Raw genomic sequence first — 57,671 nt, forward strand, 5'->3', positions numbered from 1 at the left:
GCCTTCCTGATTGCCGGTTGGGAGCCTTATGACACAGCCTGACCCTCTTTCCCCGGCGCAACTCGCGCACTCTCTGCAACTGCTGCGGCAGCAGGCACCGCTGGTGCACTGTATGACCAACGACGTGGTGCAAACTTTTACCGCCAACGTGCTGCTGGCGCTGCAGGCTTCACCCGCGATGGTGATTGATGGCGATGAAGCGGCGCAGTTTGCCGGTTTCGCCGATGCGCTGCTGATCAACGTCGGTACCTTAACCCGTGAGCGTCGCGATGCAATGCTGGCGGCGGTACAGGCCGCTAACCAAGCCGGTACGCCGTGGACGCTCGATCCGGTGGCGGTAGGCGCGCTAACCCTGCGTACGGAATTCTGTCAGCAGTTGCTGAGCCTGCGACCGGCGGCCATTCGCGGCAACGCTTCAGAGATTCTCGCCTTAGCCCACCAGGCCACGGGCGGACGCGGTGTGGATAGCGTGCATCAGGCCGATGCTGCACTGAACGCCGCGCAGCAGCTGGCGCAACGCTGCACGACTATCGTTGCGGTAACCGGCGAAGTCGATTACGTTACCGATGGCCGCCAGACGCTGGCGATTCCCGGCGGCAGCCCGCTGATGACGCGCGTGGTCGGCACCGGTTGTGCGCTATCCGCCGTAGTCGCGGCGTGCAGCAGCCTGCCGGGCGAGCGCATCCAGCACGTGGCAGCGGCCTGCCGCGTAATGTCACTGGCGGGAGAGCAGGCCGCGCGCAGCGTGGCAGGGCCCGGCAGCTTCGTCGCCGCTTTTCTCGATGCGCTGTGGACGCTGGAGGTGGCGGCATGAAACGCATCAATGCATTGACCATTGCCGGCACTGACCCCAGCGGCGGCGCGGGTATCCAGGCCGATCTGAAAGCGTTTTCCGCGCTCGGCGCGTACGGCACCAGCGTGATTACCGCGCTGGTGGCACAGAACACCCGCGGCGTGCAGTCGGTGTATCGCATCGAACCGGCATTTGTTGCGGCGCAGCTCGACTCGGTGCTGGACGACGTGCGCATTGACGCTGCGAAAATCGGTATGCTGGCGGAGACGGCGATCGTTGAGGTGGTGGCAGAGAAGCTGAAACGCGCCAGCCTGCCGTTTGTGGTGCTGGATACGGTGATGATTGCCAAAAGCGGCGATGCGCTGCTGTCGCCCGATGCGGTAGCCAGCATTCGTGAACGGCTGCTGCCGCAGGTATCGCTGATCACGCCCAACCTTCCGGAAGCCGCGGCGCTACTGGGTTGCCGCATGGCGCAGGACGAAACGACTATGCTGCAGCAGGGCGATGCGCTGCTGGAACTGGGCTGTGAAGCGGTGCTGATGAAGGGCGGTCATCTCAGCGATGCGGAAAGCCCGGACTGGCTGATCACCCGCGCCGGCCGCCAGCGCTTTACCGCGCCGCGCGTTAACACCCGTCATACGCACGGCACCGGCTGCACGTTGTCGGCGGCGCTGGCGGCATTGCGACCGCGCCATGCGGACTGGGCGGGCACCGTAGCGGAGGCCAAGGCCTGGCTGCAGCAGGCGCTGCTGCACGCCGATTCGCTTGAGGTCGGCCACGGCATTGGGCCGGTGCATCATTTCCATCAGTGGTGGTAGGGCGTAACGCCAGATTGCCGTTTTTTCACTGCGTATCCGTCTGAAAAATGGAGTCAGCAATTTGCCAGCCTGGCGCGTTTCGGTCCAGGCTGTGGGGGCGAATCGGCAGGTGCCGGTTCTTTTCCAGCCATTTATCAGGAGCGAACATGACGGACATCGTACAGTTATTGGGTAAAGAGGCGGATACGCTTCTTCAACATCGCTGCATGACCATTCCAGCGGACAGCCTTTATTTGCCGGGCGCGGATTATGTCGATCGCGTGATGATTGATAACAATCGTTCTCCTGCGGTTCTGCGCAATATGCAGACGCTCTACAACACCGGCCGTCTGGCGGGTACCGGCTATCTGTCGATTCTGCCGGTGGATCAGGGCGTGGAACACTCTGCTGGCGCCTCGTTCGCTGCCAATCCGGCCTATTTCGACCCGAAGAATATCGTCGAGCTGGCGATTGAAGCCGGCTGTAACTGTGTGGCGTCAACCTATGGCGTGCTGGCCTCCGTGTCACGTCGCTACGCGCACCGTATCCCGTTTATGGTCAAGCTGAACCATAACGAAACCCTGAGCTATCCCACGCAGTATGACCAGACGCTCTACGCCAGCGTCGAGCAGGCATTCAACATGGGCGCGGTTGCGGTTGGCGCCACCATCTATTTTGGCTCTGAGCAGTCACGCCGGCAGATCGAGGAAATTGCAGCGGCCTTCGAGCGCGCGCACGAGCTGGGCATGGTGACGGTGTTGTGGGCTTATCTGCGCAACAACGATTTTAAGAAGGATGGGGTGGATTATCACGCCAGCGCCGATTTAACCGGTCAGGCTAACCATCTGGCGGCCACCATTGGTGCCGACATTGTGAAGCAGAAAATGGCGGAGAATAACGGCGGTTATAACGCGGTGAAGTTTGGCCACACCGATGAGCGCGTGTACAGCAAGCTGACCAGTGAGAATCCGATCGATCTGGTGCGCTACCAGCTGGCCAACTGCTATATGGGCCGCGCCGGGCTGATTAACTCCGGCGGTGCTTCAGCCGGTGCGACCGATGTGGCGGAGTCGGTGCGTACGGCGGTGATCAATAAACGCGCCGGCGGCATGGGGCTGATTCTCGGGCGCAAGGCGTTTAAGAAGTCGCTGAAAGAGGGCGTGGCGCTGATTAATGCGGTGCAGGATGTGTATCTGGCAAAGGATGTGACGATTGCCTGATGGTGTGAGGGGCGTTTTTTCACCTTCACCCTTACCCTCACCCTCACCCTAACCCTCTCCCGCGAGCGGGAGAGGGGACTGTTTTGTGCGGGTTTTCAGAGTTAATTATTGAAGACTAGCTGGAACAGCGCCCTCTCCCGGTGGAAGAGGGTCGGGGTGAGGGCATCAAACCGCACCGCATCACACCCCACCGCAAGCTCACCGAACAACACTACGGCCCTTCAAACCATTCGCTGTTGCGCTCGGCAATCGGCGTGATGGTCAGAATCATCTCCTGCAGATGTCGCCGCATCGCCTTCTCAGCCGCATCGGCATTCTTCGCTTTCAGCGCGGCAAAAATCTCTTCGTGCTGCTGAATCAGGCTCTCCGGCGGCGACACTTCGCTCAGCGTCAGAAAGCGCACGCGGTCCATCGTCGCTTTAATGTTCTCCACCGTCTCCCACGCCAGCAGGCAGTCAATGCCTTCGGCAATCAACCGGTGAAACTCATCGTCGAGCGCCAGAAACGCCTGGCTGTCGTGGCGTTCCGCTGCCAGACGCTGCAGCTGCAGATTGTGTTCCAGCGCCATCAGTCCGGTGGCAGCGATCTCCAGCGCGGCGCGGCGAACCACGGCGATCTCCACCGCTTCACGGATGAAACGGCCGTCGGCGACGCGCTGGGCGGAGATTTTGCGCACGAAGGTGCCGCGCTGCGGCAGGACCTGCACCAGGCCGGCTTCCGCCAGTTTGATAAAGGCTTCCCGCACCGGCTGCCGCGACACGTTGAAGCGCGCCGACACTTCTTTCTCCGACAGCAGCGAGCCCGGATGGATCACGCAGGTTACGATATCCTTCCGCAGATAGCGATAAATCTGCTGATTTACCGGTTCGCTGGTGGTTATGGTATAGGCAATCGACATGCAGCAATATCCGTATTACGGCTGGCCGCCGCCAGCCCGATGAGAAAGCGTCAGTCTAATCAGCACGCTGCGTCTGCGCTACACATTTGTGCAGGCGGCTTAGCCTTCTGTGACCAGCGCCTGCACCGTGGCGCGTGCACCGGTAAGCCGCAGCTGCTGATACAGCTCGGTAAGCCGCGTAACAAACACTGAGTGATAACGTAAGTCGTCGCCGAACACCGCCTGCAGGCGCAGTAAGGCCTCAACGCGCTGCGGGCCATCCTCGCTATTGGCAACAATGCTGGCCAGCTGCGCGCTGAGCGGATCGCGAATCTCAATCGCCGCGCCCTGCTCATCGACGCCGCTGATATAGCGCATCCAGCCTGCTACGCCCAGCAGCAGATAATCACAGGCCGTCCCGTTACGCAGATGCCAGCGCACGCTATCCAGCAGGCGCTGTGGCAGCTTCTGCGTGCCGTCGGTGGCGATTTGATAAGTGCGATGTTTAATCGCCCGGTTTTCGTAACGGGCGATCAGCGAGTCGGCATAGGCGACCAAATCAACATCCTGCGTGCGCAGCGTGGGGGCCTGATCCTGCAGCATCAGCGCGCGCGCCGCCTGATGAAAATTCGCATCGGCCATGCAATCGCTGATGTGCTGATACCCGGCCAGATAGCCGAGATAAGCCAGGAACGAGTGGCTGCCGTTGAGCATGCGCAGCTTCATCTCTTCGTACGGCAGCACATCACGCACCAGCTCCGCACCGGCCTGTTCCCACGCCGGGCGGCCGCTGACGAAGTTATCTTCAATCACCCACTGGAAAAAAGGTTCGGCTTCTACCGCCACCGGATCGCGACTGCCCAGCCGCGCTTCCAGCGTTGCGAAAGCCTCATCGGTCATCGCCGGTACGATGCGATCCACCATGGTTGAGGGAAAGGTGAGGTGGGTCTGAATGTAATCCGCCAGCGCCGGGCTGCGACGCTGCGCCAGCTGGGTTATCACATTGCGCGTAACGTGGCCGTTCTCCGGCATGTTGTCACACGACATCACGCTAAACGGCGGCAGATCGCGCTGGCGACGGCGTTCAATCGCCGCCAGGATCACGCCGGGCAGCGAGCGCGGCGCGTCAGGATGCGCCACATCGTGCACGATGTCCGGATGCGTCAGGTCGAGCTGGCCGCTCGACGGCAGCGAACAGTAGCCTTTTTCCGTGACCGTCATCGACACGATGGCGATTTCCGGCTGGCTCATCGCTTCAATCACCGCCTCAATACCGTCACTTTTCGCGTGGAGCGCCTGGGTAATTACGCCAACAATGCGCGTGTGCAGGCTGTCGTCGGCCATTTCGGTCACGCTGTACAGCAAATCCTGCTGGCGCAGAGCGGCGATCAGCGCGCCGCTGTTGAGATTCACTTCGCAGTAGCCCCAGTCGCTGCCGTGCTGCGCCAGTTGGTCAGTGGCCAGCGCCTGATGCGCGCGGTGAAAGGCACCAAAACCGATGTGCACCATGCGGGTTTTCAGCTGGCTGCGGTCGTAAGTGGGGCGCTGTACGTCAGCGGGAAGGCGATCGGGTTGTAACATGCATAATCCTTGTGGCAAACGGGGCGCGCGGCGCCCCGGCAGAGTCATTCGATTAAACGGAAACCGGTTTGTCGCTGGCTTTCGGGCTGCGAATCACAAACAGCACCAGCAGCGCGCCAAGGGCCGCCACCACGCCCGCCAGCACAAAGGCGCTGTCAAATTTGCCGGTGTGCTGCACGATGAAGCCGGTAACGATCGGGCCGATAATGCCGGACAGGCTGCCAATCAGGTGAATAAAGCCGCTGATGCTGCCGACGCGGCTCTTGTGCACCACATCCTGAATAATCGCCCAGTAAATGGCACCGGTGATGTAGAGGAAGAAGATGGAGATCGACATCATGATCACCGCCGAATTCACCTCTTTGATGGTGCCCGCCAGCGCCACACATATCGCTGCCGCCAGCAGCGACACTACCAGCACAATCTTGCGTGATAGCAGCAGCTTACCTGTAATATTAAAGATTTTATCGGAAATCCAGCCGCCCAGCGCCAGGCCAACGAAGCCGACAATCCACGGGATCATGGTAGTGATGCTCATGGCTTTGATATCCAGCCCGTGCGCCTGCACCAGATAGGCCGGGAACCAGCTCAGGAAGAAGAACAGAATGTAGTTGTAGCAGAAGAAGGCGAATGCGGTAACGAGGATAATCGGCTGACGCAGATAGTAGCCCATGCCGTGCGCTTTGCCGTCCGCGTCGATGATATCTGCCGGCTCTTCCGCTTTCAGTTTCTCTACCAGCGCGCGCTCCTGCGCTGAGACGCGCTTACTGCGCGCCGGATTATCGGCGGCGAAGAAGAACCACAGCGCCATCCACACCAGGCCAATCAGGCAGATCACCACAAACGCCGGACGCCAGCCGAAGGAGAGCGCCAGGTAGCCGACAATCGGCCCGGCGACCGCGCCGCCGAGCGGGGAACCGGCACTCAGCAGGCCCATGGCGGTGGCGGCCTGCTTTTTCGGGAACCAGCCGTTGATGGCTTTGTTGGCCGAGGCGCAAATCGGGCCCTCCGCCATGCCGAACAGCACGCGCAGAATCATCATCGACCAGAAACCGGTCGCCAGCGCGGTCATGCCGCAGAACAGTGACCACATGCCGACGGCGGTGCCGAGCACAATCGTCGGGCCGAATTTATCGGTGGCTAAACCGCCAATAAAGTTGAACAGCGCGTAGCCGAAGAAGAAGCTGCCGAAGATCAGGCCGAACTGCTCGGCATTGATCATCAGATCTTTTTCCACCAGCGGCACGGTGAGCGACAGGGCAATACGATCGAGGTAGTTGATCATATAAACCAGGAACAGCAGCAGTACGAGGGTCCAGCGTAGATTCTTCAGCATAGAAACTCCGTTTCCCTGTTCTTCTTCAGACTGCAGCGTCACGGGGAGATGACCTTGATGACCGCGGCGCTGCGCCTGATTTATGCAGGGGATTATTGTTGTGGCCGGCGGGTACGCACCGGCATCAGGGACATCTGGTGTGGCGCATCACTCAATCCATTTGCAGGATCACTTTGCAGCAGGTGCGCGGGTCTTGTTCAAACAGTGTCATGGCGCGCTCGATCTGCGCCAGCGGGAAATAGTGGGTAACCAGTTTTTCCGGCTGGATCAGTCCCTGTTCCAGCCACGCAATCACCTGCGGGAAGCGGTTGCTGTTCAGGCGCGAGGTAAACAGCGACAGCTCTTTGCTGGTCAACGCCTGCTGCGTCAGGCTGCACGGCTCAGCAGAAAACCCGAGCAGGCCAATGCGCGCTGCCGGCGAGGCCAGCGCCGCCGCTTCGGCGAGGATCGCCGGATGGCAGGCGGCGTCAATAATCAGCGTCGGCTGAACGCCTTCCAGCTGCGCCGCCAGCGGGATCTCGCTGTTGTTATACAGGCGATCGGCACCGTTTTGCTGCGCCAGCGCCAGCCGCTCTGGCAGGCGGTCCACCACCAGCACCTGCTGTACGCCGTACACGCCTTTCAGCACCTGAATGGCGGTCAGCCCCATCGGACCGGCACCGTAAATCAGCGCCACATCCTGTGGCTGCGGTTTGAGGAACGCCGTGATATTCGCGGCAATGGTGAAGGGCTCAACCAGGCTGGCGAGTTGGTCGGGAATGCTCGCCGGCAGGCGATGGGCATTTTTGGCTGGTGCCACGGCATACTCACTGAAGCCGCCGTCGCGGTGGACGCCAATCACCTGCAGTGACTGACAGACATTAGGACGGCCAACGGAGCAGGGATAGCAGTGGCCGCAGCTCACCACCGGATCGACCGCCACGCGCTCGCCCAGCCGGCTGGCATCAACGTCCTGTCCGACCGCGTCAATCACGCCGAAAAACTCATGGCCGATCACGCGCGGATAGCGGGCAAACGGATTGTGACCGTGCCAGATGTGCACGTCAGAGCCACAGATGCTGGCAAATTTCACTTTTACCCGTACTTCATCAGCGGCGGGCTGCGGCAGCGCGCGCTCGGCCAGCAGCAGTTTACCCGGTTGTTCAATCACCACACTTTTCATCATTCACTCCTGGCGGGTGGCCTGAAGGCGCGGCACACCAGCAATAACGCGACAGTAATGACGAAAAAATACGCGCAATAATACTACCATACAAGTTACTGTTGCAGAGTTGTGAACGCAATCACAGAGCGGATGGGGTAGTTGCAAAGAGAAGTTTAAGAATGGCGTTGCGGTGCGCCTCACTGCACACCCTGTAAAGTCGTTATCTGGTTTACAGGGTCGCCATTCAGGGCGACCGGAATAAACGCTGCAAAATGACAGGCCTGCTGCGATCGACGGCTCGCTCGCCGCGCAACATTACGGCCGCCGTAACGTCACCGCGCTGAGCGTGCGCCACAATAACTCTTTATCCTGCGATGACACGTTGCGCTGCTGAATGTCGCGCATAAATTCGGCCTTTTGCGGTGCCTGCAGCGTCGCGCCCTGTTTCAATTGCGCGGCAAGCTGCGTCAGAATCGCGTCGCTGTAATGACCAATGCTTTTGCGCACCTCATCCAGCGGACGCGGCTGCCAGTGCGGCTCCGGCGTCGCCAGCCAGTCGGCGCGATAGCGATACTGCACCGCTTTCGCCACATCCATCTGTGCCTGAATAAACGGCTGTACCGTGGCATCGTCCAGGCCCAGCTGACGCGCTTCCGCCAGGGCTTTGTCCAGCACCTTGCGCTCCTGACCCAAATCTTCAATCGGCTGATGATGCTGCGCTTTATAACCCGCCACATCCTTCATGTAAGACAAACGCGTGTTAATAAGCTGGCCCGGCGAAGGACTGCTGAGTTCTGCCGCGGCGGCGGAACAGCTGCAAATCAGCAGCGCTAACGTGGCCGATCGTAACTGCATTTCCATACTGATGCTCCCAATGTTCAACCCAGGCGCTGGATCTGCGCGAGGCTCAGGCTAAGACAAAATAATGACATGACAAAGTACAGGGTGAAAAATTATCTTGTTTTTTAATCTACCAACTAGTAGGTTTGTTTTCCAGCGCCTTTTGCCGCAATGTTATTGCGCTTCAGGTTGAATGATTTCTGGCACAGGGCTGCCGCTGAGGCAGCGCTTATCATCAAAAGGAACACTCCATGACGGTCTTATCACATTACAAACGCCTTTCACTGCTGATTGCCGGTTCACTGCTGGCCGGCGCCACGCTGTCGCCGGCGATGGCGGCAGAGATGGCAGGGCAAAAAGTGCAGGTACGTGGCGTTGTTGAATCGGTAAACGGGCAGCAGCTCACTATCAAGTCACGCGAAGGATCGGAGGTCAGCGTGGCCATGAAGCCAGGCGCGATGGTGTCTGCGGTGGCGAAGGCCAGTATCAGCGACATTAAAAAGGGCGATTACTTGGGCATTGCCTCGCTGCCAAAAGCGGGCGGCGGTGATGGCGCGCTCGAAGTGCTGATTTTCCCGGCGCAGCTGAAAGGTGCAGGCGAAGGCAACTTCAGCTGGGATCTGAAGCCGGGAAGCTCAATGACCAATGCCACGGTCGCCAATAGCGTCACCTCGGTGGACAACAGCGAAGTGACGGTGAGCTATCACGGCCATCAGAAAAAAATTGCTATTCCGGCCGGTACGCCGGTGGTGACGTTGGCGGCGGCCACCCCGGATGACCTGAAACCCGGCACCACGGTGTTTGTTCCTGCCGAGAAGGGCGCCGACGGTAAGCTCACCGCAGGCAATATCATTGTCGGCAAAAACGGCGTAGTGCCGCCGATGTAATCCGGCTCCAGCCAGGCCTCGCCTGGCTGGTAAGGGGCTTGATGATGCAACAGCCTTCACCTTCCCGCAGTAAAACGCTAATCCGTCGTCATTCGCTGCTGGTGCGCGTGACGCACTGGGTCAACGCCCTGTGTTTTGCTGTACTGCTGATGAGCGGACTGCAAATCTTTAATGCGCATCCGCGTCTGTATGTCGGCCTGTATGGCGCGGACCATGAGCAGCCGGTGTTTGAAATCGGCAATCGTCAGCAGCAGGGATTTGTCCGGCTCGGCTCGCTGCAACTGAATACCACCGGCGTGCTCGGTATCTCGAAGCTGGAGGGCACGCTGACGGCGCGCGCCTTCCCCGGCTGGCTGACGCTGCCGTCGTGGCAGGATTTGGGAGCCGGTCGCCACTGGCACTTCTTTTTTGCCTGGCTGCTGCTGTTCAACGGCGTGATTTATCTGCTGCACGGTTTCTGGCACCGGCACTTTCGCCGCGATCTGTTGCCCGACCGTCAGCAACTGGGCGCCCGTCATTTGTGGCAGGAGATTTGCGACCACGCCCGGCTGCGCTTCGCCCGCGGTGAAGCGGCGCGGCGCTATAACGCGCTGCAGAAACTCAGCTATCTGCTGGTGATCTTCATACTGCTGCCGCTGATGCTGCTCAGTGGATTAACCCTGTCGCCAGCGCTGGATGCGGCACTGCCGTTTTTACCCGATCTGTTTGGCGGCCGTCCGACGGCGCGCACGGTGCACTTTGTCACCGCCACGCTGCTGGTGCTGTTTGTGCTGGTGCATGTGGTGATGGTGCTGGTGTCAGGCGTGTTCAATAACCTGCGTTCGATGATCACCGGCCGTTACGCGATCGACAAAGAGGATACCCCATCATGAAAATCGAGCTGTCGCGTCGCCGCCTGCTGCTGGGCGCGCTGTCCGGCGCCGGCGCGGCGCTGCTGAGCGGTTGCGATCAACTGACGCAAAATGACACGGTCAGCGGCTGGCTCAATCAGACCGAGCGGCTGACGCGTGCCAGCCAGCGCCTGCTGGGCGGCCAGCGGCTGGCACCGGAGTTCAGCGAGGCCGATATTTCGCCGCTGTTCCGCGCCAACGGCACGCAAATGCCCGACTCCGACGAGTATGCGCGTTTGCTGGCGAACGGGTTTGCCGACTGGCGGCTGCGCGTCACCGGGCTGGTGCAACAGCCGCTGAGTTTATCGCTCAGCGATCTGCAGCGGTTTCCCAGTCGCACGCAGATTACCCGGCACGACTGCGTGGAGGGCTGGAGCGCGATTGGCAAATGGCAGGGCGTACCGCTCGGACTGGTGCTGGATGCGGCGCGCCTGCGGCCAGGTGCCCGCTATGTGGTATTCCTGTGTGCCGACGAGCTGGAGCAGACGCTGGACGGCAGCGGGCGCTACTACGAAAGTATCGATCTGCAGGATGCGTGGCATCCGCAAACGCTGCTGGCCTACCGTATGAACGATCAGCCGCTGCCGGTCGCGCACGGTGCGCCGCTACGTCTCAGGGTCGAGCGCCAGCTCGGTTACAAGCACGCCAAGTATCTGATGGAAATTAAAGTGGTGGATTCGTTTGCCCAGCTGTGGGGCGGACGCGGCGGCTACTGGGAAGATCGCGGTTACGAGTGGTATGGCGGTATCTAACCGGCAGAACGCAGAAAAGCAAAAAGCCTGCTGTAAAAGCAGGCTTTTCTAAATCTGGCTCCTCTGACTGGACTCGAACCAGTGACATACGGATTAACAGTCCGCCGTTCTACCGACTGAACTACAGAGGAATCGTTTGGAACGGGGCGCATATTATCGGGCAGGCTGTGGCTTGTCAAAGCTCTTTTTCACAATTTTTTCTGACTGCTGAATAAAGCGTCAATTGCCCGACGCGGGCCCGCGCGATGGCGCGAATTAGCGCCAGCACTGCGCCTGATTGTGAGAGATGTCACCAATGCTATGCAAAATTACATTCTGATTTGTCGCTTCTGTCAGATACCTCGCATGTATGATCACAGATATTTCATTTCGCCGTTGTCGCCGCCCAAAACGAAACATATATTCCGTGAAACTCATCCCCGTGAACCGCAGGTGCAGCATGAACAAAGTCAGAATCGGTATGATTGGCAGTGGATATATTGGGCGTTGTCACGCGATTGCCTATGCGCAGGCACCCACGGTGTTCGCCCTGAAGGGCGAGATTGTGCGCGAGATGCTGGCAGAGGTGAATCCGGCGCTGGCGGCGCAGCAGGCGGCGACGTTTGGCTTTACCCGTTCGACGGGCGACTGGCGCGAGCTGGTGCGCGATCCGCACATCGACGTAGTCGATATCTGCGCGCCCAATTTCCTGCACAAAGAGATGGCGCTGGAGGCGATTCGCCACGGCAAGCACGTCTACTCCGAAAAGCCGCTGTCGCTCTCGGTAGCCGATGCGGAAGAGATGGTGCAGGCGGCAGAGCAGGCGGGAGTGAAAACCCTGGTGGGCTTCAACTACATGAAAAACCCTACCAGCCAGCTGGCACGGGAGATTATCGCGCGCGGTGAGATCGGCGAAGTGGTGCACTTTTACGGCACCCATAACGAAGATTATCTGGCGCGCGCGGAGACGCCGCTCGACTGGCACTGCCAGAAAGCGCTGGCCGGTCTCGGCGCGCTTGGCGATCTGGCGGCGCATATCGTCAACATGGCGCACTATCTGGTCGGTGATATTGATGAGGTGAGCGGTGACATGATGACGGTGATCAAACAGCGACCGGATCCCAAGGCGCCGTCACGCCTGCTGTCGGTGGAAAATGAAGATCAGGCCAGCGCGCTGCTGCGCTTTAAAAATGGCGCGCACGGCGTGATTGAAACCTCGCGCATCGCCTGCGGCAGCAAGATGGGGCTGACTTATGTGGTGACCGGCACCAAAGGCACGCTGCGCTACACGCAGGAGCGCATGGCTGAGCTGGAACTGTATCTGCACGATGATCCGGCCGGTCGCCAGGGCTTTAAAACCATTCTCACCGGTCCGGCGCACCCCGATTACGCCAGCTTCTGCGTCTCGGCCGGCCACGGCATCGGTTTTAACGATCAGAAAACGGTCGAGATTCGCGATCTGATCAACGGCATTGCCGCCGGCGATCGCATGTGGCCGGATTTTGCCGAAGGGCTGCAGGTGCAGAAGGTGCTGGAAGCGGTGGCGATTTCCGCCGTGGAGCGCCGCTGGATGAAGGTGTGATGCAGAGCGTCAGCCGCAGACGCACGTAACCGGTCGCCATGAATGGCGACCCTACACGGTGCGTGCAGGGATGGCGAGCCTCACAGGGTGCGCATTTATGCGCACCGGGATAATGCAGGAATTTTCCAATGATTACGCCAGCAACGCACACTGCGGCGGCAGGCGGCAGCTCAGCGCGCCGGGCTGCACCTCAATCACAAACTCGCTGCCGGACAGCGGCTCGCCGTCGAGGTTAAAGGTCATCTCATGCGGTGAACGGATGGTCAGTGACGTCAGCTGTGCCGCGACAATGTTCGGGTTTTCATCGTCGCGCGTCAGCGAGTGCAGCAGCGTTGGCAGCAGCTCCTGAGCGGTTACGATACTGAGATTGAGCTGTCCGTCGTTGATCAGCGCTTCCGGACACAACCGCTGTCCGCCACCGGCCTGACGGCCATTGCCAATGCCAATCACCAGCGCGTCACCCTGCCAGTGAAAGCCCGGTCCGCTGATTTCGCAGCTGTCCGGCTTCAGCGCATCAACGCGCATCAGGCCATGAATAAAATAGGAGACGCCGCCCAGCGCCGATTTCAGTTTCTCCGGCGTTTCCGTAGTGATGCGTGTGCCAAAACCGCCGGTCGCCATGTTGATAAAGTAACGGTCGCCGTTCACCCGCGCCAGATCGATGGCCGTGGCTTTGCCCAGTACCGCCAGCCGCAGTGCCGCTTCCATTTCTGCCGGGATACCGGCGCTGGTAGCAAAATCGTTGGCAGTGCCAAGCGGTAAAATCCCCAGCACCGGCCGCTGCGCTGGCGGCAGGGCGGCCAGCGCGGTGGCAATCTCATTGATGGTGCCATCGCCGCCGCCAGCCACCACGGTTTCCGCCTGCAGCTGCAGCGCTTCCTGCACGTAGCGGTCACCGTCGCCTTTTTCCCAGGTCACGCGCACCGCCAGGTTAAAGCCTTCGTCGCGCAGGGTATTCACGGCGGCACGCAACTCTTCATTGCCTGCGCCTTTTCCATTCAGAATCAGCAAAGTGAGGGGTTTATTTTGCATTATCGCTTCCCTGATGAGTAAGACAGAGCTGTGGTTATAGCATAGCTGCGGCGGGAACTTTATCGGCGAACGATGAAAAAAAGAAAACCCGCACGGGGGAGCCGGGCGGGTGAATGAGGTGGTTCCTGGTACTACCTGCTGTTTGTTGTTACTCGTTAGCAGCAGGCGCGATTCTAAAGCGCGGCGAAGCGGCGGTCTGTGATCCTGTTCTAACTTTGCCGTTTTCTTTTCATTTAGTGCGATTTTTACCGTGCGGATCGTAAGTGCTGTTACCGTCGGTAAAATTGCGCAGCAGCAGCGCATAGGCCAGATCGACCCCCTCCGGCACGCTGATCCAGACGCGATGACCATCTCCCGGAGCGACTTCAACCGCGGCACCCTTGTCATTCTGCATCGCCTGCAGCGTGCAGTTGAGATTGCCGTCCGGCGTCATGATCTCTACGCTATCGCCCAGCATGAACTTGTTCTTCACCGCCACCTGCGCCCACGTACCGCGCCGCTCACCAGTGAATTCACCTACAAACTGCTGACGCTCCGAAATGGAAAAACCCTGCTCGTAGTTTTGATAGCTGTCATGGGTGTGGCGACGCAAAAAACCTTCGGTATAGCCGCGGTGCGCCAGCCCTTCCAGCGTCTCCAGCAGTGCCGGATCGAAAGGTTTGCCGTCGGCCGCATCGTCGATTGCGCGGCGGTACACCTGCGCGGTGCGCGCACAGTAGTAGAACGATTTGGTGCGGCCCTCAATTTTCAGCGAATGCACGCCCATCTGGCTCAGGCGTTCGACGTGCGCCACCGCGCGCAGATCTTTCGAGTTCATGATGTAGGTGCCGTGCTCATCTTCGAACGCGCTCATCACCTCGCCTGGCTTCATCTTCTCTTCCAGCAGGAATACCCGGTCGGTAGGCTGACCGACGCCGAGCGTCGCGGACTGCACCGCAACCGGCTGATGAAAGCCAACAATGTTGCCGACTTCATCCTGCTGGCCTTCGGCCACGTTATATTCCCAGCGGCAGGCGTTGGTACAGGTGCCCTGATTGGGATCGCGCTTATTCAGATAGCCAGAGAGCAGGCAGCGGCCGGAGTAGGCCATGCACAGCGCGCCGTGAACAAAGATTTCAATCTCCATCTCCGGTACCTGCTGGCGAATTTCGGCGATCTCCTCCAGCGACAGCTCGCGTGACAGAATCACGCGCGTCAGCCCCATCTGCTGCCAGAACTTCACCGTGGCCCAGTTCACCGCGTTAGCCTGCACCGACAGGTGAATCGGCATCTGCGGGAAGGCGTCGCGCACCAGCATGATCAGGCCAGGATCGGACATGATCAGCGCATCCGGCTGCATTTCGATGACCGGCGTCAGATCGCGGATAAAGGTTTTCAGCTTGGCGTTGTGCGGGGCAATGTTTACTACCACGTAAAACTTCTTGCCGAGCGCGTGCGCTTCGCTGATGCCTTTAGCGAGGTTTTCATGGGTGAATTCGTTATTGCGCACGCGCAGGCTGTAGCGCGGCTGGCCGGCATACACCGCGTCGGCGCCGTAGGCAAAGGCGTAACGCATATTTTTCAGCGTGCCTGCCGGCGAAAGCAGTTCGGGTTTAAGCATGGGAAGTTCTCACTGATGTCAGGTCAGCATGTCATCACGGATGGCACGTGCAGCGGCCGCGTCAGGCGGCCCTGCAAAAGGTGGGGAATTGTAGGCAGGGCGACTCCCGATGTAAATTGACCTGGATCAATCTAAGCGGTTACAGCAGGCGGCCAACATCCGCTTCCCAGCGATATCCCATGCCGTACACGGCGCGAATAAACGGCTGTTCGGCATCAAGGTTCTCCAGCTTGCGCCGCAGGTTCTTGATGTGGCTGTCAATGGTGCGATCGGTGACCACGCGATAGTCGTCATACAGATGGTTCAATAGTTGCTCGCGCGAGAACACTTTGCCCGGCTCCAGCGCCAGCGTTTTCAGCAGGCGGAACTCGGCGGGCGTCAGCTCCAGCGGCTGTTCGCGCCAGCTGGCCTGGAAACGCCCTTCGTCGATCAGCAGATGCGAGGCCAGCTGCGCCTCTTCTGGCGAACGTTTCACCCGGCGCAGAATGGTTTTCACCCGCGCCACCACTTCACGCGGGCTGAAGGGTTTGCAGATATAGTCGTCAGCGCCAATCTCCAGCCCGAGCAGGCGATCGATCTCTTCCGTGCGTGCGGTCACCATGATAATCGGCAGCTCGGAGAAGCGGCGGATTTCCCGACACAGCGTCAGGCCGTCACGGCCCGGCAGCATCAAATCCAGCAGCATCAGGTCTGGTGGCGTTTGCTGCACGTAACTCAGTACCGCGTTGCCATCGGCGAGATGGTGCGTGCGGTAGTTTGACGCCTGCAGATAATCAATCATCAGCTGCGCCAGTTTGGGTTCGTCTTCCACAACAAGAATCAGGGGATCGCTATTTTCCGTGCTCATAAAGGGTGTCTAGTGAGGAACATACGGCAAGTTTAGCGTGATTTTCAGCCCACCTAAATCAGAGTCGGCCGCATTAATGCTGCCGTCATGCGCCTCAACAATATTCTTGCAGATCGCCAGACCGAGCCCGGAGCCGCCGCTGGCGCGATTGCGCGAGCTTTCGGCGCGGAAGAAGCGCTCAAACAGCTGCGCCTGCTGCTGGCGCTCGACGCCCGGTGCGCTGTCGGCAAACTGCAGCTGCCACTGCTCGCCGCTGAGCTGCATACTGAGCTGCACCGTGCCGCCGGCATCGGTGTAGCGCAGGCTGTTTTCCAGCAGGTTAGTAAACAGCTGCATCAGCCGGTCCGGATCGCCAAAGCTGCTGGCCTGCGCCGGCAGCATCAGGCTGAGCGTCAACCCCCGGCTGCGATAGCGTTCGCCAAAACTGCCCGCCACCACCTCCAGCAGACTGACCAGATCCACCGGCTGTTTGCGGTAGGCGAGGGCGCCCGCGTCGGAGAGCGACAGCTGGTGCAGGTCTTCCACCAGCTGGGTCAGCAGCGCGACTTCGCTCTGCAGCGAACTGATGGCGTCGGGCGTCAGCTTGCGCACGCCATCCTGCATCGCCTCCAGCTCACCGCGCAAAATCGCCAGCGGCGTACGCAGCTCATGGGAAATATCGGCCATAAAGGCGCGCCGGTTGCTCTCGTTTTTCTCCAGCGAGCGCGCCAGCTGGTTGAAGTCGCGCGCCAGCTGACCAATTTCGTCGCTGCTGCCGACCTCCACCCGGGTGGTAAATTTGCCCGCCGCCAGCTGATGGGTGCCGTCCACCAGCCGTTTCACCGGCGCCAGCAGGCCGCGCGCCAGCAGCCAGGTGACCAGCGCGGCCAGCAGCGTGGTGAGGCCGACGATCAGCCAGCTGGTCTGGCGCTGCTGATGGTCAAAGTTGATGTCGGTGCTGCGCGTCAGTCGCTCGGCGGGCGAGGCAATCACCCAGCCAACAATCTTGCCGTTGCTGGTGGTGATATTGCGGCGCGAGCCTTCCGGCGGCACCGGCGAGCGCGGGCCGGACAATATTTTGTACTGCTGATCGATAATCCAGAACTGGGTGCGCCAGCCGTGCGGCGGCAGCTGAGTGCCGCTGCCGGGATTCTGTTCCAGCGAGCGCAGAATGGTGAAAATCAGCCGGTCGTTGTTACGCAGAAAATCCCAGCTACCGTGCTGTTCGTATTGATCGGCCAGCGCATCGCTCAGCAGCGTCAGGCGCTGCTCGTTGCCCTTTTTGATGTAATCGACAAAGCCATGCTCAAAGCTGAGGCGCACGCCCCAGTGCATGGTGATGATCACCAGCATGCAGGTGGAAAAAATCGCCATAAACAGTTTGGCGCTGATGCCGAGTTTTACCGGCTGCTTCATCCTTTACTCCTGCCTCTCAGGTCCACATTTTTACTCACATCGGCGGGTACGCGCCAGAACACCAGCGCCGGCAGCGCAATCACCAGCGCCATGCACAAATAGGTGTACATAAAGGTTTGATGGGTCGCGGCGCTGTCGCTCACCGCGCCATGGCCGAAAGCGCCGAGCAGCAAACCAGCCACGGTGACGCCGATACTCATCGACAGCTGCATGATCATCGACAGCAGGCTGTTGCCGCTCGAGGCCAGCTCGTCCAGCAGCTCTTTCAGCGTCAGGGTATTCATGGACGAAAAGCGGATGGCATTGACCATGCCCTGCAACAGCAGCACCACGGGCAGCAGCCAGATCCAGCCAAGCAGCGCCACCACGGGAAACAGCAGCACCACCAGCGCCAGCGCCAGGGTGCCGCCCACCAGCGCGTTACGATAGCCAAACAGGTTCACAATGCGCACCACCACGCGTTTGATGCCCATGTTGCCCAGCACCATCGGGATCATCATCAGACCCGCGTGGAACGGGCTAAAGCCGAGACCCACCTGCAGAAAAATCGGCGTCATAAACGGCAGCATGCCGCTGCCGATGCGGCCGGTGAAGCTGCCGAGCAGGCCGATGGCGTAAATGCGGTTGTCAAATAGCTTCAGGCTAAACAGCGCGTTATCGTTGTTGCGGCCGTGCATCAGGTAGAACAGCAGGGAAAACACCCCCAGCAGAATCAGCAGGCACAGCAGCAGCGGTGAGCCGTCGGCGCTGCGCTGGCCGTCGAGCGCCAGCGTCAGCGTAGCCATGCCGACCGCCAGCAGCACAAAACCGAGGAAATCAAAGCGTCGCGTCTGCATGGTGTAGTTCGGCATCAGCAGCAGCGTGGCGATGGCACCGATGATGCCGACCGGAATGTTGATCAGGAAGATCCAGTGCCAGCTGGCATACTCCACCAGAATGCCGCCCAGCGCCGGGCCGAGCAGCGGGCCAATCTGGCCGGGCAGGGTGACAAAGGTCATGGCCGACATGTACTGCTCACGCGGCACGATCTTCATCACCGTCAGCCGGCCGACCGGCACCATCATCGCGCCGCCAATGCCCTGGACCACGCGCGCCATCACCAGCTGGTCGAGTGAGGTGGCGAAGGCACACAGCAGCGAACCGAGGCTGAACAGGACGATGGCGCAGAAGAAGATGTTGCGCACGCCAAAGCGGTCCGCCAGCCAGCCGCTGAGCGGTAGCGTAACCGCCACGGTGAGCACGTAGGAGACAATCACCGAGTGCATATGCAGCGGGCTGACGTTGAGATCGTGGGCCATCGCCGGAATCGCGGTGTTCACAATGGTGGTATCCAGCGTCTGCATAAAAAAGCCGAAGGCCACAATCCACAGTTGCCAGCGGACAGTGGCGGTTTGTGCGTTCATGGTCATCCCGTGTTAACAGTTTCATCAACCGCAGGCCGTGTAGCGGCACGATTCATCGCGCGTTGAATTGCGCCGCTACGCTTAGTGCAGGTATGACGTTATGGCTCCGTTATCAACCGCGGCTGCTTTTTCCGACGGCGCAGTTTATCCATCATCAGGTACACCACCGGTGTGGTGTACAGCGTCAGCAGCTGGCTCATCACCAGCCCACCGGCAATGGTGATGCCCAGCGGCTGGCGCAGCTCCGCTCCGTCCCCGCTGGTCAGCACCAGCGGCAGCGCACCAAACAGCGCCGCCAGCGTGGTCATCAGAATCGGGCGGAAACGCAGCTGGCACGCCTGGAAAATGGCGTCGCGCGCCGACAGGTTGCCGTTGCGCTCCGCCTCCAGCGCAAAATCCACCATCATGATGGCGTTCTTTTTCACGATACCGATCAGCAGCAGGATGCCGATCAGCGCAATCAGGCTGAACGGCGTATTAAACAGCTGCAGCGCCAGCAGCGCGCCGACGCCCGCCGAGGGCAGGGTAGAGAGAATCGTCAGAGGATGCACGTAGCTCTCATACAGAATGCCGAGCACGATATACACCGCAGCAATCGCCGCCAGCATCAGCCACAGCTGGTTCGACTGCGAATCCTGAAATACCTGCGCGGTGCCGGCGAAGCTGCCGCGCACGCTGGACGGCACGCCAATCGCCGTGATGGTGCGGTCAATGGCCTCTGACGCCTGCGACAGCGATACCCCTTCCGGCAGGTTAAACGAGATGGTCGAGGCCGCCGACAGCCCCTGATGGTTGACCGACAGCGGCGCGTTGGCCGGCTGCCATTTGGCAAACCAGCTCAGCGGAATCGCTTTGCCGTCACTGTTGATCACGAACATCTGATCCAGCGCGCTGACATCCTGGGTATAGCGCGGATCCACCTCCATCACCACTTTGTACTGATTCAGCGGCTGGTAGATGGTGGAGATTTGCCGCTGGCCGAAGGCGTTATTCAGCAGCGCATTGGCCGCCGACACGTCGATGCCGAGGCGCGCCATGCTTTCGCGATCGTAAGTCAGCGCCATTTCGCTGCCGTTGTCCTGCTGATCCGAATTGACATCGGCCAGCTCTGGCAGCGCGGCAAACGCCTGGCGGATTTTCGGCTCCCACTCACGTAAATCGGCGAGGTTATCCGACAGCAGGCTGTACTGGTAGCTGGCGTTCGACTCGCGTCCGCCGACGCGAATATCCTGCACCGCATTAAGGTAGAGGTTGGCACCCGGTTCTTTCGCCAGCTTCACGCGCAGGCGGGCGATCACTTCCTGCGCGCTTTCGCTGCGTTCTGACAGCGGCTTGAGTGACACAAACATCGAGCCGCTGTTGGTGCGCGAGCCGCCGGTGAAGCCGGTGACGTTATCGACCGCCGGGTCAGCCTTGATGATGTTCATGAAATCCTGCAGCTTGCCGCGCATCGCCTGAAACGAAATGCTCTGATCGGCGGAGATAAAGCCGTTGAGACGGCCGGTGTCCTGTTCGGGCATAAAGGTTTTCGGGATGGCGATAAACAGCCAGATGGTCAGCCCGACGGTGCCGAGCAGCAGCAACAGCACCCAGATCGCGTGGTTCAGCACCCAGCCCAGCGAGCGCGCATAGCCCTGCTGCACCGCCAGCAGCACGCGGCCAAATCCGCGCGTACGCGGCTGGCTGCGCTTCGCCTGCGGTTTCAGCAGATACGCGCACATTATCGGCGTCAGGGTAATGGAGATAAACAGCGAGATGAGAATCGCCACCGACAGCGTGATGGCAAACTCCGAGAAGAAGCGGCCAATAATACCGCCAATCATCAACAGCGGCAGGAACACCGCAATCAGCGACAGGCTCATCGACAGCACGGTAAAGCCCACCTCGCGCACCCCGGTCAGTGCCGCCTGCAGCGGCTTCATCCCAGCTTCGACGTGACGCGCGATGTTCTCCAGCACCACAATGGCGTCATCCACCACAAAGCCGGTGGCGATGGTCAGCGCCATCAGCGACAGGTTATTCAGGCTGAAACCGCACAGGTACATGGCGGCGAAGGTACCAATCAGCGACACCGGTACCGCCGCCGCCGGAATCAGCGTGGCGCGGCCGTCGCGCAGGAAGAAAAACACCACCAGAATCACCAGCGCCACGGCGATCACCAGCGACTGCTCCACTTCATGCAGCGAGGCGCGGATGGTGGGCGAGCGGTCCTGAGCGATTTGCAGGTCGATGGCCGCCGGGATCACCTCATGCAGCTCCGGCATTTCCGCCCGGATGCGGTCGACGGTATCGATAATGTTGGCGTCCGGCGACTTGCGCACCACCAGCAGCACCGCTGGTTTACCGTTGGTCATCCCGGCGTTGCGCACGTCCTGTACCGAATCCTGCACGTTCGCCACATCGCTCAGCCGTACCGCCGCGCCGTTGTTGTAATGCACCACCAGCGGCTGGTAGACGCTGGCGGTTTGCAGCTCATCGTTGGTCCGTACCTGCCAGCGCTGCTGGGTATCGTCGATGGCACCCTGCGGACGGCGCTGGTTGGCGTTGCTGATGGCGGTGCGCACCGCATCCAGCGACACGCCCTGATTAAACAGCGCCTGCGGATTGAGGTCGACGCGCACCGCCGGCAGCGAACTGCCGCCTACCGTGACATCACCGACGCCATCAATCTGCGACAGCTTCTGCGCCAGTTGCGTCGACGCGTAATCATACAGCTGACCGGGATTATAAATATCCGAGGTCATGGTGAGGATCATGATCGGCGCATCGGACGGGTTGGCTTTGCGGTAGGTTGGACGATTGGGCATGCCGGTCGGCAGCAGGCTCTGGGCGGCATTGATCGCCGCCTGCACATCGCGCGCCGCGCCGTTGATGTCGCGGTCGAAATCAAACACCAGGATGATGCGCGTGCTGCCCAGCGAGCTGGTGGAGGTCATTTCACTGACGCCGGCAATGCGGCCCAGCGAGCGCTCCAGCGGCGTGGCGACCGAGGCCGCCATGGTTTCCGGCGACGCGCCGGGCAGCGAGGCCGAGATCAGAATCACCGGGAAATCCAGCTGCGGCAGCGGCGCCACCGGCAGCAGACGGAAGCCAAGAATGCCAGCCAGCGCAATCGCCAGCGTCAGCAGCGTAGTGGCAACCGGCCGATGGATAAACAGGGCGAAAAACTTCACGACTGCGCCTCCGTGCCTTTCAGACGCCGGCGCGTGGCGTGGGCAAGGCGATCAAACAGCAGATAGATCACCGGGGTGGTAAACAGCGTCAGCACCTGGCTCAGCACCAGGCCACCGACCATGGCGATGCCGAGCGGACGACGCAGCTCCGCGCCGACGCCGGTGCTGAGCATCAGCGGCAGCGCGCCAAGCAGCGCCGCCAGCGTGGTCATCAGAATCGGCCGGAAGCGCAGCAGACAGGCCTGATAGATCGCCTCACGCGGCGCCATGCCCTGTTCACGCTCGGCGGCCAGCGCGAAGTCGATCATCATGATGGCGTTCTTCTTCACGATACCGATCAGCAAAATGATGCCGATGATGGCGATGATATCCAGCTCGTTGCCGCTCAGCATCAGCGCCAGCAGCGCGCCAACGCCGGCGGTGGGCAGCGTCGACAGAATGGTAATCGGGTGGATGAAGCTCTCATACAGCACGCCGAGCACGATATACATCGCCACTACCGCCGCGACGATCAGCCAGATGGTGCTGGTCAGCGCCGCTTCAAACGCCAGCGTGCTGCCCTGGAACTGCGTCATCATCTCTGCCGGCATGCCGACCTGATCTTCTGCCGTGGTGATCGCCTGCAGCGCATCGCCGAGCGAGTAGCCGTGCGCCACGTCAAACGAGAAGGTGGCCGACGGGAACTGGTCGAGATGATTAATGCTCAGCGCAGCGTGGCGCTCTTCGATTTGCGCGATGGCGCTGAGCGGCACGCTGCCGCCGTCGCTACTGTTCAGGCGAATCGCATCGAGACTAGCGAGACCGGGGGTTTGCGTGTTGTCCTGCTCCAGCACCACGCGATACTGATTGGCCTGGGTGTAAATCGTTGAGATCAGGCGCTGGCCAAAGGCGTTGTACAGCGCGTTATCAATGTCGGCCATGCTGATGCCGAGCCGGCTGGCGCTGTCGCGATCGACGCGCACAAAGGCTTCCAGCCCCTGATCCTGCCAGTCGCTGCTGACGTTGCGCAGTTGTGGCAGCGTATTGAGCTGTGCCAGCAGTTTCGGCACCCAGCTGCCCAGCGACTCCAGCGAACCTGACTGCAGGGTAAACTGGTACGGCGTGCGGCTCGCCTGGGTATCAATGGTCAGGTCCTGTACCGGCTGCAGCCACAGCGACACGCCGGGCAGGCGATCGATCGCCTGCTGCAGCCGCTGCTGCACTGCCGGAATACGATCGTCACGCTGGTCCAGCGGTTTCAGGTTAATTTGCAGCCGCGCGCTGTTAAGCGCCGCGTTGGTGCCATCCACGCCGACGAACGAGGTCAGGCTCTGCACCGCCGGATCTTTCATAATGATCGACGCCACGTCGCGGGTGCGCTGCGCCATACTGGCGTAAGAGACCGACTGTGGCGCCTGCAGCGTGCCCTGAATGATGCCGTTGTCCTGCTGCGGGAAGAAGCCCTTCGGAATCACCACCCACAGCAGCACCGTCAGCAGCAGTGTGCCAAGCGCCACCGACAGCGTCAGCCACGGGTGGCGCAGCACGCGCGTCAGCCAGCGGCCATAGCCGGCAATCACCTTATCGAACATCGCCTCGCTGGCGCGGGAGAAGCGGTTCTGCCTGCGCAGCGATTCGGCGCTCAGCATGCGCGCGCACATCATCGGCGTCAGCGTCAGCGAGACCACCGCCGAGATCAGAATCGCCACCGCCAGCGTCACGGCGAACTCGCGGAACAAACGGCCAATCACGTCGCCCATAAACAGCAGCGGAATCAGCACCGCGATCAGCGAGAAGGTGAGGGAGATGATGGTGAAACCAATCTCACCGGCACCTTTCAGCGCGGCGGTCATCGGCTTTTCGCCTTTTTCGATGTAGCGCGAGATGTTCTCGATTACCACGATGGCGTCATCGACCACAAAGCCGGTGGCGATGGTCAGCGCCATCAGCGTCAGGTTATTGATCGAAAAGCCAAGGAAATACATGGCGGCGAAGGTGCCGACCAGCGACAGCGGCACCGCGACCGCCGGAATAATGGTGGCCGGGACGTTGCGCAGAAACAGATAGATGATCATCACCACCAGCCCGATGGCCAGCATCAGCTCATGCTGGGTATCCGCTACCGAGGCGCGAATGTTGGTGGTGCGATCGGTGAGCAGTTTGACGTCAACCGACTTCGGCAGCGTGGCGGTCAGCGACGGCAGCAGCGCGCGGATGCTGTCAGCGGTGGCGATAATATTGGCACCCGGCTGGCGCTGCACGTTCAGCACAATCGCCGGCTCACGGTTGGCCCAGGCACCCAGCCAGCTGTTTTCTGCGCCCTGTTCAACCGTGGCGACGTCGCCCAGCCGCACCGGCGCGCCGTTGCTGTAGCTGACGATCAGCTTGCGGTAATCCTCCGCGGAGGTCATCTGATCATTGGCCGACAGCGTGATAGAGCGCGTTGGACCATCAAGACTGCCTTTCGCCGAATTGACGTTGGCGTTGCTGATGGCGGTGCGCACCGTCTCGCTGGTGAGGCCGAGGGCCGCCAGCGCCTGTGCGTTCATCTTCACCCGCACTGCCGGACGCTGGCCGCCGGAGAGCGTGACCAGACCGACGCCGGAGACCTGGGAAATCTTCTGCGCCACCCGCGTTTCCACCATGTCCTGCACCTGCGTCAGCGGCATGCTGGTGGTGGTAACGGCCAGCGTCATGATTGGCGGATCGGCCGGATTCACTTTGCTGTACACCGGCGGATTCGGCAGATCGCCAGGCAGCAGGTTAGTGGCAGAGTTGATCGCCGCCTGCACTTCCTGTTCGGCAACGTCGAGCGCCAGCGTCAGCTGGAACTGCAGCGTAATCACCGAGGCACCGCCGGAGCTTTGCGACGCCATTTGCTTCAGGCCGGACATCTGCCCGAACTGGCGCTCGAGCGGCGCGGTAATCGACGAGGTCACCACATCCGGGCTGGCGCCGGGATAGAGCGTGACGACCTGAATGGTCGGGTAATCGACTTCCGGCAGCGCGGAAACTGGCAGGAAGCGATAGCCCAGCACGCCGGCCAGCAAAATCGCGATCATCAGCAGCGTGGTGGCCACCGGGCGCAGAATAAACTGGCGTGACGGGCCGCCGCTGGCGTCGGGAGACATCACCTGCATTATTGACGTTCTCCGCGAGCCGGTTGCGCCGCGCGCGTGCTGTGCGTGGCGGTACTCTGTGCGGCGACAATTTCCACCGTGGCGCCTTCGGTCAGGCGGTCTAGACCGTCAGTGACCACGCGCTGACCGGCCTGCAGCCCGGCATCAATCACCACTTTCTGGCTATCCTGCAGCCCGGCGGTGACGCGTTTTTTGCTCACTTTGTTATCGCTGTTCACCACCCAGACAAAGTGGCCGTCGTTGCTCATCTGCAGCGCGGCAGTTGGGATCACCACCGCGTTTTGCAGCGTATCCACCTTCAGCCGGGCATTAACAAACTGATTGGGAAACAGGGCGTCGTCCTGATTGCTGAAGCGCGCCTTGAGTTTAATGGTGCCGGTGGTGACATCGATCTGGTTATCAATGCTCAGCAGCGCACCCGTGGTCAGCAGGGTTTTATTGCTGCGATCCCAGGCTTCAACCGGCAGCGGCTGACCGCTTTTCTGGGCTTTCAGGATCTGGCTGATATTGTTCTCGGCAACGCTGAACACCACGTCAATCGGGTGCGTCTGGGTGATCACCACCAGACCACTGGTATCGCCGGCGGTAATGTAGTTGCCGACATCCACCTGCTTCAGCCCGACGCGTCCGGCAATCGGCGCGGTGATGCGGCTGTAGGTCAGATTGAGCTGCGCGCTGGCAACATTGCCTTCGTCGGCTTTGATGGTACCAAGGGTTTCACTGACCAGCGAGCGCTGGGTATCCAGCTCCTGCTGCGACACCAGCGAGGTTTTCGCCAGTTTTTCGTAACGGCTGAGGTCGCGGCGCGCGTTAGCCAGCGTCGCCTGATCTTTGGCCAGCTGGCCCTGCGCCTGGGTGAGCGCTACCTGCCATGGGCGGGGATCGATTTCTGCCAGCAGCGCGCCGGCCTCCACCTGCTGACCTTCTGTGAAGTGCAGCGCCATCAGCTGGCCATCGACCCGGCTGCGCACCGTAACGGTGTTGGCCGCGGTGACGGTGCCGAGTCCGCTGAGGTAATAGGGCACGCTTTCGGTGGTCGCGGTTGCGGCCTGCACCGGTGCCAGCGGACGGCGTCCGCCGCTGTTGTTGCCACCGCGTCCGTGATGCGGCTGGCCATCAGCCTGGGTAGCCTGCGCAGGCTCGGCCGGATGCTGCCACCAGTAGTAAGCGCCCGCCAGCGCAGCCAGTACCACCACGCTAATCAGGCCTGTTTTTAATCGTTTATTCATTGCTCTGTGTGCTCTCCGGCGGTTTCGTTTTCCCCACATGCGCGCGCAAACGAACCGCGGCGCAAACGAAATGATTGTAGTCGCCCGGGCCGGGCAAAAATTGAAGGAATTAAGAATATCGCCCCGGGCACGCTAAGTATTCATATTCAGTAAATATTTTGGCAGCAATACGCATAAGCGTGACTTTTTCCTTTGCTAAGCTGAATGACAGACCAGTCTCGTTTCACTAAGGAGGATCACATGCGTCAACACAAAACCCGCCAGCTGGGCGATAGCGGTATCAGCGTGCCGCTGCTGACGTTTGGCGGCAACGTTTTTGGCTGGACCGTCGATGAAAAAACCTCGTTTTCACTGCTCGACGCGCTGGTGGAAAAGGGGCTGTTCTTCATTGATACCGCAGACGTTTACTCACGCTGGGCGCCGGGCAACGCCGGCGGTGAATCGGAAACCATCATCGGTAAGTGGCTGAAAAAAAGCGGTAAGCGCGACAGTATCGTGCTCGCCACCAAGGTAGGCATGGAGCTGACGCCGGAGAAAACCGGGCTGAAACCGGCCTATATCCGCCAGGCCGTGGAAGATTCGCTGCGCCGCCTGCAGACGGATGTCATCGATCTGTACCAGGCGCACCGTGATGACGACAGCACGCCGCTGGTGGAAACGCTGAAAGCCTTCGACTCGCTGATCAAAGAGGGCAAAGTGCGGGCTATTGGTGCGTCCAACTACAGCGCGCAGCGCCTGCAGGAAGCGCTCGACATCAGTAAGCAGGAGGGACTGGCGCGCTATGAAACCCTGCAGCCGGAGTACAACCTGTACGATCGCCAGGAGTATGAAAGCGGACTGGAGCAGGTGGCGGTGAAAAACGGTCTGGGCGTGATTAACTACTACTCGCTGGCCAGCGGTTTCCTGAGCGGGAAATACAAAAAGCCGGAAGACGCCAGCAAAAGCGCGCGCGGCCAGGGCATTGTAGAAAAATACCTCAACGATCGCGGTAAGCGCATCATTGAAGCGCTGGAAGATGTCGCGGCCTCGCACGACGCCTCTGCTACCCAGGTGGCGCTGGCGTGGCAGATTGCGCGACCGAGCATCACCGCACCGATTGTCAGTGCCACCTCGCTGCAGCAGCTGGATGAGCTGGTGAAAGCCACTGAGCTGGAGCTCAGCAAGCAGGAGATTGAAGAGCTGGCCAGCGCCAGCAAGCCGTAACGCGAAGCGGGACGCCGCGGCGTCCCGTCACGTAATAATTTTTTCGCCACGCAAAAAATGCCTTTTTCCTCCAGAACATATCCATTCATCGATCACTGTCACAATTGCGTTAAGTCACTGTCACCTTTGCACTCACTGCGCACAGATTTGCAAAAATTGACATAACCTCAGCATTATTCTCTGCCCGTTCCTCTCCGGAAACTCACAGAAGAATAATCATCATGAACAGAAAAAAAGCAGTGCAGCATATGCCTCGCCTGGCAGCGGGCACCCTAATGTTTGCCATGTTGAGTGCGTCGGCGGTGGCAGCCGATGCGTTCAGCTACGATTCTCCCTATATGTTTGGCGACTGGGGCGGTAACCGAACGCAGCTGGAAAACGACGGCGTGAAGTTCGACGTTAACTACACCATGGAGAGTGCCTCGAACCTGGGCGGCGGTGCCGATACCAACACCTCGATGCGCTACAGCGATCAGTGGGCGTTTGGCCTGAATCTTGACCTGCAAAAACTGCTCGACTGGCAGGATGCGCAGTTCCAGATGACCATTACCGACCGTAACGGTCGCAATATCTCCGATCAGGTGGCAGACCGCCGTACCGGCATGCTGTCATCGGTGCAGGAAGTGTACGGACGTGGCCAGACCTGGCGTCTGACGCAGTTCTGGCTCAGCAAAGGGCTGTTTGATAACACCGTCAACCTGAAAGCCGGTCGCGTCACCGTCGGGGAAGATTTCGACAACTTCGACAGCAAGTTCCAGAACCTCGCATTCGGCAGCGGCCAGGCGGGTAACTGGCGCGGCGACCGCTGGTTTAACTGGCCGGTTTCCCAGTGGGGCGGCCGCGTGAAGGTTAACTTTACGCCGGAAGTGTTCTTCCAGGTGGGCTTCTACAACCAGAACAGTGCCAACTACGATCGCGGTGACGGTTTCCGTCTGGATACCAGCAACTCCGAAGGCAACCTGGTACCGGTGGAACTGGGCTGGAAACCGACCTTCGGCCCGGCCAACCTGCCGGGTAACTACCGCATTGGTTACTACTACTCGTCGGCCAACGGCGATAACTACGGCAGCTGGCGCGATGGCGCTTATCAGAGCAAGGATCACGCCTACGGCGGCTACGTGCTGTTACAGCAGCAGCTGACCGCACAGGGCGGCGATGCTAGCCGTGGCCTCGGCGTGACGGTGCAGGCAGTGATGAACGATCACAAAACCTCGAAAACCGACAACTATCAGTCGATCAGCTTTACCTGGAAAGGGCCGTTTGATGCGCGTCCGCAGGATGAGATTGGCGTCGGCGCGGCGCGTATTCACGTCAACAGCGCGTATACCCGTTCGCTGCGTCAGCAGAATGATGCCAACGGCGAAACTGATTTCGACAGCCCAACCTATCTGCCGATTCAGGATGGTTCCGAGTACAACTACGAGGTTTATTACAATGCGCAGCTGACCAAATGGCTGCAGCTGCGTCCAAACCTGCAATACGTGGTGGCACCGGGTGCGGTAAGCGAAGTGAAAGATGCGTTTGTGGGTGGGATCAGTGCGAACGTGAATTTCTAATCTGGCAGAATGTGTGACTTTTCCCTCTCCCTTTGGGATGTACAGTCCGGGGACATCGTGAACACTTGTTCGGGGACATGGTAGACACTTACAACTAAGGCATAAGAACCCGTTTATGGAGTCGCTTATGCCCTGGGATGCGAGAGATACCATGTCATTACGTACTGAGTTTGTTCTGTTCGCCTCGCAAGACGGGGCGAACATCCGCGAGCTGTGCCGCCGCTACGGCATATCTCCCGCCACCGGCTACAAGTGGCTTCGCCGCTGGGAGGAGGAAGGACCGTCCGGCCTTCAGGACCGCTCCCGCGCGCCCCGTCACTCACCCAGCCGCTCATCTGACGACATCACTGACCTTCTGCGTATGGCGCACGAGCTTCATCAGCACTGGGGGCCCGCAAGATTAAGCGCTGGCTCGAAGACCGCGGGCACGGCATGCCGGCCTTCAGCACCGTCCACAACCTGATGGCCCGCCACGGCCTGCTGCCGGGCGCAGCGCCGGGCGTCCCGGCCACCGGCCGGTTTGAGCATGCGGCCCCGAACCGGCTCTGGCAGATGGATTTTAAGGGCCACTTTCCCTTTGGCGGCGGCCGCTGCCACCCGCTTACCCTGCTGGACGACCACTCCCGGTTCTCGCTGTGCCTGGTGCACTGCGCTGACGAACGGCGTGAGACGGTACAGGAGCAGCTGGTCAGCGTCTTTGAGCGCTACGGCCTGCCGGACCGGATGACGATGGACAACGGCTCGCCGTGGGGCGACACCACCGGCACCTGGACGGCAGTGGAGCTGTGGCTGATGCGCCACGGCATCCGGGTGGGGCACTCGCGGCCGTATCATCCGCAGACGCAGGGGAAGCTGGAGCGCTTTCACCGCAGCCTGAAGGCGGAAGTGCTGCAGGGGAAGTGGTTCGCGGACAGCGGTGAGCTGCAGCGCGCCTTCGACCACTGGCGGACGGTCTACAATCTCGAGCGCCCGCATGAGGCGCTGGAGATGGCGGTGCCGGCGTCGCGCTATCAGCCCTCATCGCGGCAGTACAGCGTCCGCGTAGCGCCACCGGAATACGACGAGGGCGTGATGGTCAGGAAGGTGGATATCAGCGGGAAGCTGAGCGTAAAAGGACTCAGCCTGAAGGCGGGAAAGGCGTTCAGGGGAGAGCGTGTCGGGCTGAAGGAGACGGGGGAAGACGGTTATTACGAGGTGTGGTGGTACAGCACAAAAGTGGGGGTGATCGACCTGAAGAAAAAGTCGATCACCATGGGTAAAGGATGTTAAAAAGTGTTCACTATGTCCCCGAACACCTGTCTGCCATGTCCCCGGACTGTACAGGGAGAGGGCAGGGTGAGGGGAAAATCGCACAGAGCTGTCTGGCCCTCACCCTAACCCTCTTCTGCAAGCGGGAGAGGGAATTATCTAAACATCACTTCGGCCCAGCGCGCCAGGCCGGCGGTGACCGAGCCGAAATCATCGCCGCTGGCGATGGGCGTGTCGGGCAGTGCCTGCTGCAGCGCGGCGCGCAGGATCGGCGAACGGGCGCTGCCGCCGGTGAGGTAAATCACCTCCGGACGGGTGTCACAACTGGCCAGCGCCAGCTGCACCTGCTCAAGAATGCGCGCCAGCGGCTGATTGATCGCCTCTTCCAGCTGCGCGGCGTTGATCTCCGCCTGCAGCGTTTGCGCAATAAACGCCAGCGAGGCTGCGGTCTCGCGCTGATCGGAGAGCGCAATCTTGCTCTCTTCCGCCGCGCGCACCAGCCGGTAGCTCAGCTTCTGCTGCCAAACTTTCAGCAGATGTGCGACTTTATCGCCCTGTTCGGCATCACGCACCAGATCGCGCAGCAGCTTACCGCTGGCGGCCGAGTAGAAGTCGCTTTGTGCCGGCACATCGTTAATCGCCACCGCGTTCCACCACGGCAGGGCGGGCAGGGCAGTGCCCTTCAGCGTGTTACCGCCCAGACCCAGCAGCGGCATCAGCGTTTTGAACGCCAGCATGATATCGAGGTCGTTACCGCCGACGCGGCAGCCGCTGTGGCCAAGCAGGCTGGCACGGCGATCGGACTGATTACGCCACTGCGGACCCATCAGCAGCATGGAGCAGTCGGTGGTTCCGCCACCGATATCCACCACCAGCACGCGTGTCTCCTGCTGCAGCGTGGCTTCAAACTCCAGACCGGCGGCAACCGGCTCGAACTGAAACTCGACGTCGCGGAACCCGGCACGCTGTGCGGCACGCAGCAGAATGCCCTGCGCCTGCTGGTTGGCATCTTCACCGCCCAGCCCCTGGAAGTTGATTGGCCGGCCAATCACGGCCTGATCAATCGGTTGGTCGAGCTGGGTTTCACCCTGCTGGCGAATGTGCAGCATCATGGCGCACACCAAATCTTCAAAGAAGGCGATCTGCTGGGGTTTCAGGCCGCTGGCGCCGAGGAACGACTTCGGCGATTTGACGAACCACACCTCTTCCGGATCAACCATATAGTGCTGCAGCGCGGTCAGACCAAACTGTACGCTGGCAGGCGTTACCTCGATATCCTCTTCGCGGTTATAACGCAGCGCGCGCTGCAGCAGCGCGGTGCTTTCGCTGTCTGGCGTGGGGACCTGATGATGGCGATGCAGCCATTCACTGATGGCTTCGCGCGTGGGCGCGCAAATCATGGAGGGAAGCAGGCGCTGACCGTTTTCCAGTGTCAGTAACCGCGGTGTGCCGCTATCCGTTACTGCGATGGAACAGTTAGCCGTGCCGTAGTCGAATCCGATAAACATTATATCCCCCATGCCAGAAAAAAGGGGGCGACTTTAGCGCAGCCAACGCGGGCTGGCAATGGGCAGCGCCGCAGTTTATCCCTGAACTTCCTGGTAAACCTGATACTGGCCGCGCCCGGCGTGTTTGGCGCTATAACAGGCGACATCGGCCTGCGACATCACCACATTGCTGATGCAGTTATGCTGATCGATTTGCGTGATACCGGCGCTGGCACCGACATGATACGGCCGGTCCTGCCACATAAAGGTAAAGTCATGCACCGCGCTGACGATGCTCTGTACCACCTCGCGCACCTGGTCAACATTGCTGTAGGGCAGCAGCAGGCCAAATTCGTCACCGCCGAGGCGCGCCAGCACATCGCTATTGCGCAGGTGCTGTTGCATGAGATCGGCCAGTGCGCGCAGCAACGCATCGCCAGCGGCATGGCCGGCGGTATCGTTGACCGCTTTAAACTTATCCAGATCGATAAACACCAGCACGTGCTCGCTGTGATGCGCGGCGGCGTCATTCACCAGTCGCTTCAGCTGCTGTTCAAAGCTGTGACGGTTCGGCAAACGCGTCAGCATATCGTGGGAGGCGCTGTAGCTCAGGCGTTTCATCATGCGGCGCGACTCGCTGACGTCATGAATGACCATTACGGCACCAATGTCGCTGCCGGTCAGGGTTTTCAGCGGCGTGATGCTGTAGTGAATCTCGACCTGGGCACCAGCCGGGGTATGCAACACCAGCTCTTCTTCCAGGTCCGGTGTGGTTTTGCTGGCGGGCAGGCTGCACAGCAACAGATTCTCCACGCGCGGCCCCTGCGCGCCACGCGTAATCGTCAGCAGTTCGCTCAGCGCCACGCCAGCCGCTTTCGCCTGCGGCCAGCCGCTCAGCGTCTCGGCCACCGGATTCATGAAGGTCACCCGCATCTCATCGTCAGTACAAATCACCGCTTCACCGATCGAGTCGAGGGTGATGGCCATGCGTTCCTTCTCCTGGAACAGCGCTTCATTCAGCGTGCGCAGCGAGGTGATGTCCTGACAAATGCCCAGCATGCGTTCGATCTGCCCATCCTTGCTGATGATGCTATTGGCCTCGGAGCGCACGTAGCGCACGCCCTGCGGCAGATTGATGCGGTACTCCAGCTGGAAGGCGCTGCGGCGCTCAATCGCCTGCTGAATGGTGAGTGCGGCCGCTTCGCGTTCCTGAACATCGACCAGATGCAGCCACAGGTCGTAGCTCGGCACCCGGTGTGGCTCCAGCGCAAATAACTCGTACATGCGCTTGTCCCATAACATCTCGCCGTTTAGCAGGTTCCACTCCCACACGCCGATGCCGCCCGCTTCGTTGGCCAGCGTGATGCGCTCCATCAGTCGCTGGTTGACCTGCTCGCTCTGCTTCAGCTCGGAGATATCCACAATCTGCGCGATAAAGTAGAGCGGGTGCAGCTGCGCATCACGCACCATCGAGACCGTGAGGCGCGCCCAGACGATCTCGCCATCTTTACGAAAATAGCGCTTTTCCAGGGTATAGGTCAGGATCTCACCGGCGATCAGCCGCTCCAGCTGCTGCAGGTCGCTGTTGAGATCGTCCGGATGGGTGATCTGCTGGAAGGTGAGTTTTTTCAGCTCTTCCGCCGCGAAGCCCAGCGTGCGGCACAGCGACTGGTTGACCTGCTGCCAGCCGCCTTCCGGTGATACCAGCGCCATGCCGATGGCGGAATACTCCATGGCGTTGCGGAAGCGGGTTTCGCTTTCGCTGATGTGGTGCTTTTCACGCTGAAAGGCATCCATCACCAGCGACATCACGTGGCTCGGCAGCAGCACCAGCAGAAACGGCAGCCAGGTGCTGACCTGGCCGAGCAGCAGATCGTTGCGCGCCAGGTTGACCCAGTCGAGCGCCAGCAGCAGCGAGATAAAGCTGGCGTTAAGGAAAAACAGCAGAAAGGCTTCGAATTTGGGCAGGCGCACCGCGCACCAGAACAGAATCACCACGATAAAGGTAAACGGCCACGGCAGGAAGCGCAGCGCCAGATAGCTGGCCAGCAGCGTGACCATCAGCGTGAGCAGCGTCTCCAGCTGACGTTCCGGCGTGATCAGCTGGCGCAGCGGTTTATCAGGCCACAGCAGCAGCACCGGACCGAAGGCCAGCACGCCAATCACTTCGGAGATCACCCATGTGGAGAAAAACGGCAACGAGGCGTGGCCGTCAACGTGCAGCATCCATAGCGCCACGACGCCGCCCAGCAGCGGCGCGATCAGGCCCGCAGCCAGCGCAAAGCGTATCCAGTCGGCCAGTGAGTTGAGCGGGGCTTTGCGGTCGAGCAGCGCGCGCAGCATCAGCCCGCCGAGGATGGCCTGCACCATATTAAGGATGGCGAATTTGACATTGCTCAGGGCCGGGCCGATCACCAGCAGATTGGCCAGCGCCGTGCCGAGCACGCAGCTGGCCAGCAGCAGCGGTACCTGTCGCGAGGGCGCGCGGAACACCACGACAGTCATTAACGCGGTGGAGTACCAGAGCGGGGAAATGCGGCCGCTGACGACAATCAGTTCCAGACAGAACAGCGTCAGTAAAAATGCCAGCGCGCAAAGCAGCAGGGCGCTGAGCCACTTTTTTTGCGGATTATCCTGCGAGGTTACTATCTCAAGAGTCATGCACGAATCCAGCAGCGCGCATTGATTACTCGAAGAAAAATGCGCCAGTCAATCTCTTAATCCATGCTAGCACATCTGTCAGATATCTTTGTGCGGAAATGTTTTTTTGCGGCCTGCATCCAGGTGCGCATAAATGCGCACCCTACAAAACCGGTGAAATCTGCTGGCAGTATCGCGACTGCTGGATCTGCAGCGATTCAGGTAAGGACACGACAAATTGCACAATTTTGTAGCGGCGCGATTTATCGCGCAATAAATTGCGCCGCTACCGTATGTGCAATCATTTGTGGAACGTGTTCAAAACGTATTGGACAGACCTTACACCCTTTACCGCGCAACGCACTCAGCGGAACAAATCGGCGCGGGTGAAGGGCTTTTCCAGCCCGGCGAGGTCAGCGGAAAAACGCTCGAGGAACTGCTGGGTGGTGGCGACGCGGCCGTGGCCCATCAGCAACAGCGGAATCAAAAATGCCACTGCCACCTGCACCACGCTAAACCCCTTCAGCGCGGTGCGGCGCTGGCTCAGCAGGAACGCGCTGCTCAGGGTAAAGCCCAGCATCAGTCCGGCCAGCACTTCACTCACCGAGTGCGCATGGATCACCAGGCGCGATAATCCCACCATCAGCGGAATCAGATAGCCGATACCGATGGTCAGGGCGCGCCAGAACGTGGGCCAGCGGCCGGAAATCAGCCACATCATCACCGGCCACAGCGTCGCTGACATCGCGCTATGACCGCTGAACCCGGTGAAGTTGTAGCGCGCGCTGCCAATGCCGAAGCCGAGAAACATAATCTTCGAGATGCTGACCAGCAGGCCCGCCAGGCCAAACGCCAGCAGCCAGTACCAGACGGTGCGACGGTTGTCGCTTTTCCACGGCAGCACCAGTGCGATGATCACCGCAGTGGGGATCAGCAACATACTGTCGCCGAAATAGGTCAGGGTTCTCCAGCTCATACTTTTCCTTGCAACGACTATCGGGCTCCCGCCAGTCACACGGCGGGCAGAGAAACAGTGTATCGATTAAGCCGCTGGCTGCAAAACGGGATAGTCTGAAAAGGCGGCGCGCCGGTTTTCACTGGCATCAACCCGGTGAAATCCCTATAATTGCCGCCAACTAACCCTCTCAATCGGCCTGTTTTTGTGCAGACAGAAACCGGCTCCAGTTATCAGGTCTTAAAAAAGTATGACTGACAAGTCTCATCAGTGCGTGATCGTTGGCATTGCAGGTGCATCCGCATCCGGAAAAAGTCTTATTGCCAGCACGCTCTATCGTGAAATCCGTGACCAGGTCGGTGACGAGCATATCGGTGTGATCCCCGAAGATGCCTACTATAAAGATCAAAGCCACCTCACCATGGAAGAGAGGGTGAAAACCAACTACGACCATCCGAGCGCGATGGACCACGATTTGCTGCTGCAGCATCTGCGTGCACTTAAGGCCGGCGAAGATATCGACCTGCCGGTTTACAGCTACGTTGAGCACACCCGCACCGACGAGTGTATTCACCTGAAGCCAAAGAAAGTGATTATTCTGGAAGGGATTCTGCTGCTGACCGATGCACGGCTGCGCCAGGAGCTTAACTTCTCGATCTTCGTTGATACCCCGCTGGATATCTGCCTGATGCGCCGTATGAAGCGCGACGTCAACGAGCGCGGGCGCTCGATGGACTCGGTGATGAGCCAGTACCAAAAGACCGTGCGCCCGATGTTCCTGCAGTTTATTGAGCCTTCCAAGCAGTATGCCGACATCATTGTGCCGCGCGGTGGTAAAAACCGCATCGCCATTGATATCCTCAAGGCCAAAATTAACCAGTATCTTTGACGACGCCCGTCCGGTTCAGCGGGACCGGAACGGGACACCGTGCGTCCGGATGGACGTGACGCGAACGGTTTGTCACAACCTGACCACCTTTCGCTACACTTAAATCATGGAGTTTCTGCGATGAGATTATGCGATCGCGATATTGAAAGCTGGCTGGACAGCGGCAAGCTGGCCATCGATCCCCGTCCGCCGGTTGAGCGCATCAACGGTGCCACCGTGGATGTGCGCCTCGGTAACCAGTTCCGTACCTTTAGCGGCCACACCGCACCGTTTATAGATTTGAGTGGTCCAAAGCATGAAGTGAGCGCGGCGCTGGATCGCGTGATGAGCGACGAGATTGTGCTGCCGGAAGGCGAAGCGTTCTTTCTGCATCCGGGTGAACTGGCGCTGGCGGTGACGCTGGAATCCGTCACCATCCCCGACGATCTGGTGGGCTGGCTGGATGGCCGTTCGTCGCTGGCGCGCCTCGGGCTGATGGTGCACGTTACCGCGCACCGTATCGACCCGGGCTGGCAGGGCCGTATCGTGCTGGAGTTTTACAACTCCGGCAAGCTGCCACTGGCGCTGCGTCCCGGCATGCTGATTGGCGCACTGAGCTTTGAACCGCTGTCCGGGCCGGCGGCGCGTCCTTACAATCGCCGCGAAGACGCCAAATATCGCGGGCAGCAGGGCGCTGACGCCAGCCGTATTGATAAAGACTAACGTTTCTCCTGGAGTGATTTCGCGCCAGCGGCCCGGAATCTGACGGTGATGAGGATGCAATGAGAAGACTGATAACCACGCTGGCCATCCTGTTAGTGGTGGTCGTAGCGGGCATGACGGCACTGGTGTTGCTGGTCAATCCCAACGACTTTCGTACCTATATGGTACAGCAGGTAAAACAGCGCAGTGGTTATCAGCTTGAAGTGAGCGGCGACCTGCGCTGGCACGTCTGGCCGCAGCTCAGCATTCTGGCGGGCCGCATGAGCCTGACCGCGCCCGGCGCCAGCCAGCCGATGGTGACCGCCGATAATATGCGTCTGGACGTCAATCTGTGGCCGCTGCTGTCGCATCAGCTGAGCGTCAGTCAGGTGATGCTGAAAAACGCGATTATTCGCGCTACGCCGGACAGCGCGGTGCAGAAACCGCAGGGCGCGCCGATTGAGCCGGGCGACAGTGAACCGGCCATCGCCGCCAGCAATGGCTGGACCTTTAACATCAGTAAACTGCGCATTGCCGATAGCCTGCTCATCTGGCAGCAGCCGGGCGGTGACGAGTACAACTTCCGCGATCTCAACCTCAATCTGAATCAGGACGATAACCGGCAGGCCAGCGTTGAGCTGGCGACACGCGTGTCGCGCAATCAGCGCAATCTCAGCCTGAACCTGAAAGGGCAGATGGACGTGGCGCACTATCCGCACCGTATCAGCGGCCAGCTGGATGAGCTGGATTACACGCTGGACGGCGCGAACCTGCCGCCGCAGGGCATTAAAGGGACGCTGAGCGGGCAGGCGCAGTGGGATGGCGACCAGCAGCAGTTTGCGCTGAACAAGCTGCAGTTAACCGCGAACGACAGCGCCCTCGACGGCAGCGCTGAGGGCCGGCTGGCCCTGCCGCAGCAGCTCAATCTCGCGCTGCACGCGACCTCGCTCAATCTGGATAACCTGATGGCCAGCGCGCCCGCCAGCGATAACAGCACCACGCAGCAGGCTAACGTGATGCGCACGCCGGTGATCGCTGAGCCGCGCGCGCACAATAATGCCGACTCGCCGCTCAACAGCATGGATTTACAGCTGACGCTCGACGCTGACAGCAGCGTGTGGCGCGGTCTGACGCTCAGCAATCTGCAAATTGACGCCCGCAATCAGCGCGGACTGCTGACGCTCAACAAGCTGCAGGGCAAATTTGGTGACGGCCACTTTTCCATTCCCGGCTCGGTGGATATCCGTCAGCCGGTCACGCAGGTGGCGTTTCAGCCGGAGCTGAGCAGCATTGCCATCGCGCCGCTGCTTAAAGCGCTGGAACTGCCGGCTTCGCTGCAGGGCACGGTCTCGCTCAAGGGCGACATCAGCGGTGCCGGGCTGAGCGTGGCGGAGGCGAAACAGAACTGGCAGGGCAATGCAGAACTGGAAGCCACTAATCTGCAGCTGGCGCAGCTGAATCTGCAGCAGATGGTGCGCCGCGCCGTGGCGCGCGTCAGCAATCGCGTCAGTAACGATCAGCCGGATGATCAGGGAATTGAACAGTTAAGCGGTCGCATCAGCCTGAAGCAGGGCAACGTCACGCTGCCGGATCTGCAGGGCGGCAGTAGCCGGCTGGCGCTGCAAACTCACGGCAACGTGGATGTGGTGAAGCAGCAGCTGGATGTCACCATTAATATGATTCTGCGCGGCTGGCACGGCGACGACCGGCTGGCGAAAGTCCTCAACGGCCAGCCGATTCCGCTGCGCATGTACGGCAGCTGGGGCAATCTGCAGTATTCGCTGCCGGTGGATGACGTGGTGCGCCAGCAGTTGCAGGGCGAAGCCAAAACGCGCCTCAATCAGTGGCTGGATAGTCAGAAGTCTGCACCGCGGCAATAAAATGACCACGGCGACGTTATCGGATTGTTCATCGCGAGATGATTCGCGCCGCTACCCCGTGTTGCACTGACGGGTAGCGGCGCAATTTATTGCGCAATGTACAACGGTGCGGATGTCAGGCCTGCGCGATAAATCGCGCCGCTACAAATCGCAACACTGGTGGCCGGACACGCATAATAAATCACGCCCCGGCACCGGGTTAAATAGACGGTGCGGGCGCGACCGGCACAATCTCGACTTTTTGCACCCGATGGTTCTCCACCTGCAGAGTGCGCAGCAGATAATCCCCGACGCGCAACTCCTCACCTTCGGCCGGCACGTGCTGCAGGCTATCCATCAGCAATCCCGCCAGCGTATGGTAATTGCGCCTCTCGTCGAGCGGCAGCGCCACATACAGCGCTAAATCTTCCAGCGGCATATGGCCGTTGGCGATCCAGCCGCCATGTTCCGCAGGCTGAATATCGTAACGGGCATCAATCTCTTCCCCTTCATTGGGCAGGTTGCCGGCGATAGTCTCCATCACGTCGCTCAGCGTCACCACGCCTTCTACCGAACCAAACTCATCCACCACAAAGGCAAAATGGGTGCGCGCATGGCGAAACTGCTCCAGCGCCTGCAGCAGGGTGACGCGCTCGGGAAACACCAGCGGCTGGCGAATAAGCGCACGCAAATCCAGCGATTTACTGTGCAGCGACTGATGCAGCAGATCGATCACATGCACCACGCCCAGCGGCTCGCGTCCCTGTTCGGTGATTAGCAGGCGCGTATGCTGGTTGCGGTCGAGTTTATCCATGATCGACTGCGGGTCTTCGCTCAGATCAATATGCTCGACGTCATGGCGTGACGTCATGATGCTGTTGATTTGGCGCTGACCCAGACCCAGCACGCGCATGATCATGCGCCGCTCCTGACGGTTAAACAGCGCTGCGCCCTGGTTATCGCTCAGCAGCGATGCCGTGTCGGCATCCAGATCGGCGCGCTGCGCTTCACCGCGCAGAATGCGCAGCACGGCTTCGGCGGTGCGCTGGCGCAGCGGCCGTCCGGCGGTAAGAAAACGGCGGCGATTAAACAGCGCCAGCTGATTAAAGATCTCAATCACAATCGAGAAGCCAATGGCCGCGTACAGATAGCCTTTGGGGATGACGAAGCCGAAACCCTCTGCCACCAGACTAAAGCCGATCATCAGCAGAAAGCTCAGGCAGAGAATCACAATGGTAGGATGGCCGTTAACGAAGCGCGTCAGCGGCTTGCTGGCCAGCAGCATTAACAGGATGGCGATGGTCACGGCGATCATCATCACCGGCAGGTCGTTGACCATACCGACGGCGGTAATGACGGCATCAAGTGAAAAGATGGCGTCCAGCACCACGATTTGCGCCACCACCGGCCAGAATTTAGCACCGCTGTTATTTTGACCCGATTCCTCGTCGCTGCCCTCCAGCCGGGCGTTCAGTTCGGTGGTGGCTTTAAACAACAGGAAGATACCGCCGCCCAGCAGCAGCAGGTCGCGTGCGCTGAAGCTGTGCTGGAAGAGGGTGAACAGCGGTTGGGTCAGCGTAACCAGCCACGACAGCGACGCCAGCAGCACCAGCCGTGATACCAGCGCCAGCAGCAGGCCGAACACCCGCGCGCGGTCGCGCAGCGTCGGCGGCAGCTTCTCCACCAGGATGGCAATGAAAACCAGGTTATCAATACCCAGCACCAGCTCAAGAACGATTAGCGTGACTAATCCTGCCCAGAGCGACGGATCGATGATCCACTCCCACATACTTTCATCACCATAATGTCTAAAAATGAGCTTAGTCTGATGATAGTTAATCGTCAGACAGGGTACAAATACGCCCCGGCCGCGCGGAAGTCGCGGGCTGGCGGCTTATTAGGATTAATCTTACCTTGTTCAGCCGGGCGATAAGTGAAAAGTATGGATAAACATCCTGTGTGGATGAAGACCACTATTTATTCTTATCCAGCGGCAAAAGCGTACATTTTTAATGCGACTAATCTGAAGACGGGTATCGAATTATTCTGAAATTTGGCGTGAAATTGCCTGGCGGGGCTGGCATCAATACTTATGGCTGGTAGTCTTTTTCCTAAAATAGTGCAGGGAAGACGGGGCCTACTTGTAAACAAGCCAGTAATAACTAGTATAGCAACGTGTTAGTAAATGTCTGCGCCAATGTTGTTAATAGCGCGCTGTTTAGCTTCTTAATGTTGTGAATTGTGATCGTGCACGGGTTAAGGCGGGTATTTCCCGGCGTGGCGACAAAGCGCGGACAAAAAATAGGGTGTTGTAAGCGGTATTGGCAGCGACAGCCAAGGGCGGTAGCGTGCCTGACGTGGTTTTCACAGGTTAAGAATTGTCTGGCCTTGCGGCAAAAGGAAGTCAGACTAATCTGTTGGTATTTATCACAATTTTCTTGCTTAACTGGAAAGAGAATTGGCCTAAATGCCGGGGAGTTCGCCGCAGTTTGTCTCGCTGGTTTAGTTAGTGCATCGCTCATTAATTACTCAGGCTTAGGCGTTAGGGATTAAGGGAAATAAAATAAAAGAGTCAAATATGCGCGATAATGAATTTACATATAAAAGTCTTCTGACAAAAATTTTACTGGCGTGCTCGGATTTAATTTGTTTCAACGCGGCATTGTTTATTGCACTCGCGCTGATTAATTCGTTCGCCGATTCTCCACTGGCAGATATTTCTGAAAAAGACCTCAACTTAAAAATCGCCACCCATGTCTGTCTGTCCTTAATTTGTACAGGCTGGTTCTGGGTTCGCCTGCGTCATTATACCTATCGCAAACCCTTCTGGTTTGAGCTGAAAGAGATCTTTCGTACCATTCTCATTTTCTCTGTCATCGATTTGTCAATTTCAGCATTATCACAATGGCAGATGTCCCGTTTTGTCTGGGTATTAACGTGGATTTTAGCGCTGGTGCTGATTCCGCTGGCGCGCGCTATTTCCAAACGCGTGCTGAATCATTTCGGTATGTGGAAAAAGCAAACCATTATTATTGGCAGCAACCGTAACGCGCAGGAAGCCTGGCAGGCGCTGCAGAGCGAAGAGGTGATGGGCTTTGATGTGATCGCCTTCTTCGACGTCGATGGCAGCTGCCCGCAGGCTAGCATCTCCGGTGTACCGGTGCTGCATAACGAGCAGGAGCTGTGGCAACTGACCAACAGCGAAACCCAGTTTATCGTTGCGGTTGAGTTCGAGCAGAGTCAGCACCGCGACCGCTGGCTGAAAATGCTGGCGATGCATAACTGTCGCTCGGTCTCGGTTATCCCGACGTTGCGCGGCGTACCGCTGTACGGCACCGATATGGCTTACATCTTCAGCCATGAAGTGATGATTCTGCGTGTGAATAACAACCTGGCGAAACGCACCTCGCGTGTCCTGAAGCGGGCATTCGATATCGTCGGCGCGCTCAGCATCATCATCGCGCTGTCACCTGCGCTGCTGGTACTCGGCTTCATGGTTGGCCGTGATGGCGGACCACCGATTTACGGTCACGAACGTGTGGGTCTCAATGGCCGCAAGTTCAAGTGCCTGAAGTTCCGCTCGATGGTAATTAACTCGAAAGAGGTGCTGGAAGAGGTGCTGCGCACCGACCCGGTAGCCCGTGCCGAGTGGGACAAAGATTTCAAACTGAAAAACGATCCACGTATTACCAAAGTCGGTCATTTCATCCGTAAAACCAGCCTGGATGAGCTGCCGCAGCTGTGGAACGTCGTGCGCGGTGACATGAGCCTTGTTGGCCCGCGCCCGGTGATTGAAGATGAACTCTGCCGTTATGCCGGTGATGTTGATTATTACCTGATGGCAAAGCCAGGCATGACGGGATTGTGGCAGGTCAGCGGTCGTAACGACGTTGACTATGAGACGCGCGTCTATTTCGATTCGTGGTATGTCAAAAACTGGTCGCTGTGGAATGACATCGCGATTCTGTTTAAGACGGTCGGCGTGGTACTCAAACGCGACGGCGCTTATTGATAGACAGCAAGGGCAGGGGACGAAATAACGTTCCCGCCTGATAACTGCCGGTGCTGGGAGTGTCTGTAACTGATAACTGCCATTATCGAGCCCGAACAGAGCGGGTTATTAAGCCGCTTAACGATAACCCACTTTAATTGAAGTCGTCTGCAACCAGGATGACAACATAAACCAGGGAGCTAATGATAATGAACCTCAGTTTCAGTGTTTAATTCCTTGCCTTTATTTTTGTTAGACGCTTACACAGCGGCGTTTTCGCCTCTATCAATCATTAACTGATAGCGAAGAACCAGATGATAATGAAAACTAAATTGATACCGTTACTGGTATCCGCGACTTTCCTCTCCGGGTGCACCATCGAACCAGGTTCGCACCTTTCCACTAGCGGAAAAGATGTCATTGAGCAACAGGATAGCAATTTTGACATCGACAAATACGTTAACGTCTTCCCTCTGACGCCGCGTCTGGTTGAACAGATGCGTCCGAAGCCGCTGGTTGCTCAGGCTAACCCGCTGCTGCAGAACGAGATTCAGAGCTATCAATACCGCGTTGGCATCGGCGACGTACTGAACGTCACCGTATGGGATCACCCTGAGCTGACCACGCCGGCCGGTCAGTACCGTAGCGCCAGCGACACCGGTAACTGGGTGCAGGCAGACGGTACCATTTTCTATCCGTACATCGGTAAAGTGCGCGTTGCAGGCCGCACCGTGACGGAAATCCGCAGTGAAATCGCGCGTCGTCTGGCGCAGTTCATTGAAAGTCCGCAGGTGGATGTCAATGTGGCCGCGTTCCGTTCGCAGAAAGCCTACGTGACTGGTTCGGTCACCACCTCCGGCCAGCAGCCGATCACCAACGTGCCGCTGACCGTGCTGGATGCGGTGAACGCCGCGGGTGGCCTTGCCGCCGACGCCGACTGGCGCAACGTGGTGCTGACGCACAACGGCCGCGAGCAGCGCATTTCGCTGCAGGCGCTGATGCAAAACGGCGACCTGAGCCAGAACCATCTGCTCTATCCGGGCGACATCCTTTACGTACCGCGTAACGACGATCTGAAGATCTTCGTGATGGGCGAAGTGAAACAGCAGACCACGCTGAAGATGGACCGCAGCGGCATGACGCTGGCTGAAGCGCTGGGTAACGCACAGGGCATGGATCAAACCACCTCTGACGCCACCGGCGTATTCGTCATTCGTCCGATTCGCGGTGCTAACCGCACCAAGATCGCCAACATCTATCAGCTGAACACCAAAGATGCGGCGTCGATGGTGATGGGCACCGAATTCCAACTGGAGCCGTACGACATTGTCTACGTCACCGCAACACCAATCACCCGCTGGAACCGCGTGATTTCCGGACTGCTGCCGACCATCGTGGGTATCGACGATGCAAGCTCCGCAGCGCTGCGTTTCCGCAACTGGTCGGACTAAGGTTTTACCATGATTAAGTCAGTGTTAGTCGTCTGCGTCGGCAACATTTGCCGCTCCCCCACCGGGGAGCGTCTGTTTAAACGCGCACTTCCGCATACCCGTATCGCTTCTGCCGGTCTTGGCGCCCTGAAGGGCCACCCGGCGGATAAGACGGCCAGCGCCGTCGCCGCTGAACATGGCGTTTCGCTGGACGGTCATGAGGCTCAGCAGTTAACGGCCAGCATGTGCCGTGACTTTGACCTGATTCTGGTAATGGAGAAGCGCCACGTTGAGCAGGTGAACCGCATCGATCCGGCCGCGCGGGGGAAGACCATGCTGCTGGGCCACTGGCTTAACCAACAGGAAATTGCGGATCCGTACAAAAAAAGCCGTGAGGCCTTTGAAGAGGTTTACGGGTTACTGGAAAACGCTACCCAGAAATGGGTTAACGTACTAAGCCGATAGTTGGGAATATCCATGAATATCAAAAACAAGGTTATGACTGCGCCAAAAGAAGATTCGAATGGATGGGATCTGGCGCATCTTGTGGGACAGCTGATCGATCATCGCTGGATCATCGTGGCGGTCACCGCTTTCTTTATGCTGATGGCAACGCTCTACACACTGTTTGCTACGCCAATCTATAGCGCGGACGCTATGGTGCAGGTGGAGCAGAAAAACACCGCCTCGGTGCTGAACGAATTACAGGATGTGATTCCGACCACGCCAGCATCAGACACCGAGATTCAGATTATCGAATCCCGCATGGTGATTGGTAAAACCGTTAACGACCTCGGTCTGGACACGGTCATTCAGCAAAACTACTTCCCGGTGATCGGTAAAGGTCTGTCGCGCCTGATGGGCAACAAGCCGGCGCAGATTGCCATTTCACGCCTGGAAATTCCGCGCAGCATCGACAAACGTACCGTTGAGCTGGAAGTCACCGGTCCGCAGACCTATACCGTGAGCAAAGACGGCGACGAACTGTTCAAAGGCCGCGTCGGTCAGCTGGAGCAGCACGGCGACGTCACCATGCTGGTTAGCGGCATTCAGGCTGACGAAGGCACCAGCTTCAGCGTTACCAAGCTGAGCGACCTGCAGGCGATTAAAACCGTACTCGGCGCGCTGACCGTCGCCGATAAAGGCAAAACCACCGGCGTGCTGGGCCTGGAGTTCCAGGATGAAGATCAGGAGCAGGCGAGCCGCGTGCTGAACCAGATCGTCAACAACTATCTGCTGCAGAACGTTGAGCGTAAGTCTGAGCAGGCGGAAAAGAGCCTCGAATTCCTGCGCACCCAGCTGCCTAACGTGCGTGCCAAGCTGGACGATGCGGAAGACAAGCTGAACACCTTCCGTCGTCAGAACGAGTCGGTGGACATGTCGCTGGAAGCCAAATCGGCGCTCGACTCGTCCGTTAGCGTCCAGAGCCAGCTGAACGAGCTGACCTTCCGTGAAGCCGAAGTTTCCCAGCTGTTCACCAAAGACCACCCGACGTACCGCGCGCTGCTGGAAAAACGCAAAACGCTGGAAGCGGAACAGGCGCAGCTGAACAAGAAAATCTCGGCCATGCCGCAGACCCAGCAGGAGATTCTGCGTCTGACGCGTGATGTGCAGGCCGGTCAGGAAATCTACATGCAGCTGCTGAACCGTCAGCAGGAACTGGGCATCAGTAAGGCCAGCACCGTGGGTGATGTGCGCATCATCGACCGTGCTGAAACCAGCACCAGCCCGGTGGCACCAAAGAAACTGCTGATTATTGTCGCGGGCCTGATTGTTGGTCTGATGCTGTCGGTTGGTCTGGTGCTGCTGAAAGCGCTGTTCCACCACGGGATCGACAACCCGGAGCAGCTGGAAGAGCTGGGCATGAACGTCTATGCCAGCGTACCGCTCTCCGAGTGGCAGCGTAAGAAAGACACCGAAGCGCTGGCGCGACGCGGCAGCAAAGAGAAGTCGGATCCGCACAACACGCTGCTGGCGCTGGGTAACCCGACTGACCTCTCCATCGAAGCGATTCGTAGCCTGCGTACCAGCCTGCACTTCGCCATGATGGAAGCGAAAAACAACATCCTGATGATCACCGGTGCCAGCCCGGGCATTGGTAAAACCTTTATCTGTGCCAACCTGGCGACGCTGGTATCCAAAGCAGGTCAGCGCGTGCTGTTCATCGATGGTGATATGCGTCGCGGCTATACCCACGAGCTGCTGGGTGCGGACAACAAGACCGGCCTGTCTAACGTGCTGTCGGGCAAAAGCGAGTTCTCGCCGGCGATGATTCAGAAGGGCGTGTACGGTTTTGACTTCCTGCCGCGCGGTCAGGTGCCACCGAACCCGTCTGAGCTGCTGATGCATCGTCGCATGCAGGAGCTGCTGGACTGGGCAAGCAAGAACTATGACCTGGTGCTGATTGATACGCCGCCGATTCTGGCTGTGACCGACGCTTCCATCATCGGTAAGCTGGCTGGTACCTCGCTGATGGTGGCGCGTTTCGAAACTAACACCACTAAAGAGCTGGATGTCAGCTACAAGCGCTTCGCTCAGAACGGTATCGAGATTAAAGGCGTCATCCTCAACGCCGTGGTCCGTAAAGCGTCGAATGCCTATGGTTATGGCTACGACTATTACAACTACGAATACGGCAAAGAGAGCAAAAGCTAAGCACTATCGGGGGCGGATTTTCCGCCCCTTTTTATGACTAAAAAGCGTTAGCGAGGTGCGCATAAATGCGCACCCTACGTGAACGGTGCAGGAGAATTGACCTCTTTACCCGTGCGCATACATGCACTGGCGGTCAGAACCGTGCCCGACGCTGTAGGGTCGCCATTCATGGCGACCGGCAAACCGCTCTGTCGGATATAACGCCATTGATGGCGACCGGCAAACCGCTTTCCCGAACATAACGCCATACATGGCGACTAAATTTTTCGGTGCGTTTTGCACCATCAAACATACACACAGCACAATCTTAGATATTTCCGTGACGGTACGAAAAGTCTTATTGAAAAAGAATACTAACGGCATGATTTTTCAGAACAAAGCCGATTCCTTTCTACAGGCCGCTCGCGTTACCGTTGAATCTGGAACAGCTGTTTAAGAGGTGCTGGCAATGCAGGACATCCGCTTCTCAATTGTAATTCCCGCTTATAACGCGTCGAAATCGATTGTCACGACGCTGGATTGCGTTAAAGCGCAAACCTATCGCAACTTTGAAGTCATCATCGTGGATGACAAATCCGCTGATGCCGCGGAACTGGCGCAGGTGGTGCGCGGCGAGCGCTATCAGGATCTGGACATCAAACTGGAGCTGTCTGAGGTCAAACTCAACGGTGCCGGCGCGCGCAACAAAGGTATTGAACTGGCGCAGGGCGACTTCATCAGCTTCCTCGACGCCGACGACGAGTGGCACGCGGACAAGCTGCTGGAAGTGTGCGATACCATCCGCAAGCTGGAAGCGCAGGGTAAATCGCGCTATGTCATCTTCAGCCAGGTCAATATTCATCAGGACGGCAGCTTCCTCAAAGTGATGCCGATGCAGCCGCCGGGTAAAAACGAGACCGTGGCGGAGTACCTGTTTGGCTGTTACGGCTTTATCCAGACCAGTACCATCGTGCTGAAACGCGAAGATGCCGCCAGAATCCAGTTTGATGCGCGCTATATTCGCCATCAGGATTATGACTTCTGCATCCGCGCCGACCGCATGGGCTACGAATTTGTGATGATCGCCAAACCGCTGGCGACCTACCATCTGGTGACCAAATTTGGTTCCAAACACAAAGGCGAGTCGGTGAAGTACTCCTTCTTCTGGCTCGACACCATGAAGCCGCACCTGACGGCGCGCGATATCCATACCTACAAAGCGTTCAAGCTGCCGCTGCGCTACAAAATGGATGGCAATTCGCTGCTGGCCAGCGTCAGTTTTGCGCGCTACTTCTTCCTCACCAACCGTGATAACCGCGCTTACTTCATCAATCGCCTGGTCGATAAGCTGAAGTCGCGCTTCACGGGGCGAAGAGCGGTTTCCTGATCGATTTATGACTTTCACTTGCTCCCGCAGCGGGAGCATTTTTTCGGTTCCTGACACTCCGGGTATACAAATGACAAATCATGTTGGCACCATCGGTATCGTGATGCCGATGTACAACGCGCGCAACACCGTGCTGCGTGCGGTTGAGTCGATCGTGAATCAGACCTACAGCGACTGGCATCTCTACCTGGTCAATGATAAATCCACCGATGATTCACTCGCTTTTGTGCGCGAGCACTGCCAGGACGCGCGCATCACTATCCTCAGCAACGAGGTCAACCTCGGCGCGGCGGAAACGCGCAACGTGGGCCTGCGCGCGGCCAAAGAGGAGATCATTGCGTTTCTCGACAGCGATGACGAATGGCACGCGGAGAAACTGGCCGAGCAGGCCGAGGCGCTGGCCGCCGGTGACGACTTTGTGATCACCCATTATCACTACAAAACCAAAACCGCCGATCACGACATCAACTACAACAAACTTTATCTGCAGCAGGAAAACTTCGTGAAGAAGCAGTATCGCGTCTGCTTCTCCTCGGTGTGTTTCCGTCGTCCGCCACAGGGCATCTTCTTCCAGCGTAAAGGCCATGAAGACTTCCTGTTCCTCTATGAGCTGTTCCTCCGCTACAAACAAGCCCGGGTGATCCAGAAGACGCTGGTCAATTACTACGAGCTGGGCGATTCGCTGTCGCGTAACAAAAATAAAGCGGCGAAATGGCACCTCGAATTATTAAGAATTATCTATAAAAACAATCCTTTAAAAATCTATTACTATTACGGCTGGTATATGGTGAATGGGGTTCTTTTCACCCTTAAACATCGCTAAGACCCTGTGTCCTTCGCGCTGCCGCTACGTTGGCTGCGCACGTCCATCCCGGTCACTTACTTGAGTAAGCTCCCGGGAATGAACGCACTTGCCGCCTTGCGGCAACGCAAATGACTTGGGTCTGGATTTGAGCAATTTGAGGTGAAAAGTATCAGATGAAAAAGATTGTTTTGGTTATTAAGGATGCCTACTCCTACGCAGGCACGGAGAACATCTGCAACTTCATGTCGGAGTGCCTCGGTGAGGAGCATGCCGTCACCATTTACTCGCTGGAAGGGCACGGCAAAACCTTTTACCCGTTTGAGCGGGTGAAAGAGATTGTCAGCTTCGAAGGCCACAGCAACCCGATTAAAAGTGCCGTGGCGCGCATCCATCAGGAGGGCTTCGACAGCGTATTCCTGATCAGTATGGGGCGCCTGAGCGTGATGTTTGCCTTCTGGAACCTGATGGCAATGAAGAAAAAAACCTTCAAAGCCTACGCCTGTGAGCACATCGCTATTAACTCGTTCAGCAAGCCGATCAAACTGCTGAAGTGGCTGCTGCTGCGCTACTACGACCAGGTGATCGTGCTGACTGACAAAGACCATCAGGTCTTCACCCGCTGGCATATCCCCAGCCAGCAAATTCCTAATCCGGTGGTGTACAAATCCTGGCAGCGCGAGACGCGCAGCCGTCAGGCGCTGGCGGTAGGCCGCCTCGATAACCAGAAGGGCTTTGACCTGCTGCTGGATATCTGGGCCGACTTCAGCAAAAAACACCCGGAGTGGAAGCTGGTGATCGCCGGTGACGGCGAACTGCGCCAGCAACTGCACGATCAGGCCGCGGCGCTGGGCATCACCGGCAGCGTTAACTTTGTCGGCAAAGTCAGCAATATCAATGATTACTACCGCGACAGCGACATGGCGCTGATGACCTCACGTTATGAAGGACTGCCGCTGGTACTGCTGGAAGCCAAATCGTGGTCGCTGCCGGTGGTGGCCTATGACTGTCCGACCGGACCGCAGGAGATCATCAATCACGGCGAAGATGGCTTCCTGGTGCCAATGAACGACAAAGCCACTTTCCTGGCGCGCATGGAGCAGCTGGCCAGCGACGATCGCCTGTTCTTTGCCATGAGCGAAAAGACCAAAGAGACGGCGCTGAAGTTTGACGGTAATCAGATCAAACAGAGCTGGCTGGCGCTGGTATAACCACTTTTATCGTGCCTCGGGGATACCTTTTCGGCCGCCATGCGGCCCCATGACCACGGGATTGTTAGCATGAAAAGAAGAGAAGTCTTGCAAACTGCAGCCTCCTCCATTGTTGCCGCGCTGTCGGTGAGCGCGTTTTCCAGTTACGCCGCCAAAAGTGGTCAGCCGGCGCTGAAAGCGGTTGATGCCTCCAGCGTCCCGCCGGGCGATGTGCCGATTCTGACGCCGGAAAACGTCTATACCATGCCACCGCAGTTCTGGCAGAACTTTGAAGGCAAACTGTGGATTGGCGCAGCAGGCAAAGATGCCAGCCAGGCCGGCAACCAGATTCCGGTGTATCTGCGCGACGCCAGCGGTAAGGTGTCCCAGGTGAGCCAGCCAATTGCGCTCAACAAAGGAAACTTTGCCCAGTTTATTCACGATAATGCCGCGTTAATCGCCAATCCCGCGCACTCGATGGTGGTGGAAGATAATCAGGGCAATACGCTGTTTTCCATCAGCGACGTGTCGCGCCCGAACGCCAGCAACTTCAGCCAGCGCCTGGCGCAGCCGAATGGCTATCAGCTGATCGGCGAAATCCCGTCGGTGGAAGAGCTGCGTAAAACCCGACCGCTGTTTGCCGGGGCGAAAATCAAGCTGAAAAGCTGGCACGAAGGACTGGAAGTGGGCGGCGGCGAGTTCGTCGGCGTGTATGGCGAAGGCGAAGATGATGGCGGCGTGATTTTCAGCGGCAGCGGGTTCTACTGGCGCCGCGTGGTGGAAGATTTCAACCGTCTGACGCTGTTTGACTTCGGCGCCATCGCCGACGGCAAAACCGATACGGCACCGGCGATCAAAGCCATGTATCAGTGGTCGCTCAAGGCTAACCAGCAGATCTGCGTGCAGTTTCCGGCAGGCACCTTCTTCGTCACCGGCTGTGACTTTGGCGATCAGCAGCAGCGCTTCTTCCGCATTTCCGGTGCGATGGTTAACTTCGGCTATTTCCCGGCGACCACGCTGGTTTCTGACGGTCGTTCCGAATTCCTGTTCCAGGTGAATGCGCGCTGGACCGAAATCTCCAACCTGATCTTCAACGGTCAGAACGACAAGCGGCCAAACAAACAGGGGCTGTTCCGCAACACCTGTCCGGGCGGCCAGTTCTTCCGCGGTGCCTGCCTGCGCTTCAACCGCGTCGGCGGCACCTCGATCAGCCTGCTGGATACGCTGGACTGCAAAATCGACCAGTGGTACGCCGACACCTGTACCGGTGACGTGATCAAAGCCAGCTGGTCCGGACAGAAGCAGGGTGCGTGGGACCACAGTACGGCGATTGAGCTGTCGAACTTCAACGCCCAGCGCTGTACCGGTGGCATGGTTCTTAACCTGCCGCGCTGCAGCCAGTCGATCATTCATAACGGCTGGATTGAGCACAGTGAGCACCCCGGCGATATCTCGAACGGCCAGTGGATCATTGATGCGCTGAGCCTGGAAGATTGCAAAAACCCGCTGAACGCGCGCAATTCCCGCCTCAACATGCGCCAGACCAATCTGCAGTCTGGCAGCTGGATCGATAACTCGCTGGAAGGCGAGCGCTGGCTGAATATCTGGGAGATGGGCTCAACGCGGGTGGAGTCTTACGGCGTGGCCATCGACGGCAGCCTGAAATACAACTACATCACGTCGCGTTTCCGTCTGACCAACAACACCAATCAGGCCACCTGGTTCGAGCTGGGGAATTTTTACTCGCCCACCGTGGGTGACAGCTGGGAGATCGAGCTGTTTGGTCAGTCGCAGTTCAGCAACGGCAGCGACAAACAGCCGCTGCTCGACGTGATGGGCGGTAAACAGACCGGCGGTCGCGCGGTGATTCATCTGCAGCGCAAAACCAGCAAGGCGGAAGCCAGCTGGTCTGCGGAAGGCAGTTCGCCGGTGCTGGAGGTGCGCGTCGATGCGCGCAGCGATACCGATAGCAAAGTGTTCGTCAAACTGGCGGGCTGGACGCCGACGGCGGTGGTGCTGATTAAGAGCACCGCCAAAGACCGTTTCCTCACCGGCCGCTGTGCGCGCGTTGACGCCACCATGGCGCAGGGCAGTCCGACCAGCGGCAGCCAGCCGGCCCCGCAACGGTTTAGCCTGCACAACGGTAAAGCCGGCATCGGCGGCAATGAGCAGGGCGATTTGCTGCTGGCGTCGCGCGCGCTCAAGCCCGAACAGGTGGATACGCGCCAGCCGAAGGGGTTTGTTTCAGTGGTGATCAACGGCGAGCAGGTGGCGCTGCCGTATTTTGCGCTGAAGTCGTGAGGGTGAGCGGCGGTCGCCATGAATGGCGACCCTACGTCCGTGCACTTCTCATCATCGCGCACAGGACTTGTAGGGTGCGCATTTATGCGCACCGTATACCAGCGATGCAGGGCGCGGATTGATGCTCAGTGCAGCACCAGATATGTAGGGTGCGCATTTATGCGCACCGTGTACCGGCGATGCAGGGCGCGGATTGATGCCCGGCGCAGCACCAGAAATGTAAGGTGCGCATTTATGCGCACCGTATACCGGCGATGCAGGGCGTGGATTGATGCCCGGCGCAGCACCAGAAATGTAGGGTGCGCATTTATGCGCACCGTATACCGGCGATGCAGGGCGCGGATTGATACCCAGCGCAGCGCCAGATATGTAGGGTGCGCATTAATGCGCACCGCTAAACAGGTAACGCATTTACGTCACAACAGGCAGTCGTCAATTTCGGGCCGCTGGCCCATTAGCAGTTTTTTCTTACAGAGTTCACTTAGCCAGTATGGAACTGGCGGCTTGTAAAAAATTACAAAAATTTATCTGGAGTTTTTATGAAGATTTTATTGGTGGGTAACCATACCTGTGGAAATCGTGGGGATGGCGCGATTTTACGTGGACTGATTGATTCATTGCAGGCCGCGCGTGGGGATCTGGATATCGATGTCATCAGCCGCTATCCAACCAGCTCCGGATATTTACTGCAGCAGCACATCCAGCAGGATTCGCTGTTTCTGCATAACAGTAAGGCGCCAAAAGGGCTGGTCAGCAGCCTGAAGCGCAAAGTCGCCAACCGTCTGATGCCGGACATCATGATGGCACACCTCGGCAAAGGTGGCGTGTATAAATCCTTCTCGGTGCCGCCGCATCTGGCGGAATTCACCCGCAGCCTGGCGAAATATGACGCCATCATCCAGGTTGGTGGCTCGTTCTTCGTCGATCTGTACGGCGTCACTCAGTTCGATCACGCGCTGTGCGCGCTGATGGCGAAGAAGCCGCTGCACATGATCGGTCACTCGGTGGGCCCGTTCGAAAACCCGCGCGTCAATGCGCTGGCAAACTTTGTTTTTGATCGCGTCGACAGCCTGGTGCTGCGCGAAGAGGTCAGCCTCGATCGCCTGAAGCAGGATGGCGTGACCACCAGCCGGGTGAAGAAGGGCGTGGACACCGCGTTCCTGGTGCAGGCGCGCGAGGTGGAAAATCCGAGCCACAACCTGCTGCACTGGCAGAACATCATTCAGTCGCGCAAAACCATCGCCATCACCGTGCGTGAGCTGGCACCGTTCGACAAACGCCTTGGCGTTACGCAGAAAGAGTATGAAGCCGCGTTTGGCCGGGTGATCAACGCCATGATCGCCGAAGGTTATCAGGTGGTGGCGTTCTCCACCTGTACCGGCATCGACAGCTATGCCAAAGATGACCGTATGGTGGCGCTGACGCTGCGCGACCACGTTGAGCAGCCGGAGCACTACCATGTGATCATGGACGAATTCAACGACCTGGAGCTCGGCATCCTGCTCAGCCACTGCCATCTCACCATCGGCACGCGCCTGCACTCGGCAATCATCTCCATGAACTTTGGCACGCCAGCCGTGGCCATCAACTACGAGCACAAATCACTCGGCGTGATGAACCAGCTGGGTCTGCCGCAGATGGCCACCGATGTGCAGAGCCTGATGGACGGCTCGCTGATCGACAAAGTGCAGACGGTGCTGGCGGACTACGACAACGTGAAGCAAAAAGTGAACACCGCGGTGGCGCAGGAGCGTGAAATCGGCAACCGCATCACCGAAGAAATTCTCAACGTCCTGGGGTAAGTGATGAAGCTAACCTTTTTCACCATGCGTTTTCCGGTTGCCTCTGAGACGTTTGTCCTCAATCAGGTGACGCATTTCATCGATGCCGGCTATGACGTCGAGGTCATCTCGGTGTTTCCGGGCGACATGATCAACCGTCATGCCGCGTTCGATGAGTACAATCTGGCGGCGAAAACCCACTATCTGCTGCCGGAAGAGAAGGTATCAAACCTCGACAAACTGACCCAGCGCATCGGACTGATGCTGCCGAAAATCGCCAAGCCGGCGCTGCTGAAGTCGCTTAACGTTGGCCGCTACGGTGCGCAGGCGAAAAAGCTGCTGTTGCCAGCCATTGTCGCTAATGCCCGGCAGACCTTTACCGCCGATGTGTTCCTGGTGCACTTCGGCTATGCCGGTGCGCTGGCGAATAAACTGCGCGAGCTGGGGGTACTGAAGGGCAAGCAGGCGACGGTGTTCCACGGCGCTGATATCTCGCGTCGCCACATTCTTGAAGAGCACAAACAGGATTACATCAACCTGTTCAGACAGAGCGAACTGATGCTGCCGATCAGCCATCTATGGGAGAACAAGCTGATTGAGATGGGCTGTCCGCGCGAGAAAGTGCACGTCACGCGCATGGGCATCGAGCCGGAGAAGTTTAACTTCCAGCCACGCGACGCGTTCCACAAACCGCTGCGCATCGTTTCGGTGGCGCGCCTGACCGAGAAAAAAGGGCTGGACGTGGCGGTCAAAGCCAGTGAAATCCTGCGCGATAACGGCGGTCAGTTCCAGTTCACCATCATTGGTAACGGCGAGCAGGACGGCATGATGCGCGAGCACATCGCGCGTGCCGGCCTGGAAGATATGGTGACCATGCCGGGCTTCAAGCCGCAGGAGGAGATTCGTCAGGCGCTGAGCGAGGCCGATATCTTCCTGCTGCCGTCGAAAACCGCCGCCGATGGCGATATGGAAGGCATTCCGGTGGCGCTGATGGAAGCGATGGCGGTCGGCCTGCCGGTGGTGTCCACCTACCACAGCGGCATCCCGGAGCTGATTCAGAATAACGTCAGCGGCTGGCTGGTGTCGGAAAATGATGCCGATGAGCTGGCGGACACGCTGCTGCGCCTGTCGCGCGGCGACGTTGACGTTGCACCGGTGGTGGCCGCAGCGCGCCATAAAGTGGAAACCGAGTTCAATCAGCACATCGCTTACGGCGAGCTGGCGAAAATTCTGGAGCGCATGGTGTGAGTGGATTAAAAAAACAGGCGGTGTGGCTGTTTGGCAGCACCTGCTTTGCCGCGCTGCTGCAGGTGCTGCAGCTGGCGGTGCTGGCGCGCAAGCTGGAAGCGCACGAGCTGGGTTTGCTGGCGATCATCAACGCCATTCTGGCGGTGGCTACCGTGCTGCAGGACATGGGCATGAGCAGCTACATCGTGCATCGTCAGGAGATTACACGTCGTGAGCAGAGCACCATTTACTGGGTTAACGTCTCGCTGAGCTTCTGTACCGGTCTGATCATGCTGGCCATCGCCTGGCCGGTGGCGTGGTTCTACCATCTGCCGGAGCTGACGGCGCTGATTATGCTGACCAGCCTCAACTTCCTCGTGCTCGGTCACCTGTCGCAGTATCAGGCGCACTATGTCAAAACCAAACGCATGGTGACGCTGGCGAAGATTGAGATGGGCACCAAGCTGTTTGCCTTCCTGTGTACGGTGGCGATGCTCTATTTCACCTCGCTGACGGTAGCGGCAGCGATTCTCGGGCTGTTCATCAACGCCTTCACGCGCATTCTCTGCATGATCTACTTTGGCGAGAAGTCGTGGCGGCCAACGTGGGAGTTCGACGGCAAAACCTTTGTCAGTGCGGTGCGTTACGGTATCTATCAGCTGGGTTCACAGACCATTAACCAGCTGCGTACTCAGGCCGATGCGCTGATCGTCGGTAAAGTGATGGGTGCCGAGATGCTGGGGGTTTACTCACTGGCGAAAGAGCTGATTCTGCAGCCGCTGAAACTGGTGTCGCCGGTGATTAACCGCCTGGCGCTGCCGCGCTTCGCCGAGAAGCAGCACGATCCCGAGCAGCTGAAAAAACTGTTCCTCAAGGGCACCTTCGTCATCATGCTGTTCAGCAGTGCTATGTACCTGGCGATTGGTATTCTCTCTCCGGTGATTGTGCGTGTGCTGTATGGCGCCTCGCACGAGCAGGTGTATCACCTGATCCCACTGATGCTGCTGTTCGGTATGCTGCGCCCGATGGGCGGCCTGACCGGCGCGATCTCCCAGGCGAACGGACGCACCAACGTCGAGTTCTACTGGAATATCGTCGCCAGCCTGGTGGTGGTGGTGGTGCTGGCCACTACGTGGATCTGGCCGAACGTGATTTACGTGGCGCTGACGCTGTCGATTTCCCAGGTGCTGATCTCCGCCTTCGCGCATCCGTTCTTCATCAAACCGGTGATTGGCATCCGCTTTATGCCGTATGCGCGCCAGTGGGTGTCGGTGTCGGTGGTGTTTGTCGGCCTGATGCTGCTGGTGAATCATTTCAACCTGTTCGTGATGCCCGAGTGGTTTGAGGGCTGGCTGTAAGCGGTGATGACGGGGGCGGTCGTCGGCAACGGCGACCGCCCGGCATCATCAGATGTGATCGGTGACTGACGTGCAGCTGTCGGTGCGCATCAATGCGCACCCTACAAAAACCTGCAGTGATCCCGTAGATACCGTCTTGCCGGTTACCTGGCAAGACATATTTCGGCATCGAACGGACGACCCGATTTCAGCACGCCATAAGCCAGCTGCAGCAGCTTCTTCATCGCCGCGCACACCACGACTTTTCCCGTTTTCTTACCCGCATCCAGCCGTTTCTTCAGCGCACTCACCGCCGGATTCCACTTCATCGCCACTATCGCAGGCATGTACAGGGCCTTGCGCATCGCGCTGTTGCCCATCTTCGATATCCTGCTTTTGCCCTTCCACTCACCGGACTCCTGCCGCATCGGATTCAGACCCACCCACGCCACAAGCGCCTTGCTGCTGCTGAACCTCGACATGTCCCCCAGATACGCCAGCATCGTGCTGCTCAGCACGCCCGCGATGCCCGGGATGGACTCCAGCAGTTCCCTGTTCTTTTTAAGGCCCGGATCATTGTCGATATGGTCGTTTATT

General features: G+C 58.9%; 41 protein-coding genes, 1 tRNA gene and 1 pseudogene (1 of these 43 cut by a window edge). 24 read left to right on the plus strand and 19 right to left on the minus strand.

Going from position 1 to position 57,671, the window contains the following annotated elements; translation table 11 throughout:
• Nucleotides 1–28 precede the first annotated feature (28 nt).
• The 3 genes from thiM (at nt 29) to fbaB (ending at nt 2,810) form a co-directional block, all read left to right on the plus strand.
• Nucleotides 29–814 (plus strand): hydroxyethylthiazole kinase, encoded by a 786-nt coding sequence (thiM, locus tag C1N84_RS06770; protein ID WP_059012818.1) that lies wholly within the window; start codon nt 29–31, stop codon nt 812–814.
• Complete coding sequence (thiD, locus tag C1N84_RS06775; protein ID WP_264442711.1) at nt 811–1,611, plus strand: bifunctional hydroxymethylpyrimidine kinase/phosphomethylpyrimidine kinase; 801 nt, start codon at nt 811–813, stop codon at nt 1,609–1,611. Before thiM ends, thiD begins: the two co-directional genes overlap by 4 nt.
• A gap of 146 nt (nt 1,612–1,757) precedes the next feature.
• Nucleotides 1,758–2,810, plus strand: a complete 1,053-nt coding sequence (gene fbaB / locus C1N84_RS06780) for a class I fructose-bisphosphate aldolase (RefSeq protein ID WP_058757271.1) — start codon at nt 1,758–1,760, stop codon at nt 2,808–2,810.
• A 211-nt stretch (nt 2,811–3,021) separates the two neighbouring features.
• Here the strand turns inward: fbaB and C1N84_RS06785 are convergent, their stop codons facing one another.
• The 5 genes from C1N84_RS06785 to C1N84_RS06805 all read right to left on the minus strand — a co-directional run bounded on the left by C1N84_RS06785 (nt 3,022) and on the right by C1N84_RS06805 (nt 8,609).
• A complete protein-coding gene (locus C1N84_RS06785) occupies nt 3,022–3,708 on the minus strand; it encodes a GntR family transcriptional regulator (RefSeq protein WP_058769948.1) in 687 nt (228 codons plus the stop codon).
• A gap of 99 nt (nt 3,709–3,807) precedes the next feature.
• Nucleotides 3,808–5,268: a mannitol dehydrogenase family protein gene (locus C1N84_RS06790; protein WP_264442716.1), complete on the minus strand. Its 1,461-nt coding sequence runs from the start codon at nt 5,266–5,268 to the stop codon at nt 3,808–3,810.
• Between the two features lie 52 nt (nt 5,269–5,320).
• Complete coding sequence (locus C1N84_RS06795; RefSeq protein WP_058757273.1) at nt 5,321–6,604, minus strand: MFS transporter; 1,284 nt, start codon at nt 6,602–6,604, stop codon at nt 5,321–5,323.
• A 151-nt stretch (nt 6,605–6,755) separates the two neighbouring features.
• Nucleotides 6,756–7,766 carry a Zn-dependent oxidoreductase gene (locus C1N84_RS06800; protein ID WP_136545888.1) on the minus strand — a complete coding sequence of 337 codons (1,011 nt, stop codon included), beginning with the start codon at nt 7,764–7,766 and terminating at the stop codon, nt 6,756–6,758.
• Between the two features lie 297 nt (nt 7,767–8,063).
• Nucleotides 8,064–8,609: a chorismate mutase gene (locus C1N84_RS06805; RefSeq protein WP_058780335.1), complete on the minus strand. Its 546-nt coding sequence runs from the start codon at nt 8,607–8,609 to the stop codon at nt 8,064–8,066.
• A 230-nt stretch (nt 8,610–8,839) separates the two neighbouring features.
• Here C1N84_RS06805 and C1N84_RS06810 point away from each other — a divergent pair, with 230 nt between their 5' ends.
• The 3 genes from C1N84_RS06810 to C1N84_RS06820 are packed head-to-tail and all read left to right on the plus strand — an operon-like array spanning nt 8,840 to nt 11,117.
• Nucleotides 8,840–9,475 (plus strand): hypothetical protein, encoded by a 636-nt coding sequence (locus tag C1N84_RS06810; RefSeq protein ID WP_282954590.1) that lies wholly within the window; start codon nt 8,840–8,842, stop codon nt 9,473–9,475.
• A 41-nt stretch (nt 9,476–9,516) separates the two neighbouring features.
• Nucleotides 9,517–10,347, plus strand: a complete 831-nt coding sequence (locus C1N84_RS06815; protein WP_278706843.1) for a cytochrome b/b6 domain-containing protein — start codon at nt 9,517–9,519, stop codon at nt 10,345–10,347.
• Nucleotides 10,344–11,117, plus strand: a complete 774-nt coding sequence (locus C1N84_RS06820) for a molybdopterin-binding protein (RefSeq protein WP_021509306.1) — start codon at nt 10,344–10,346, stop codon at nt 11,115–11,117. Before C1N84_RS06815 ends, C1N84_RS06820 begins: the two co-directional genes overlap by 4 nt.
• Before the next feature lie 55 nt (nt 11,118–11,172).
• Here the strand turns inward: C1N84_RS06820 and C1N84_RS06825 are convergent.
• Nucleotides 11,173–11,248: transfer RNA gene (locus tag C1N84_RS06825), tRNA-Asn, on the minus strand.
• 308 nt (nt 11,249–11,556) lie between these two features.
• On the opposite strand from C1N84_RS06825, the gene C1N84_RS06830 reads away from it, so the two are divergent.
• On the plus strand, nt 11,557–12,678 hold the full coding sequence (locus C1N84_RS06830; protein ID WP_394541813.1) for a Gfo/Idh/MocA family protein: 1,122 nt from the start codon (nt 11,557–11,559) through the stop codon (nt 12,676–12,678).
• Between the two features lie 132 nt (nt 12,679–12,810).
• On the opposite strand, the gene yegS is transcribed toward C1N84_RS06830, so the two are convergent.
• The 8 genes from yegS to C1N84_RS06870 form a co-directional block, all read right to left on the minus strand.
• Nucleotides 12,811–13,710, minus strand: a complete 900-nt coding sequence (yegS, locus tag C1N84_RS06835; protein WP_058757280.1) for a lipid kinase YegS — start codon at nt 13,708–13,710, stop codon at nt 12,811–12,813.
• A gap of 229 nt (nt 13,711–13,939) precedes the next feature.
• Nucleotides 13,940–15,310 carry a prephenate-dependent tRNA uridine(34) hydroxylase TrhP gene (yegQ, locus tag C1N84_RS06840; protein ID WP_394541814.1) on the minus strand — a complete coding sequence of 457 codons (1,371 nt, stop codon included), beginning with the start codon at nt 15,308–15,310 and terminating at the stop codon, nt 13,940–13,942.
• 139 nt (nt 15,311–15,449) lie between these two features.
• Nucleotides 15,450–16,157, minus strand: coding sequence for an envelope stress response regulator BaeR (gene baeR, locus C1N84_RS06845; protein WP_031280058.1), 708 nt, complete (start codon nt 16,155–16,157; stop codon nt 15,450–15,452).
• Between the two features lie 9 nt (nt 16,158–16,166).
• Nucleotides 16,167–17,552: an envelope stress sensor histidine kinase BaeS gene (baeS, locus tag C1N84_RS06850; RefSeq protein WP_058757282.1), complete on the minus strand. Its 1,386-nt coding sequence runs from the start codon at nt 17,550–17,552 to the stop codon at nt 16,167–16,169.
• On the minus strand, nt 17,549–18,955 hold the full coding sequence (gene mdtD / locus C1N84_RS06855; RefSeq protein ID WP_394541815.1) for a multidrug transporter subunit MdtD: 1,407 nt from the start codon (nt 18,953–18,955) through the stop codon (nt 17,549–17,551). Before mdtD ends, baeS begins: the two co-directional genes overlap by 4 nt.
• A gap of 98 nt (nt 18,956–19,053) precedes the next feature.
• Complete coding sequence (gene mdtC / locus C1N84_RS06860; RefSeq protein WP_394541816.1) at nt 19,054–22,128, minus strand: multidrug efflux RND transporter permease subunit MdtC; 3,075 nt, start codon at nt 22,126–22,128, stop codon at nt 19,054–19,056.
• A complete protein-coding gene (locus tag C1N84_RS06865) occupies nt 22,125–25,247 on the minus strand; it encodes an MdtB/MuxB family multidrug efflux RND transporter permease subunit (RefSeq protein WP_394541817.1) in 3,123 nt (1,040 codons plus the stop codon). The genes mdtC and C1N84_RS06865 overlap by 4 nt, the downstream gene beginning before the upstream one ends.
• Complete coding sequence (locus tag C1N84_RS06870) at nt 25,247–26,476, minus strand: MdtA/MuxA family multidrug efflux RND transporter periplasmic adaptor subunit (RefSeq protein WP_241798299.1); 1,230 nt, start codon at nt 26,474–26,476, stop codon at nt 25,247–25,249. Before C1N84_RS06870 ends, C1N84_RS06865 begins: the two co-directional genes overlap by 1 nt.
• Before the next feature lie 240 nt (nt 26,477–26,716).
• Here C1N84_RS06870 and C1N84_RS06875 point away from each other — a divergent pair, with 240 nt between their 5' ends.
• From C1N84_RS06875 to C1N84_RS06885, 3 genes and pseudogenes are all read left to right on the plus strand, one after another.
• Nucleotides 26,717–27,679 (plus strand): aldo/keto reductase, encoded by a 963-nt coding sequence (locus C1N84_RS06875; RefSeq protein WP_021509316.1) that lies wholly within the window; start codon nt 26,717–26,719, stop codon nt 27,677–27,679.
• Nucleotides 27,680–27,900: 221 nt separating this feature from the next.
• Nucleotides 27,901–29,235 carry a carbohydrate porin gene (locus C1N84_RS06880; protein WP_021509317.1) on the plus strand — a complete coding sequence of 445 codons (1,335 nt, stop codon included), beginning with the start codon at nt 27,901–27,903 and terminating at the stop codon, nt 29,233–29,235.
• 115 nt (nt 29,236–29,350) lie between these two features.
• Nucleotides 29,351–30,504, plus strand: a pseudogene (locus tag C1N84_RS06885) (IS481 family transposase).
• Nucleotides 30,505–30,638: 134 nt separating this feature from the next.
• Here C1N84_RS06885 and yegD read toward each other — a convergent pair.
• The 3 genes from yegD to C1N84_RS06900 all read right to left on the minus strand — a co-directional run bounded on the left by yegD (nt 30,639) and on the right by C1N84_RS06900 (nt 35,586).
• On the minus strand, nt 30,639–31,991 hold the full coding sequence (gene yegD / locus C1N84_RS06890) for a molecular chaperone (protein WP_394541818.1): 1,353 nt from the start codon (nt 31,989–31,991) through the stop codon (nt 30,639–30,641).
• 75 nt (nt 31,992–32,066) lie between these two features.
• Nucleotides 32,067–34,631, minus strand: a complete 2,565-nt coding sequence (locus C1N84_RS06895; protein WP_264442752.1) for a diguanylate cyclase — start codon at nt 34,629–34,631, stop codon at nt 32,067–32,069.
• 343 nt (nt 34,632–34,974) lie between these two features.
• Complete coding sequence (locus tag C1N84_RS06900; RefSeq protein WP_021509320.1) at nt 34,975–35,586, minus strand: phosphatase PAP2 family protein; 612 nt, start codon at nt 35,584–35,586, stop codon at nt 34,975–34,977.
• A gap of 229 nt (nt 35,587–35,815) precedes the next feature.
• Between C1N84_RS06900 and udk the strand changes: the two genes are divergently transcribed.
• The 3 genes from udk to asmA all read left to right on the plus strand — a co-directional run bounded on the left by udk (nt 35,816) and on the right by asmA (nt 39,015).
• Nucleotides 35,816–36,454 (plus strand): uridine kinase, encoded by a 639-nt coding sequence (udk, locus tag C1N84_RS06905; RefSeq protein ID WP_010615887.1) that lies wholly within the window; start codon nt 35,816–35,818, stop codon nt 36,452–36,454.
• Nucleotides 36,455–36,574: 120 nt separating this feature from the next.
• Nucleotides 36,575–37,156 carry a dCTP deaminase gene (gene dcd, locus C1N84_RS06910; protein WP_021509321.1) on the plus strand — a complete coding sequence of 194 codons (582 nt, stop codon included), beginning with the start codon at nt 36,575–36,577 and terminating at the stop codon, nt 37,154–37,156.
• 59 nt (nt 37,157–37,215) lie between these two features.
• Nucleotides 37,216–39,015: an outer membrane assembly protein AsmA gene (asmA, locus tag C1N84_RS06915; protein WP_275028409.1), complete on the plus strand. Its 1,800-nt coding sequence runs from the start codon at nt 37,216–37,218 to the stop codon at nt 39,013–39,015.
• Nucleotides 39,016–39,214: 199 nt separating this feature from the next.
• On the opposite strand, the gene C1N84_RS06920 is transcribed toward asmA, so the two are convergent.
• On the minus strand, nt 39,215–40,783 hold the full coding sequence (locus tag C1N84_RS06920) for a TerC family protein (protein ID WP_264442787.1): 1,569 nt from the start codon (nt 40,781–40,783) through the stop codon (nt 39,215–39,217).
• 789 nt (nt 40,784–41,572) lie between these two features.
• Here C1N84_RS06920 and wbaP point away from each other — a divergent pair.
• The 11 genes from wbaP (at nt 41,573) to C1N84_RS06975 (ending at nt 57,095) form a co-directional block, all read left to right on the plus strand.
• Entirely contained in the window at nt 41,573–43,006 is a 1,434-nt protein-coding gene (gene wbaP, locus C1N84_RS06925) for an undecaprenyl-phosphate galactose phosphotransferase WbaP (protein ID WP_058757291.1), read from the plus strand.
• Between the two features lie 299 nt (nt 43,007–43,305).
• On the plus strand, nt 43,306–44,436 hold the full coding sequence (locus tag C1N84_RS06930) for a polysaccharide export protein (RefSeq protein ID WP_031280061.1): 1,131 nt from the start codon (nt 43,306–43,308) through the stop codon (nt 44,434–44,436).
• A 9-nt stretch (nt 44,437–44,445) separates the two neighbouring features.
• Entirely contained in the window at nt 44,446–44,880 is a 435-nt protein-coding gene (locus tag C1N84_RS06935; protein WP_021509326.1) for an arsenate reductase/protein-tyrosine-phosphatase family protein, read from the plus strand.
• Between the two features lie 12 nt (nt 44,881–44,892).
• A complete protein-coding gene (wzc, locus tag C1N84_RS06940; protein WP_021509327.1) occupies nt 44,893–47,070 on the plus strand; it encodes a tyrosine-protein kinase Wzc in 2,178 nt (725 codons plus the stop codon).
• Nucleotides 47,071–47,518: 448 nt separating this feature from the next.
• The gene (locus tag C1N84_RS06945) at nt 47,519–48,436 is read left to right on the plus strand and encodes a glycosyltransferase family 2 protein (protein ID WP_058757292.1); all 918 of its coding nucleotides are present in this window, start codon (nt 47,519–47,521) and stop codon (nt 48,434–48,436) included.
• 70 nt (nt 48,437–48,506) lie between these two features.
• Nucleotides 48,507–49,259 carry a glycosyltransferase family 2 protein gene (locus tag C1N84_RS06950; RefSeq protein WP_264442798.1) on the plus strand — a complete coding sequence of 251 codons (753 nt, stop codon included), beginning with the start codon at nt 48,507–48,509 and terminating at the stop codon, nt 49,257–49,259.
• Nucleotides 49,260–49,414: 155 nt separating this feature from the next.
• Entirely contained in the window at nt 49,415–50,449 is a 1,035-nt protein-coding gene (locus C1N84_RS06955) for a glycosyltransferase (protein WP_021509330.1), read from the plus strand.
• A 69-nt stretch (nt 50,450–50,518) separates the two neighbouring features.
• Nucleotides 50,519–52,729, plus strand: a complete 2,211-nt coding sequence (locus tag C1N84_RS06960) for a phage tailspike protein (protein WP_264442800.1) — start codon at nt 50,519–50,521, stop codon at nt 52,727–52,729.
• A 539-nt stretch (nt 52,730–53,268) separates the two neighbouring features.
• Nucleotides 53,269–54,531 (plus strand): colanic acid biosynthesis pyruvyl transferase WcaK, encoded by a 1,263-nt coding sequence (wcaK, locus tag C1N84_RS06965; protein WP_058757295.1) that lies wholly within the window; start codon nt 53,269–53,271, stop codon nt 54,529–54,531.
• Between the two features lie 3 nt (nt 54,532–54,534).
• Complete coding sequence (locus C1N84_RS06970; RefSeq protein WP_264442804.1) at nt 54,535–55,758, plus strand: glycosyltransferase; 1,224 nt, start codon at nt 54,535–54,537, stop codon at nt 55,756–55,758.
• Nucleotides 55,755–57,095, plus strand: coding sequence for an MOP flippase family protein (locus C1N84_RS06975; RefSeq protein ID WP_104093120.1), 1,341 nt, complete (start codon nt 55,755–55,757; stop codon nt 57,093–57,095). Before C1N84_RS06970 ends, C1N84_RS06975 begins: the two co-directional genes overlap by 4 nt.
• A 143-nt stretch (nt 57,096–57,238) precedes the next feature.
• Here C1N84_RS06975 and C1N84_RS06980 read toward each other — a convergent pair whose 3' ends face one another.
• On the minus strand, nt 57,239–57,671 hold the 3' end of the coding sequence (locus tag C1N84_RS06980; protein WP_104189859.1) for an IS110 family RNA-guided transposase. Its footprint extends 530 nt past the window's final position; only the last 433 of its 963 coding nucleotides appear in the window; the start codon falls outside the window, past its right edge — the gene reads right to left on this strand; its stop codon occupies nt 57,239–57,241.

The sequence above is a fragment of the Pantoea sp. SGAir0418 genome, assembly GCF_043529865.1.

Coding starts and splice junctions, on each gene's coding strand:
- C1N84_RS06875 (WP_021509316.1), top strand. CDS start 26,717: ATGCGTCAACACAAAACCCGCCAGCTGGGCGATAGCGGTATCAGCGTG.
- baeS (WP_058757282.1), bottom strand. CDS start 17,552: ATGAAGCAGCCGGTAAAACTCGGCATCAGCGCCAAACTGTTTATGGCG.
- udk (WP_010615887.1), top strand. CDS start 35,816: ATGACTGACAAGTCTCATCAGTGCGTGATCGTTGGCATTGCAGGTGCA.
- C1N84_RS06880 (WP_021509317.1), top strand. CDS start 27,901: ATGAACAGAAAAAAAGCAGTGCAGCATATGCCTCGCCTGGCAGCGGGC.
- C1N84_RS06805 (WP_058780335.1), bottom strand. CDS start 8,609: ATGGAAATGCAGTTACGATCGGCCACGTTAGCGCTGCTGATTTGCAGC.
- C1N84_RS06900 (WP_021509320.1), bottom strand. CDS start 35,586: ATGAGCTGGAGAACCCTGACCTATTTCGGCGACAGTATGTTGCTGATC.
- wzc (WP_021509327.1), top strand. CDS start 44,893: ATGAATATCAAAAACAAGGTTATGACTGCGCCAAAAGAAGATTCGAAT.
- C1N84_RS06950 (WP_264442798.1), top strand. CDS start 48,507: ATGACAAATCATGTTGGCACCATCGGTATCGTGATGCCGATGTACAAC.
- C1N84_RS06935 (WP_021509326.1), top strand. CDS start 44,446: ATGATTAAGTCAGTGTTAGTCGTCTGCGTCGGCAACATTTGCCGCTCC.
- C1N84_RS06960 (WP_264442800.1), top strand. CDS start 50,519: ATGAAAAGAAGAGAAGTCTTGCAAACTGCAGCCTCCTCCATTGTTGCC.
- C1N84_RS06800 (WP_136545888.1), bottom strand. CDS start 7,766: ATGAAAAGTGTGGTGATTGAACAACCGGGTAAACTGCTGCTGGCCGAG.
- C1N84_RS06865 (WP_394541817.1), bottom strand. CDS start 25,247: ATGCAGGTGATGTCTCCCGACGCCAGCGGCGGCCCGTCACGCCAGTTT.
- wbaP (WP_058757291.1), top strand. CDS start 41,573: ATGCGCGATAATGAATTTACATATAAAAGTCTTCTGACAAAAATTTTA.
- C1N84_RS06830 (WP_394541813.1), top strand. CDS start 11,557: ATGAACAAAGTCAGAATCGGTATGATTGGCAGTGGATATATTGGGCGT.
- C1N84_RS06790 (WP_264442716.1), bottom strand. CDS start 5,268: ATGTTACAACCCGATCGCCTTCCCGCTGACGTACAGCGCCCCACTTAC.
- fbaB (WP_058757271.1), top strand. CDS start 1,758: ATGACGGACATCGTACAGTTATTGGGTAAAGAGGCGGATACGCTTCTT.
- yegQ (WP_394541814.1), bottom strand. CDS start 15,310: ATGCTTAAACCCGAACTGCTTTCGCCGGCAGGCACGCTGAAAAATATG.
- C1N84_RS06820 (WP_021509306.1), top strand. CDS start 10,344: ATGAAAATCGAGCTGTCGCGTCGCCGCCTGCTGCTGGGCGCGCTGTCC.
- C1N84_RS06920 (WP_264442787.1), bottom strand. CDS start 40,783: ATGTGGGAGTGGATCATCGATCCGTCGCTCTGGGCAGGATTAGTCACG.
- C1N84_RS06810 (WP_282954590.1), top strand. CDS start 8,840: ATGACGGTCTTATCACATTACAAACGCCTTTCACTGCTGATTGCCGGT.
- C1N84_RS06870 (WP_241798299.1), bottom strand. CDS start 26,476: ATGAATAAACGATTAAAAACAGGCCTGATTAGCGTGGTGGTACTGGCT.
- baeR (WP_031280058.1), bottom strand. CDS start 16,157: ATGAGCACGGAAAATAGCGATCCCCTGATTCTTGTTGTGGAAGACGAA.
- mdtD (WP_394541815.1), bottom strand. CDS start 18,955: ATGAACGCACAAACCGCCACTGTCCGCTGGCAACTGTGGATTGTGGCC.
- C1N84_RS06955 (WP_021509330.1), top strand. CDS start 49,415: ATGAAAAAGATTGTTTTGGTTATTAAGGATGCCTACTCCTACGCAGGC.
- dcd (WP_021509321.1), top strand. CDS start 36,575: ATGAGATTATGCGATCGCGATATTGAAAGCTGGCTGGACAGCGGCAAG.
- thiD (WP_264442711.1), top strand. CDS start 811: ATGAAACGCATCAATGCATTGACCATTGCCGGCACTGACCCCAGCGGC.
- C1N84_RS06895 (WP_264442752.1), bottom strand. CDS start 34,631: ATGACTCTTGAGATAGTAACCTCGCAGGATAATCCGCAAAAAAAGTGG.
- thiM (WP_059012818.1), top strand. CDS start 29: ATGACACAGCCTGACCCTCTTTCCCCGGCGCAACTCGCGCACTCTCTG.
- C1N84_RS06815 (WP_278706843.1), top strand. CDS start 9,517: ATGATGCAACAGCCTTCACCTTCCCGCAGTAAAACGCTAATCCGTCGT.
- C1N84_RS06785 (WP_058769948.1), bottom strand. CDS start 3,708: ATGTCGATTGCCTATACCATAACCACCAGCGAACCGGTAAATCAGCAG.
- wcaK (WP_058757295.1), top strand. CDS start 53,269: ATGAAGATTTTATTGGTGGGTAACCATACCTGTGGAAATCGTGGGGAT.
- asmA (WP_275028409.1), top strand. CDS start 37,216: ATGAGAAGACTGATAACCACGCTGGCCATCCTGTTAGTGGTGGTCGTA.
- yegS (WP_058757280.1), bottom strand. CDS start 13,710: ATGCAAAATAAACCCCTCACTTTGCTGATTCTGAATGGAAAAGGCGCA.
- C1N84_RS06970 (WP_264442804.1), top strand. CDS start 54,535: ATGAAGCTAACCTTTTTCACCATGCGTTTTCCGGTTGCCTCTGAGACG.
- C1N84_RS06945 (WP_058757292.1), top strand. CDS start 47,519: ATGCAGGACATCCGCTTCTCAATTGTAATTCCCGCTTATAACGCGTCG.
- C1N84_RS06795 (WP_058757273.1), bottom strand. CDS start 6,604: ATGCTGAAGAATCTACGCTGGACCCTCGTACTGCTGCTGTTCCTGGTT.
- C1N84_RS06930 (WP_031280061.1), top strand. CDS start 43,306: ATGAAAACTAAATTGATACCGTTACTGGTATCCGCGACTTTCCTCTCC.
- yegD (WP_394541818.1), bottom strand. CDS start 31,991: ATGTTTATCGGATTCGACTACGGCACGGCTAACTGTTCCATCGCAGTA.